At 62.2% G+C, this 57,671-nt stretch carries 49 protein-coding genes and 2 tRNA genes; 34 read left to right on the top strand and 17 right to left on the bottom strand.

Annotated features, from left to right (window positions below; translation table 11 throughout):
* Positions 1-459 precede the first annotated feature (459 nt).
* The 3 genes from secB to C167_RS0105050 are packed head-to-tail and all read right to left on the bottom strand — an operon-like array spanning position 460 to position 1,658.
* Entirely contained in the window at positions 460-942 is a 483-nt protein-coding gene (gene secB, locus C167_RS0105060; protein WP_017517171.1) for a protein-export chaperone SecB, read from the bottom strand.
* Between the two features lie 37 nt (positions 943-979).
* Positions 980-1,234 (bottom strand): glutaredoxin 3, encoded by a 255-nt coding sequence (grxC, locus tag C167_RS0105055; protein WP_017517170.1) that lies wholly within the window; start codon positions 1,232-1,234, stop codon positions 980-982.
* Position 1,235: 1 nt separating this feature from the next.
* Positions 1,236-1,658 carry a rhodanese-like domain-containing protein gene (locus C167_RS0105050; protein WP_017517169.1) on the bottom strand — a complete coding sequence of 141 codons (423 nt, stop codon included), beginning with the start codon at positions 1,656-1,658 and terminating at the stop codon, positions 1,236-1,238.
* Between the two features lie 146 nt (positions 1,659-1,804).
* Here C167_RS0105050 and gpmI point away from each other — a divergent pair, with 146 nt between their 5' ends.
* The 4 genes from gpmI to C167_RS0105030 all read left to right on the top strand — a co-directional run bounded on the left by gpmI (position 1,805) and on the right by C167_RS0105030 (position 6,892).
* Entirely contained in the window at positions 1,805-3,340 is a 1,536-nt protein-coding gene (gpmI, locus tag C167_RS0105045) for a 2,3-bisphosphoglycerate-independent phosphoglycerate mutase (RefSeq protein WP_017517168.1), read from the top strand.
* A 138-nt stretch (positions 3,341-3,478) separates the two neighbouring features.
* Positions 3,479-4,768 (top strand): murein hydrolase activator EnvC family protein, encoded by a 1,290-nt coding sequence (locus C167_RS0105040; RefSeq protein ID WP_017517167.1) that lies wholly within the window; start codon positions 3,479-3,481, stop codon positions 4,766-4,768.
* Between the two features lie 27 nt (positions 4,769-4,795).
* Positions 4,796-6,106 (top strand): S41 family peptidase, encoded by a 1,311-nt coding sequence (locus tag C167_RS0105035; protein ID WP_017517166.1) that lies wholly within the window; start codon positions 4,796-4,798, stop codon positions 6,104-6,106.
* 3 nt (positions 6,107-6,109) lie between these two features.
* Positions 6,110-6,892: a divergent polysaccharide deacetylase family protein gene (locus tag C167_RS0105030; RefSeq protein ID WP_017517165.1), complete on the top strand. Its 783-nt coding sequence runs from the start codon at positions 6,110-6,112 to the stop codon at positions 6,890-6,892.
* An 89-nt stretch (positions 6,893-6,981) separates the two neighbouring features.
* On the opposite strand, the gene C167_RS0105025 is transcribed toward C167_RS0105030, so the two are convergent.
* The 7 genes from C167_RS0105025 to hisB all read right to left on the bottom strand — a co-directional run bounded on the left by C167_RS0105025 (position 6,982) and on the right by hisB (position 12,035).
* Positions 6,982-7,737, bottom strand: coding sequence for a substrate-binding periplasmic protein (locus tag C167_RS0105025; RefSeq protein WP_026078814.1), 756 nt, complete (start codon positions 7,735-7,737; stop codon positions 6,982-6,984).
* A 152-nt stretch (positions 7,738-7,889) separates the two neighbouring features.
* Entirely contained in the window at positions 7,890-8,645 is a 756-nt protein-coding gene (locus tag C167_RS0105020) for a substrate-binding periplasmic protein (RefSeq protein ID WP_026078813.1), read from the bottom strand.
* Between the two features lie 233 nt (positions 8,646-8,878).
* The gene (hisF, locus tag C167_RS0105015) at positions 8,879-9,649 is read right to left on the bottom strand and encodes an imidazole glycerol phosphate synthase subunit HisF (protein ID WP_017517162.1); all 771 of its coding nucleotides are present in this window, start codon (positions 9,647-9,649) and stop codon (positions 8,879-8,881) included.
* A gap of 112 nt (positions 9,650-9,761) precedes the next feature.
* Positions 9,762-10,499, bottom strand: a complete 738-nt coding sequence (hisA, locus tag C167_RS0105010) for a 1-(5-phosphoribosyl)-5-[(5-phosphoribosylamino)methylideneamino]imidazole-4-carboxamide isomerase (protein ID WP_017517161.1) — start codon at positions 10,497-10,499, stop codon at positions 9,762-9,764.
* Between the two features lie 40 nt (positions 10,500-10,539).
* Entirely contained in the window at positions 10,540-10,800 is a 261-nt protein-coding gene (locus tag C167_RS0105005) for a DUF2164 domain-containing protein (protein WP_017517160.1), read from the bottom strand.
* 3 nt (positions 10,801-10,803) lie between these two features.
* Positions 10,804-11,442, bottom strand: a complete 639-nt coding sequence (gene hisH, locus C167_RS0105000) for an imidazole glycerol phosphate synthase subunit HisH (protein ID WP_017517159.1) — start codon at positions 11,440-11,442, stop codon at positions 10,804-10,806.
* Positions 11,442-12,035, bottom strand: coding sequence for an imidazoleglycerol-phosphate dehydratase HisB (gene hisB / locus C167_RS0104995; protein WP_017517158.1), 594 nt, complete (start codon positions 12,033-12,035; stop codon positions 11,442-11,444). The genes hisH and hisB overlap by 1 nt, the downstream gene beginning before the upstream one ends.
* A 140-nt stretch (positions 12,036-12,175) precedes the next feature.
* On the opposite strand from hisB, the gene panM reads away from it, so the two are divergent.
* From panM to C167_RS0104855, 28 genes are all read left to right on the top strand, one after another.
* Positions 12,176-12,574, top strand: a complete 399-nt coding sequence (panM, locus tag C167_RS0104990; protein ID WP_017517157.1) for an aspartate 1-decarboxylase autocleavage activator PanM — start codon at positions 12,176-12,178, stop codon at positions 12,572-12,574.
* Positions 12,575-12,714: 140 nt separating this feature from the next.
* Positions 12,715-14,940 (top strand): AsmA family protein, encoded by a 2,226-nt coding sequence (locus C167_RS0104985; RefSeq protein WP_017517156.1) that lies wholly within the window; start codon positions 12,715-12,717, stop codon positions 14,938-14,940.
* Entirely contained in the window at positions 14,937-16,004 is a 1,068-nt protein-coding gene (gene mutY, locus C167_RS0104980) for an A/G-specific adenine glycosylase (RefSeq protein ID WP_017517155.1), read from the top strand. Before C167_RS0104985 ends, mutY begins: the two co-directional genes overlap by 4 nt.
* Positions 16,001-16,273 (top strand): oxidative damage protection protein, encoded by a 273-nt coding sequence (locus tag C167_RS0104975; protein WP_015479334.1) that lies wholly within the window; start codon positions 16,001-16,003, stop codon positions 16,271-16,273. Before mutY ends, C167_RS0104975 begins: the two co-directional genes overlap by 4 nt.
* A 78-nt stretch (positions 16,274-16,351) precedes the next feature.
* Positions 16,352-16,427: transfer RNA gene (locus C167_RS0104970), tRNA-Phe, on the top strand.
* 240 nt (positions 16,428-16,667) lie between these two features.
* On the top strand, positions 16,668-18,998 hold the full coding sequence (locus C167_RS0104965; RefSeq protein WP_017517154.1) for an LTA synthase family protein: 2,331 nt from the start codon (positions 16,668-16,670) through the stop codon (positions 18,996-18,998).
* 283 nt (positions 18,999-19,281) lie between these two features.
* Positions 19,282-20,055 (top strand): ABC transporter ATP-binding protein, encoded by a 774-nt coding sequence (locus C167_RS0104960; protein ID WP_017517153.1) that lies wholly within the window; start codon positions 19,282-19,284, stop codon positions 20,053-20,055.
* Between the two features lie 14 nt (positions 20,056-20,069).
* Positions 20,070-20,822: an ABC transporter substrate-binding protein gene (locus tag C167_RS0104955; protein WP_017517152.1), complete on the top strand. Its 753-nt coding sequence runs from the start codon at positions 20,070-20,072 to the stop codon at positions 20,820-20,822.
* A gap of 57 nt (positions 20,823-20,879) precedes the next feature.
* Positions 20,880-21,575 carry an ABC transporter permease gene (locus tag C167_RS0104950; protein WP_017517151.1) on the top strand — a complete coding sequence of 232 codons (696 nt, stop codon included), beginning with the start codon at positions 20,880-20,882 and terminating at the stop codon, positions 21,573-21,575.
* Positions 21,572-22,264, top strand: a complete 693-nt coding sequence (locus tag C167_RS0104945) for an ABC transporter permease (protein ID WP_017517150.1) — start codon at positions 21,572-21,574, stop codon at positions 22,262-22,264. The genes C167_RS0104950 and C167_RS0104945 overlap by 4 nt, the downstream gene beginning before the upstream one ends.
* 66 nt (positions 22,265-22,330) lie before the next feature.
* Positions 22,331-23,551, top strand: a complete 1,221-nt coding sequence (locus tag C167_RS0104940; RefSeq protein ID WP_017517149.1) for a methyltransferase — start codon at positions 22,331-22,333, stop codon at positions 23,549-23,551.
* 390 nt (positions 23,552-23,941) lie between these two features.
* Positions 23,942-24,415, top strand: a complete 474-nt coding sequence (locus C167_RS0104935) for a MarR family winged helix-turn-helix transcriptional regulator (protein WP_017517148.1) — start codon at positions 23,942-23,944, stop codon at positions 24,413-24,415.
* Positions 24,412-25,899: an efflux transporter outer membrane subunit gene (locus C167_RS0104930; protein WP_017517147.1), complete on the top strand. Its 1,488-nt coding sequence runs from the start codon at positions 24,412-24,414 to the stop codon at positions 25,897-25,899. The genes C167_RS0104935 and C167_RS0104930 overlap by 4 nt, the downstream gene beginning before the upstream one ends.
* 14 nt (positions 25,900-25,913) lie before the next feature.
* Positions 25,914-27,098: an efflux RND transporter periplasmic adaptor subunit gene (locus C167_RS0104925; RefSeq protein ID WP_017517146.1), complete on the top strand. Its 1,185-nt coding sequence runs from the start codon at positions 25,914-25,916 to the stop codon at positions 27,096-27,098.
* 13 nt (positions 27,099-27,111) lie between these two features.
* Entirely contained in the window at positions 27,112-28,650 is a 1,539-nt protein-coding gene (locus C167_RS0104920; protein ID WP_017517145.1) for a DHA2 family efflux MFS transporter permease subunit, read from the top strand.
* 74 nt (positions 28,651-28,724) lie between these two features.
* Positions 28,725-28,800, top strand: a tRNA-Thr gene (locus tag C167_RS0104915).
* A gap of 318 nt (positions 28,801-29,118) precedes the next feature.
* A complete protein-coding gene (locus tag C167_RS0104910; protein WP_017517144.1) occupies positions 29,119-30,096 on the top strand; it encodes a glycosyltransferase family 2 protein in 978 nt (325 codons plus the stop codon).
* A 4-nt stretch (positions 30,097-30,100) separates the two neighbouring features.
* On the top strand, positions 30,101-31,159 hold the full coding sequence (rfbB, locus tag C167_RS0104905) for a dTDP-glucose 4,6-dehydratase (protein ID WP_017517143.1): 1,059 nt from the start codon (positions 30,101-30,103) through the stop codon (positions 31,157-31,159).
* Positions 31,156-32,061: a dTDP-4-dehydrorhamnose reductase gene (rfbD, locus tag C167_RS0104900; RefSeq protein ID WP_017517142.1), complete on the top strand. Its 906-nt coding sequence runs from the start codon at positions 31,156-31,158 to the stop codon at positions 32,059-32,061. Before rfbB ends, rfbD begins: the two co-directional genes overlap by 4 nt.
* Positions 32,058-32,939 (top strand): glucose-1-phosphate thymidylyltransferase RfbA, encoded by an 882-nt coding sequence (rfbA, locus tag C167_RS0104895; RefSeq protein WP_017517141.1) that lies wholly within the window; start codon positions 32,058-32,060, stop codon positions 32,937-32,939. Before rfbD ends, rfbA begins: the two co-directional genes overlap by 4 nt.
* Positions 32,939-33,487: a dTDP-4-dehydrorhamnose 3,5-epimerase gene (rfbC, locus tag C167_RS0104890; RefSeq protein WP_017517140.1), complete on the top strand. Its 549-nt coding sequence runs from the start codon at positions 32,939-32,941 to the stop codon at positions 33,485-33,487. Before rfbA ends, rfbC begins: the two co-directional genes overlap by 1 nt.
* A gap of 8 nt (positions 33,488-33,495) precedes the next feature.
* The gene (locus C167_RS0104885) at positions 33,496-34,323 is read left to right on the top strand and encodes an ABC transporter permease (protein ID WP_017517139.1); all 828 of its coding nucleotides are present in this window, start codon (positions 33,496-33,498) and stop codon (positions 34,321-34,323) included.
* 1 nt (position 34,324) lies between these two features.
* Positions 34,325-35,713 (top strand): ABC transporter ATP-binding protein, encoded by a 1,389-nt coding sequence (locus C167_RS0104880; RefSeq protein WP_235154290.1) that lies wholly within the window; start codon positions 34,325-34,327, stop codon positions 35,711-35,713.
* Positions 35,714-35,787: 74 nt separating this feature from the next.
* The gene (locus tag C167_RS33220; protein ID WP_081596645.1) at positions 35,788-40,110 is read left to right on the top strand and encodes a rhamnan synthesis F family protein; all 4,323 of its coding nucleotides are present in this window, start codon (positions 35,788-35,790) and stop codon (positions 40,108-40,110) included.
* Positions 40,111-40,178: 68 nt separating this feature from the next.
* Complete coding sequence (locus C167_RS0104870) at positions 40,179-42,596, top strand: rhamnan synthesis F family protein (RefSeq protein WP_017517136.1); 2,418 nt, start codon at positions 40,179-40,181, stop codon at positions 42,594-42,596.
* Positions 42,593-43,525, top strand: coding sequence for an NAD-dependent epimerase/dehydratase family protein (locus C167_RS0104865; RefSeq protein ID WP_017517135.1), 933 nt, complete (start codon positions 42,593-42,595; stop codon positions 43,523-43,525). Before C167_RS0104870 ends, C167_RS0104865 begins: the two co-directional genes overlap by 4 nt.
* Complete coding sequence (locus C167_RS0104860; RefSeq protein WP_017517134.1) at positions 43,522-44,520, top strand: glycosyltransferase family 2 protein; 999 nt, start codon at positions 43,522-43,524, stop codon at positions 44,518-44,520. Before C167_RS0104865 ends, C167_RS0104860 begins: the two co-directional genes overlap by 4 nt.
* Positions 44,517-45,743: a glycosyltransferase family 4 protein gene (locus C167_RS0104855; protein ID WP_017517133.1), complete on the top strand. Its 1,227-nt coding sequence runs from the start codon at positions 44,517-44,519 to the stop codon at positions 45,741-45,743. Before C167_RS0104860 ends, C167_RS0104855 begins: the two co-directional genes overlap by 4 nt.
* Positions 45,744-45,794: 51 nt before the next feature.
* Here the strand turns inward: C167_RS0104855 and C167_RS0104850 are convergent, their stop codons facing one another.
* From C167_RS0104850 to C167_RS0104820, 7 genes are read right to left on the bottom strand one after another with little or no spacing between them, the layout of a single operon-like run.
* On the bottom strand, positions 45,795-48,107 hold the full coding sequence (locus C167_RS0104850) for a hypothetical protein (protein ID WP_017517132.1): 2,313 nt from the start codon (positions 48,105-48,107) through the stop codon (positions 45,795-45,797).
* On the bottom strand, positions 48,107-48,910 hold the full coding sequence (locus C167_RS0104845; protein ID WP_026078809.1) for a glycosyltransferase family 2 protein: 804 nt from the start codon (positions 48,908-48,910) through the stop codon (positions 48,107-48,109). The genes C167_RS0104850 and C167_RS0104845 overlap by 1 nt, the downstream gene beginning before the upstream one ends.
* Before the next feature lie 22 nt (positions 48,911-48,932).
* Entirely contained in the window at positions 48,933-49,289 is a 357-nt protein-coding gene (locus C167_RS0104840) for an SMR family transporter (RefSeq protein WP_017517130.1), read from the bottom strand.
* Complete coding sequence (locus C167_RS0104835) at positions 49,286-50,116, bottom strand: sugar phosphate isomerase/epimerase family protein (RefSeq protein ID WP_017517129.1); 831 nt, start codon at positions 50,114-50,116, stop codon at positions 49,286-49,288. The genes C167_RS0104840 and C167_RS0104835 overlap by 4 nt, the downstream gene beginning before the upstream one ends.
* Entirely contained in the window at positions 50,113-50,904 is a 792-nt protein-coding gene (locus tag C167_RS0104830) for an NAD(P)-dependent oxidoreductase (RefSeq protein ID WP_017517128.1), read from the bottom strand. Before C167_RS0104830 ends, C167_RS0104835 begins: the two co-directional genes overlap by 4 nt.
* Positions 50,905-50,918: 14 nt before the next feature.
* On the bottom strand, positions 50,919-52,067 hold the full coding sequence (locus C167_RS0104825) for an NAD(P)/FAD-dependent oxidoreductase (protein WP_017517127.1): 1,149 nt from the start codon (positions 52,065-52,067) through the stop codon (positions 50,919-50,921).
* A complete protein-coding gene (locus C167_RS0104820) occupies positions 52,067-53,089 on the bottom strand; it encodes a glycosyltransferase (RefSeq protein WP_017517126.1) in 1,023 nt (340 codons plus the stop codon). Before C167_RS0104820 ends, C167_RS0104825 begins: the two co-directional genes overlap by 1 nt.
* Positions 53,090-53,848: 759 nt before the next feature.
* Between C167_RS0104820 and C167_RS0104815 the strand changes: the two genes are divergently transcribed.
* On the top strand, positions 53,849-55,645 hold the full coding sequence (locus C167_RS0104815) for a sensor histidine kinase (protein ID WP_017517125.1): 1,797 nt from the start codon (positions 53,849-53,851) through the stop codon (positions 55,643-55,645).
* A complete protein-coding gene (locus C167_RS0104810) occupies positions 55,642-57,036 on the top strand; it encodes a sigma-54-dependent transcriptional regulator (RefSeq protein ID WP_017517124.1) in 1,395 nt (464 codons plus the stop codon). The genes C167_RS0104815 and C167_RS0104810 overlap by 4 nt, the downstream gene beginning before the upstream one ends.
* Positions 57,037-57,671: the final 635 nt, after the last annotated feature.

The raw sequence follows: 57,671 nt of genomic DNA, 5'->3' as shown, positions 1-57,671 counted from the left end.
GCACGTTGTAAAAGAGGGGTTCCCCAGCCTGCCTGTACCGAGGCCCCTGAAATCGCTGTTGTCAGGGATATTGCAGAGGGCGTGCCAAGATGGCCCTCTGTTTCGGACAGCGCCTCGGCTGACCGGCTGAAAGCCAGTAACGGCGGGACTTTCGGCGTATTTCCAAGAGCGGTTGTGCACACAGCGAAGCGGCCAATACCGAGGCTGCAGACCACCACCCGCCTGCGCCCCTCTAGTGCGCACGCACCAAACTTGAACGCCGCGCGGTTGCGTTTTTCCTGTAGGAGAGCATGAGGCTTACTCACAGCATTCCTGGGCAACTGCGGGAACAGTCTGTGGATAAATGCGCGGAACCGAAGGGGCACATGGCTTGCGCGAGAGCGATCAAAAATTGACCAAACAAAATGCCAGGCAAAGAAAAAGGCGCCCGAAGGCGCCTTTCTCGTTCGGCGTCAGTGATTACTGGGCCGGGATCTCGCCGGAAGCCTGCATGCGGGCGATTTCCTGGGCATACAGCGCATCGAAGTTCACCGGGGACAGCATCAGCGCCGGGAACGAACCACGGACAACCAGGCTGTCCAGGGTTTCACGGGCGTACGGGAAGAGGATGTTCGGGCAGAAGGCACCCAGGGTGTGGCTCATGCTGGACGCGTCCAGGCCCTTGATCAGGAAGATGCCAGCCTGCTGCACTTCAACGATGAAAGCGGTTTCTTCGTTGTTCTTCACGGTCACCGAAACGGTCAGGACCACTTCGTAGAAGTCGCCATCGAGCTGCTTCTGACGGGTGTTGAGGTCCATGGCAATGCTCGGCTGCCACTCCTGACGGAAGATTTCCGGCGCCTTGGGGGCCTCGAAGGAGAGATCGCGCACGTAGATGCGCTGCAGCGAGAACTGCGGGTTGTTGTCTTGTTCGGCTGCGCCGTTGCTGGCTTGTTCAGTCATTTCGGGACCTTCTTGTGCATCGTTTCAGAATGAGGGATCACGCCGAGAGCAGCGCATCCAGCTTGCCCGCGCGTTCCAGCGCGTAGAGATCGTCGCAGCCGCCGACGTGGACGGAGTCGATCCAGATCTGCGGCACCGAGGTGCGGCCCGCCTTGCTGGTCATCTCGGCGCGCACGCCAGGCTTGCCGTCCACGGAGATTTCCTCGTAGGCGACACCCTTCTTGTCCAGCAGGGCTTTGGCGCGGATGCAATAAGGGCACCACGCGCTGGTATAGATCAAGATCGACGACATCTCATTTCACCAGAGGCAGGTTGTCACCACGCCAGCTGCCGATGCCGCCGGAGAGTTTGGCGGCGGTGAAACCGGCTTTCTGCAGCACACTGCACCAGGTTCCCGAATGCTGGCCCATGCCGTCGACCACGATGATGGTCTTGGCCTTGTGTTTGTCCAGCTCAGAAAGACGCGCGTTCAGTTTGTCCGCCGGAATGTTCAGCGCGCCGACGATATGGCCGGTGGAGAACTCCTTGGCCGGGCGGATATCCAGCACCACGGCCTGCTCGGCGTTGACCATCGCGGTCAGCTCGCGGGTGGACAGCGCGCGGCCACCCTTGCGCATTTCGTGCAGGGCCAGCAGCACCAGCAGGATGACCAGGGCACCCACCAGCAGGTAGTGGTGGGTGGCGAATTCGATCAGACGAGGGAGAAACGAAGACATGGCACAGGACATCCAGACGTAAAAATGCCGGCCAGTATACACGCGCGTATCTGACGGCTGAACCCTGCCGCTCATGGCGTCTGTCGGCACCAATCGGTAAAATGTTGGTCCTTTTCTGACCCCTATTCTCGGAAAGAGCCGTACCTATGACTGCAACGCGCAAACCGCTGGTCCTGATCATTCTGGACGGCTTCGGCCATAGCGATAGCCCTGAATTCAACGCCATCTACGCTGCGAAGAAGCCCAATTGGGATCGCCTGCTGGCCAGCCAGCCGCACGGCCTGATCTCCGGCTCGGGCATGGACGTCGGCTTGCCCGACGGCCAGATGGGCAACTCCGAGGTGGGCCACATGAACCTGGGCGCCGGCCGCGTCGTCTACCAGGACTTCACTCGCGTCACCAAGGCCATCCGCGACGGCGAGTTCTTCCAGAACCCGGTGCTGACCGGCGCGGTCGACAAGGCCGCGAGTGCCGGCAAGGCCGTGCACATCCTCGGCCTGCTCTCCGACGGCGGCGTGCACAGCCACCAGGACCACCTGATCGCCATGGCCGAACTGGCCGCACAGCGTGGCGCCGGGAAAATCTACCTGCACGCCTTCCTCGACGGCCGCGACACGCCGCCCAAGAGCGCCGAGCCTTCGCTGAAGCTGCTCGACGACGCCTTCGCACGCATCGGCAAGGGCCGCACAGCCAGCATCATCGGCCGCTACTTCGCCATGGACCGCGACAACCGCTGGGACCGCGTCGAAGCCGCCTACAACCTGATCACCGAAGGCACCGCCGAATTCACCGCCGACACCGCCGTGGGCGCGCTGAACGCCGCCTATGAGCGCGGCGAGAGCGATGAATTCGTCAAGGCCACCCGCATTGGCGAACAGGTGCGCGTGGAAGACGGCGACGCCGTGGTCTTCATGAACTTCCGCGCCGACCGGGCCCGCGAACTGTCGCGCGCCTTCGTCGAGCCGGGCTTCAAGGAGTTCCCGCGCCAGCGCGAACTGCACCTGGCCGAGTACGTGATGCTGACGCAGTACGCCGCGAGCATCCCGGCGCCCAGCGCGTTCAAGCCCGAGTCCCTGGACAACGTGCTGGGCGAGTACCTGGCCAAGAACGGCAAGACCCAGCTGCGCATCGCCGAGACCGAGAAGTACGCCCACGTGACCTTCTTCTTCTCCGGCGGCCGCGAAGAGCCGTTCGAAGGCGAAGAGCGCATCCTCATCCCTTCGCCCAAAGTCGCCACCTATGACCTGCAGCCGGAAATGAGCGCGCCGAAAGTCACCGACAAGATCGTCGACGCCATCGAGAACCAGCGTTTCGACGTGATCATCGTCAACTACGCCAACGGCGACATGGTCGGCCACACCGGTGTGTTCGAAGCTGCGGTGAAGGCCGTCGAGTGCCTGGATACCTGCGTCGGTCGGATCGTCGAGGCGCTGGATAAGGTCGGCGGCGAAGCCCTGATCACCGCCGACCACGGCAACGTCGAGCAGATGGAAGACGCCATGACCGGCCAGGCGCACACTGCGCACACCTGCGAGCCAGTGCCCTTCGTCTATGTCGGCAAGCGCAAGGTCAGCCTCCGCGAGGGCGGCGTGCTCGCCGATGTGGCCCCGACCCTGCTGAATCTGATGGGCATGGAGCAACCCAAGGAGATGACCGGCAAGTCGATCGTTACCCTTCTTTAAGGGGATGGATGGCGGGGGAACGTGAACCTGCTCCCGCCGGTCAGAGCAAACGCCCCATGCCATGCGGTCTGGGGCGTTTTTTTTAGCGCCCGCCACGGGCATACTAGCCCGGTCCAGAATCCAGGTGCCCGCCACCCAATGCCTCGCGCCCTCCTCCCGCTGCTGCTGATCTGCCTCCTGAGCCCGCTCACGGTCGTTGCCGACGAGCGCGCCGACGCCCAACGTCAGCTGGAGCAGACGCAGAAAGACATCAATGAGCTGAAGAAGAACCTGAAGAACATCCAGGACGAGAAGTCCGGGGTGCAGAAGCAGCTCAAGTCCACCGAAACCCAGATGGGCGACCTGGAAAAGCAGATCCGGCAGATCCAGGACGAGATGAAGAAGAACGAGGAAGAGCTGCAGCGCCTCGATTCGGAGAAAAAAAAACTCCAGGGCGCACGCCTTGAGCAGCAGCGCCTGATCGCCATCCAGGCCCGCGCCGCCTACCAGAGCGGCCGCCAGGAATACCTGAAGCTGCTGCTGAACCAGGAACACCCGGAGAAGTTCAGCCGTACCCTCACCTACTACGAGTACATCAACAAGGCGCGCCTGGAGCAGCTCTCGGCCTTCAACGAGACCCTGCGCCAGCTGAGCAACGTCGAGCAGGAAATCACCTCGCAGAAGGACGAGCAGGTCGCCCAGCAGGCCGCCCTCGAAGCCCGCCGCCAGGAACTGGCCGACGCCCGCAAGGCGCGCCAGGAGACCCTGGCCAAGCTCAACAGCGACCTGAAGGACAGCAGCAGCAAGCTCAAGGATCGCGAGCAGAGCCAGGAAGACCTCAACAAGGTCCTCAAGACCATCGAGGAAACCCTCGCCCGCCAGGCCCGCGAAGCCGAGGAAGCGCGCCAGCGCGCCCTGGCCGCCGAGCGCGAGCGGGTCAAGCGCGAGCAGGAACTGGCCGCTCGCGGCGAAAAACCTGCCACGCCGTCCAAGCGAGCGGATTACAGCGGCCCGCTGGTTTCCAGCGGCGCTGGATTCGGCGGCGCGTTTGCCGCCACCAAGGGCAAGCTGCCCTGGCCGGTGGATGGCCGCGTCCTGGCGCGTTACGGCAGCCCGCGCGGCGACGACCCCCGCGCCACCTGGGACGGCGTGCTGATCGGCGCTTCCGCCGGCAGCACCGTGCGTGCCGTGCATGGCGGCCGCGTGGTGTTCGCCGACTGGCTGCGCGGCTCAGGCCTGCTGGTGATTCTCGACCACGGTGGTGGCTACCTCAGCCTTTATGGGCATAATCAAAGTCTTCTGAAGGACGCCGGCGATACCGTCAAAGCGGGCGATCCCATTGCAACCGTGGGAGCCAGCGGGGGGCAGAGTACCCCGGCGGTGTATTTTGCCATTCGCCATCAGGGCCGCCCGGCGGACCCTTCGACCTGGTGTCGCACGCAGGGATAAGCGTCGAACACGCATTAGGAGCCAAACATGTCGCATGCTTTCCGTCTCACTACCCTGGCCCTGGCCTTGCTGCTCGGTGTCGGTGCGGTCCAGGCCGCCGACGCGCCGGCCGCATCCCCCGCGGCCAACGGCAAGGAGGCTCCGCTGCCGCTCGACGAGCTGCGCACCTTTGCCGAGGTCCTGGACCGGGTGAAGGCGGCCTACGTCGAACCGGTGGATGACAAGACGCTGCTGGAAAACGCCATCAAGGGCATGCTCAGCAACCTCGACCCGCACTCCGCCTACCTCGGTCCGGAAGAGTTCGCCGAGCTGCAGGAAAGCACCAGCGGTGAGTTCGGTGGCCTGGGCATCGAAGTCGGCAGCGAGGATGGTTTCGTCAAGGTGATCTCGCCGATCGACGACACCCCGGCGGCCAACGCCGGCATCCAGCCGGGCGACCTGATCGTGAAGATCGACGGCAAGCCGACCAAGGGCCAGTCGATGAACGAGGCCGTGGACAGCATGCGCGGCAAGGCCGGCTCGCCGATCACCCTGACCATCGTGCGCGGCGGCGGCAAGCCATTCGACGTCACCCTCAAGCGCGCCATCATCAAGGTCAAGAGCGTGAAGAGCCAGCTGCTCGAACCGGGCTACGGCTACCTGCGCATCACCCAGTTCCAGGTCAACACCGGTGAGGAGACCGTCAAGGCGCTGTCCAAGCTGCGCAACGACAACAAGGGCAAGCTCAAGGGCGTGATCCTGGACCTGCGCAACAACCCCGGCGGCGTATTGCAGTCCGCGGTGGAAGTGGCCGACGCCTTCCTCACCAAGGGGCTGATCGTCTACACCAAGGGCCGCATCCCCAACTCCGAGCTGCGCTTCTCCGCCGACCCGGCCGACCCGAGCGACGGCGTCCCGCTGGTGGTGCTGATCAACGGCGGCAGCGCCTCGGCGGCGGAAATCGTCGCCGGCGCCCTGCAGGACCAGAAGCGCGCGATCCTCATGGGCACCGACAGCTTCGGCAAGGGCTCGGTGCAGACCGTGCTGCCGCTGAACAACGACCGCGCCCTGAAACTCACCACCGCGCTGTACTACACCCCCAACGGCCGCTCGATCCAGGCCCAGGGCATCACCCCCGACATCGAGGTGGAGCGCGCCAAGGTGACCCGCGAGAAGAGCGAGTTCGAGGGGTTCAAGGAAGCCGATCTGCAGGGCCACCTGGCCAACGGCAACGGCGGCCAGGATCGTCCGACCACTTCCGGCAAGGCTCCGGTGGATCGCCCGCAGGATGGCGACTACCAGCTCAGCCAAGCCCTCAGCCTGCTGAAAGGACTCAGCGTCAGCCGCGGCAACAACTGACCGATGCGCCCGGCCCGGCTGCTGTTCGGCCTGTGCCTGGGTGCGCTGCTGTGCCTGCCGGCGGCCGCCGCGCCCCGGCCGGACGGCGGCAGGCCGCTGATCAGCATCGTCATCGACGACCTCGGGCAGAACCTGGTGCGCGACCGCCAGGTGCTCGACATCTCTCCCGCGATAGCGCTGGCGATCATCCCCGACACGCCCCACGCCGCCGAACTGGCGCGCGAGGCGCATCATCGCGGGCGTACCGTGATGCTACACATGCCGATGGACCCGGCCGGCGGTGACTACGCCTGGCGGCCGGAACTGACCCAGGAGGAACGCGCGCATCGCCTCGACGCCGCGCTGGCGAAGGTGCCCTACGTTCAGGGCCTGAACAACCACGAAGGCAGCCGCATGACCGCGGACCGTCCGGCCATGGCCTGGCTGGCGGCGGAACTGCAGCGGCGCCACCTGTTCCTGCTCGACAGCCGCACCAGCGCCGCCACGGTGGCCGCCGCCGAGGCGCAGAAGATCGGCCTCGCCAGCCTGTCGCGGGACGTGTTCCTCGATGACGACCCGAGCGAAGCGGCGGTGATGGAGCAGATGCAGCGCGGCCTCGCACTGGCGCGCAAGCAGGGCACCGTGGTGATGATCGGCCACCCGAAGCCGGCGACCCTGGCCGTGCTCAAGCGCGTGCTGCCGACCTTGAAGGCACAGGGCTTCGAGCTGGTGAAACCGTCGCTGATGATCGCCCAGCGCGGCAACCGCGCCATGGCGGGGCACGGGCGGGACGGGATATACCGCTGATTCAGCAGCCGGCGGGTGCCGAACCTGGGCCTCGCGCGGATAGCTCCCTCTCCCTGAAGGGAGAGGGGGCCCATCGGGGGAGGCGCTGCTTACAAATAGTTATTCGTCGCCTGCTCGACGAAACCCTCGGCGCGCATCTCGTCCAGCGCCTTCTGCAGCTTCGCCACCACCTCGTCGGGGGTGTCCTTGTTGATTGCCAGGTACAGCTGGGCCTCGTTGAAGCGCAGCACGGTCTGCAGGCCGGACACGCCTTCCTGCTTGGCCAGGTAGCGGCCCACCGGGTCGGTGGTGGCCCACAGGTCGATCTCGCCGGTGGTCAGCTTCTTGACGTTTTCCTGGTCGCGCAGCGCGTTGACCACCGCAATGCCCTGGCTTTCCAGGTTCTGGCTGACGGCGTCGTTCTTGTAGGCGCCGAGCTTGTACTTGGCGGCGTCCTTGAGGTCCTTCACCTTGATCGAGCTGCCTGGCGGTGCGAGCAGCACCCAGTGGGTCTTGGCGATCGGCCCGACCCACTTGAACAGCGGCACGCGTTCAGGGGTGTAGGTGGTGGAGAACAATCCATAGTCGGGCTTGTCCAGCGCCAGCTTGTACAGGCGATCCCAGGGGAAGCGCAGGCTCAGGCTGTACTGGATGCCGGCGCGCTTGAACATCTCGCGGACGATATCCGTGCTGATGCCGTCGATCCCGTCGTCGCGGGCGAAGTTCTTGTCGTCCACCGCCATGTTGAAGGGCGGGAAGTTCTCGGTGAGCAGCACCATCTTGTAATCGGCGGGCAACTCGGCGCGGGCCGTGGCGGCCCCCAGCAACAGACCCAGGACCAGGGTCTTGATCAGGACTTTCAGCATGGTCATACCGCTCGCTTGGTTATCGTTATTGGGCTTGCGGCATCCCTGCAGAGGGGACGGAATACTTCGCTCGTCTGCCTTCCGTGGCAAAACCGGCGCCGAGGGATGTCGGCGCCAAACACAAAGACCGGCGAGTGGCCGGCCTTCGGGTATTACAGGTAACTGTTGAGCACGTCGTCGACGAAACCTTCGGCGCGCATCTTGTCCAGCGCCGCCTGCAGCTTCTGCACCACGGCGTCGGGGGTCTCGCGATTCAGCGCGAGGAACAGCTGGTCGCTGTTGAAGCGCAGCACGGTCTTCAGGCCGGTGACACCCACCTGCTTGGCCAGGTAGCGGCCCGCCGGGTCACCGCTGGCCCACAGGTCGATCGAGCCTTCCTGCAGCTTTCCGGCGTTCTCCTGGTCGCGCAGCGCCAGCACCGGCTCGAAGCCGTGCTCGGTCAGGTAGTTCGCCATGGCGTCGCCCTTGTAGGCACCGACGCGGTACTTCTTGGCTTCGTCCAGGTTGTTCAGGGTGATCTTGCTGTCGGCCTTGGCCAGCAGGACCCAGTCGTCCGGACCGATCGGGCCGACCCACTTGAACTGGCTTTCGCGCTCGGGCAGGCGGGCGGTGACGAATACGCCGTAGCCGGGCTTCTCCAGCGCCAGCTTGTAGATGCGATCCCAGGGGAAGCGCAGGGTCAGGCTGTACTGCACACCGGCACGCTTGAACATTTCCTTGACGATATCCACGGCGATGCCGTCGATGCTGTCTTCCTGGGCGAAGTTCTTGCCGTTGATGGCCATGTTGTAAGGGGGAAAGTTCTCGGTGAGCAGCACCACGCTGTAGTCCGAAGAGTCCGTTTCAGCCCTTGCCGCGCTGGCCAGAAGCAGGCCGCAGCCTAGCCATGCGAGCAGAATGCGCTTCAGCATCGAGATATTTCCTGCGTATGACATTTCTGAGAAGCCGCAGAGCTTACTCGGAGAATTGACGCCAATAAACCCTATGAATGTGGCAATGGGACATGAAACCGCCATTACCTTGACTGAAACCTTTGGCTAGCAAGCTTCGTGCGCAGGAAGGGGATGCGGCCACAGGACGCAGGAGAAGGACGGCCCAGCATCGAGCCATCGGGCCGGGAGAACCCCGGCCCGGAAGGGAATCAGCGCACGACGATGCCGCGGCTGGCCAGGTAGGCCTTGGCTTCCGGCACGCTGTACTCGCCGAAGTGGAAGATGCTCGCCGCGAGGACCGCGTCAGCCTTGCCTTCGATGATGCCGGCAGCCAGGTGCTCCAAGTTGCCGACGCCGCCGGAAGCGATCACCGGTACGCCCACCGCCTCGCTGATGGCGCGGGTGACGCCCAGGTCGTAGCCGCTCTTCACGCCGTCCTGGTCCATGCTGGTCAGGAGGATTTCACCGGCGCCCAGGCCTTCCATCTTCTTCGCCCACTCCACCGCATCGAGCCCGGTGGGCTTGCGGCCGCCGTGGGTGAAGATTTCCCAGCGCGGGGCTTCGCCGGGACCCGACACTTTCTTGGCGTCGATGGCGACCACGATGCACTGCGAGCCGAAACGCGCGGCGGCTTCGCCGACGAATTCCGGGGTGAATACCGCGGCGGTGTTGATCGAGACCTTGTCCGCACCGGCATTGAGCAGGTTGCGAATGTCCTGCACCGTCCTGACGCCGCCGCCCACGGTCAGCGGGATGAACACCTGGCTGGCCATGCGCTCGACGGTATGCAGGGTGGTGTCGCGGCCATCGACGCTGGCGGTGATGTCGAGGAAGGTGATCTCGTCCGCGCCCTGCTCGTCGTAGCGGCGGGCGATTTCCACCGGGTCGCCGGCGTCGCGGATGTTCTCGAACTTGACGCCCTTCACCACGCGGCCATTGTCCACGTCGAGGCAGGGGATGATGCGTTTAGCCAGTGCCATAGCAATGCTCTCGTAGGATGGGTGGAGCGCAGCGATACCCATGCTGCCGAACCACCCCAGGTCCTCATCGCCGGGTTACGCCGCATTGCGGCTTACCCAGCCTGCGTTCAGATCAGCCTTGGAAGCTGTCGCACAGTGCCTGGGCCTCGGCGACGTCCAGGGTGCCTTCGTAGATCGCGCGGCCGGTGATGGCGCCGACGATGCCAGGGGTGCGGGCATCCAGCAGCTTCTGGATATCACCCAGGTTGTGGATGCCACCCGAAGCGATCACCGGGATGCGCGTGGCGTTGGCCAGGGCGGCGGTGGCTTCGACGTTGCAGCCCTGCATCATGCCGTCCTTGGAAATGTCGGTGTAGACGATGGCGGAGACGCCGTCGGCCTCGAAGCGCTTGGCCAGGTCGATTACCTGCACTTCGCTCACTTCGGCCCAGCCGTCGGTGGCGACGAAGCCGTCTTTCGCGTCCAGGCCAACGATGACCTTGCCCGGGAATGCCTTGCAGGCTTCGCCGACAAATTCCGGCTGCTTCACTGCCTTGGTGCCGATGATCACGTAGCTGACGCCGGCGCGCACGTAGTGCTCGATGGTTTCCAGCGAGCGGATACCGCCGCCGATCTGGATCGGCAGGTTCGGGTAGCGCCTGGCGATGGCGGTGACCACTTCACCGTTGACCGGCTTGCCTTCGAAGGCGCCGTTCAGGTCCACCAGGTGCAGACGGCGGCAACCGCCCTCCACCCATTTGGCGGCCATGGACACCGGGTCGTCGGAGAACACCGTGGCGTCCTCCATCAGGCCCTGGCGCAGGCGCACGCAGGCGCCGTCTTTCAGATCGATTGCGGGGATGATCAGCATGGGTTGAACCTGCTCGAATCCAAAGATGAATGGGGTCGGGTCAGCTCTTCTCGAGCGCCCACAAGTCGCTTTCGATGCTCTCGAACCGGTCTTTCAGGTGAGATTGCACGTCGAAGATCGCCTTGTTGTAGAACAGCGGGCCGAACTCGCGCAGGAAGAAGTCCAGCGCCTCGTCGGCCTCGAAGGAACCGATATCCAGCTCGAAGCGATCTTCGAGGAAACGCTGGATCGCCCGCGCCGCACTCTGGCGCTGGGCGCCGTCGAGTTCGAGGATCGCGGGCTTGTCCTTCTGGCGGGCCATGGCTTACCAGCGCCCGTCCCAGGCGGCGAAGTTCTGCAGCAACTGCAGGCCGTGGGTGTGGCTCTTCTCCGGGTGGAACTGCACGGCGAAGCGCGAGCCATCGGCCAGCGCGGCGGCAAAGTCGACGCCGTAATGGCCGCGACCAACCACCTGGCGCGGGTTGCCCGCCTGGATGTAGTAGCTGTGCACGAAATAGAAGCGCGCGCGGTCCGGGATGTCGTGCCACAGCGGGTGATCCACGCTCTGTGCCACTTCGTTCCAGCCCATGTGCGGCACTTTCAGGTGCTCGCCGTCCTCATGCAGGTCCTTGCCGAAGAAGCGCACCTGGCCGGGGAACAGGCCGATGCAATCGACGCCGTCGTTCTCTTCGCTGTGCTCCAGCAGCGCCTGCATGCCGACGCAGATGCCGAGGAACGGGCGGTCCTGGCTGACCTCGCGCACCAGGCTGTCGAAGCCCAGGCGCTTGATCTCGGCCATGCAGTCGCGGATCGCGCCGACGCCGGGGAACACCACCCGGTCCGCCTCGCGGATCACGTTGGCGTCGCTGGTCACCAGCACGCGACCGGCGCCCACGCGCTCCAGCGCCTTGGACACCGAGTGCAGGTTGCCCATGCCGTAGTCGATGACGGCTACCGTCTGCATCACAGGCACCCTTTGGTGGACGGCATCTGGCCGGCCATGCGCTCATCCAGCTCGATGGCCATGCGCAGCGCGCGGCCGAAGGCCTTGAACACGGTCTCGATCTGGTGGTGGGTGTTGTGCCCACGCAGGTTGTCGATGTGCAGGGTGACGTTGGCGTGGTTGACGAAGCCCTGGAAGAACTCCATGAACAGGTCCACATCGAAGCCACCAACGCTGGCGCGGGTGAACGGCACGTGCATCTGCAGGCCGGGGCGGCCGGAGAAGTCGATGACCACGCGCGACAGTGCCTCGTCCAGCGGCACGTAGGCGTGGCCGTAGCGGCGGATGCCTTTCTTGTCGCCGATGGCCTTGGCGAAGGCCTGGCCGAGGGTGATGCCGATGTCTTCGACGGTATGGTGGTCGTCGATATGCAGGTCGCCCTTGCACTGGATGTCCAGGTCGATCAGGCCGTGGCGGGCGATCTGGTCCATCATGTGCTCGAGGAAGGGAACCCCGGTATCGAAGCGGGCCTTGCCCGTTCCATCCAGGTCGATGGAAACCTTGATCTGGGTTTCCAGGGTGTCGCGCGCGACGGATGCCTTGCGTTCGGCCATCACCAGCTCCACAGCTAACACTGCACGTAATTATAAGAAGGGGCGGCATTATAGGCGCGCCGGGCGCCGCGCGGCTATGGGCGGTGGTCGGCACCGGCCGATGGCCCTACACTGCGCAGCTCGCCTTTCGAGGAATGCCCATGCCCGTCGTCGTCCAGCACCTGACCCAGCCCAGCGACCAGGACCGCCAGGACCTGTTGAAGATCTACGCCGACGCGCCGCAATGGTTGCTGGCGCCTTTCGCCGATGCCGAGGCGCTGGTCACCCGCGGGCTTGCCGAGGGCCGGCTGTTTACCGGGCGCTTCAACGACCGTCTGCTGGGCGCCGCCTGGATCGAGCATGACAGCTCCAGCTGGCGGCTTTCGCGACTTTGCGTGCGCCAGCTCACACGCAATCGCGGCGTCGCCCGGCGGCTGCTGGAAGAAGTGCAGCGCCTGGCGATCCTGCAGGGCGCTGCACTGCGCCTGAGCGCACCGGATGACCAGCCCGAAGCCATGCGCTTCGCCGAGCATCTGGGCCTGACGCTGGAAACGGCCTGATCGCGGCCCCCTCGGGAACCGCGCGCCAAGTCCCCGTTCAAACCCCGCAGTGCCGGCCTGCGCCTTTCCGGCTGGGGCGCCGCTGCGTCATTGGTATACTTCTTCGCTACTCCACCCGCCGCCTGAACAAGGACCCGTCCATGAAAGCGTTCGGCAAAATCATCGGCATCGTTGCCCTGGTCCTGCTGCTGCTCATCGTCGCCGCCGGCTTCGTGCTGACCCATTTCTTCGACCCGAACGACTACAAGGACGAGATCCGCCAGATCGCCCGGGACAAGGCCAACCTCGAGCTGAACCTCAAGGGCGACATCGGCTGGAGCCTGTTCCCCTGGCTGGGCCTGGAGCTGCACGACACCAGCGTGGCGAGCCTGCAGGCGCCGGACAAGCCATTCGCCGACGCGCAGTTGCTGGCCATGTCGGTGCGCGTGCTGCCGCTGCTGCGCAAGCAGGTGCAGATGAGCGATATCCGCGTCGAGGGCCTGACCCTGTCGCTGAACAAGGACAAGAACGGCGTCGGTAATTGGGAGAGCATCGGCAAGCCCCTCCAACCGGCCAACGGCACGCCACCCGAACAACCGGCGCCCGCACCGACCGAACAGGCCAAGGCTGACGCGCAGCAACCCCACCAGGCGATGAAGCTGGACATCGACAGCCTGAGCGTGAAGAACGCCCGCATCGACTACGCCGACGCCCAGAGCGGCAGGAACTACAGCGTCGAAGGCATCGAGCTGACCACCGGCGCAATCCGCGAAGGCAGCAACATTCCAGTCAAGTTCAGCGCCTACCTGGGCACCAACCAACCGGTGATCCGCGCCCGCACCGAGCTGACCGGCAACCTGCGCTTCGACCGCGCGCTCAAGCGCTACCAGCTCGAAGACGCCAAGCTCGCCGGCGAAGTGTCAGGCGACCCGCTCCAGGGCAAGACCGCCAACTACAGCGCCCAGGGCCAGCTGGTGCTCGACCAGGCTGCCCAGGTCGCCGAATGGAACGGCCTGAAGGTCACCGTCAACCAGCTTCGCGCCCTTGGCGAGATCAAGGCCCGCGAGCTGGACAAGGAGCCCAAGTTCGACGGCGGCCTGTCGCTGGCACCGTTCAACCTGCGTGAATTCCTCGAAGGCATCGGCCAGACCCTGCCGGAAATGGCCGACACTGCCACCTTGACCAAGCTGGAGCTGGCCACCCGTGTCAGCGGCACCCGCAACAGCCTGACCCTGGGCGACATCAAGCTGAAGCTGGACGACTCCAGCTTCAGCGGCAACCTGGGCATCGCCGACTTCGGCAAGCAGGCGATCCGCGCCCAGCTCTCGGGCGACAAGCTCGACCTCGACCGCTACCTGCCGGCCAAGGTCAAGAAAGCCCAGGAAGCCACCAACAGCGCGCGCAAGGCGGAAGTCGCCAGCACCGAACAGAACGCCATCAAGGGCGACACCCCACTGCCCAGCCAGCCGACCCAGCAGGCCTGGAGCGACGCTCCGCTGCTCCCCATCGCCCGCCTGCGCGCACTGGACCTGGACGCCGGCCTGAACCTCGGCCAGCTGACCCTGGACAAGCTGCCTATCGACAACGCCGTGCTCAAGCTGCGCGGCCAAGGCGGCCTGCTCAATCTCGACGATATGCGCGGCGAGCTCTACGACGGCAAGTTCAACGCTACCGCCACCCTCGATGTGCGCCAGGACGTGCCGACCCTGCAGGCGAAGAAGCACATCGCCGACGTACCGGTGGAACGCCTGCTCGAATCCCAGGGCCAGAAGCCGCCGGTGAAGGGCCTGCTGGACCTGGATGCCGATATCACCACCCAGGGCAACAGCCAAAAGGCCTGGATCGACAACCTCAACGGCACGGCGCGCTTCGTCCTCACCCAGGGCGTGCTGCTCAACGCCAACCTCGAACAGCAGCTGTGCCAGGGCATCGCCACGCTCAACCGCAAGTCGCTGACCGCCGAGCATGGCGGCAAGGACACGCCGTTCCGCGAGTTGCAAGGCAACCTGGTGTTCAGGAACGGCGTGGCCAGCAACCCGGACCTCAAGGCCAGCATCCCCGGCCTCACCGTCAAGGGCGACGGCGACCTCGACCTGCGCGTGCTGGGCATGGACTACCGCGTCGGCGTCACCATCGAGGGCGACAAGAGCGACATGCCCGACCCCGCTTGCGAAGTGAACAAGCGCTACGTCGGCATCGAATGGCCGCTGCGCTGCCGTGGCCCGCTGGAGCTGGGGGCCAAGGCCTGCCGCCTGGACAAGGACGGCATTGGCAAGATCGCCGCACGATTGGCCGGGGACCGGCTGAACCAGAAACTCGAAGAGAAGCTCGGCGACAAGGTCAGTCCCGAACTCAAAGACGCACTCAAAGGGCTGTTCAAGAAGTGACCCCGCAAAGCTTCAATTCGGCCGTGCTCGACTGGTTCGACACGCACGGCCGCCATGACCTGCCCTGGCAGCAGAACATCACGCCCTACCGGGTGTGGGTCTCGGAGATCATGCTGCAGCAGACCCAGGTCAGCACCGTGATGGGCTACTACGACCGCTTCATGTCGGCACTGCCGACCGTCGCCGACCTCGCCAACGCGCCGGAAGACGAGGTGCTGCACCTGTGGACGGGCCTGGGCTATTACACCCGCGCCCGTAACCTGCACAAGACCGCGAAGACGGTAATGGAGCAGTATCACGGAGAGTTCCCCCGCGACGTCGAAAAGCTCACCGAACTACCCGGCATCGGCCGCTCCACCGCTGGCGCCATTGCCAGTATCGCCATGGGCCTGCGCGCGCCGATCCTCGACGGCAACGTCAAGCGCGTTCTGGCGCGCTATCTCGCCTGCAACGGCTATCCGGGCGAACCGAAAGTGGCCAAGCAGCTGTGGGACGCCGCCGAGCGCTTCACGCCGCGGGAGAGAGTCAACCACTATACCCAGGCGATGATGGACCTGGGCGCCACCCTCTGCACCCGCAGCAAGCCGAGCTGCCTGCTGTGCCCGCTGCGCCAGGGATGCCGCGCGCATCTGCTCGGCCGCGAGAGGGATTTCCCGGTGCCCAAGCCGCGCAAAGCGCTACCGCAGAAGCGCACGCTGATGCCGATCCTGGCCAACCGCGAGGGCGACATCCTGCTCTATCGCCGCCCGTCGACGGGCCTCTGGGGCGGGTTGTGGAGCTTCCCCGAGCTGGACGACCTGGCAGCCCTCGACCCGCTGGCCGAGCGCCACGCCCTGCGCCTGGGCCAGCGCCGCGAACTGCCCGGCCTGACCCATACCTTCAGCCACTTCCAGCTGGCCATCGAGCCCTGGCTGGTGCGCGTCGAGGACGCAGCGCCCGCCGTGGCCGAGGCCGACTGGCTCTGGTATAACCTCGCCACCCCGCCGCGGCTCGGCCTTGCCGCCCCGGTGAAGAAGCTGCTCAAACGAGCCGCCGACGTGTTGAATGCAGGAGAAATGTCATGACCCGACTGGTGATGTGCCGCAAATACAAAGAAGAGCTGCCCGGCCTCGATCGCGCACCCTACCCCGGAGCCAAGGGCCAGGACATCTACGAGCACGTCTCGAAGAAAGCCTGGGACGAATGGCAGAAGCACCAGACCATGCTGATCAACGAGCGTCGCCTGAACATGATGAACGCCGAGGATCGCAAGTTCCTCACCGCCGAGATGGACAAGTTCCTCTCCGGGGAAGAATACGCGCAGGCCGAGGGCTACGTTCCGCCCAGCGCGTAAGCTTCGGTATTATTTGAAAAATTTTTTAGCGGCACGCTTGACACCCCTTCCGAAAACCCTTTTAATGCGCGCCACGTTGCCCAGGTAGCTCAGTTGGTAGAGCAGGGGATTGAAAATCCCCGTGTCGGCGGTTCGATTCCGTCCCTGGGCACCAAGCCTTCCGAAAGCCCCTGAAATCTTGCGATTTCAGGGGCTTTTTCGTTTCCGCCCGAGCCAGCCAGCGCAAGTCACTCCCCCGCCCCGGAACGCCCCCGCGATTCGTATCGAATGTTTGCCTGACTTCAGTGTCTACTGGCACATAGCACACCGATCTTTCAGAATCATGACCATCCGGACGATTTCCACACTTCAGTGGGATACCCTCCGGGAATCGATGTTTCGTCGCGGAGTCACTGTGCGCAAACTCATAAGCTGGTGGAATTCCTGGGGCAACCTGGTTTGCCTGTCTGCCCTCTTCCTGCTGGTCCCGGTGATCGGCCGCTACAGTATCGGCTGGGGATCCCCCTTGGGCTACCTGTCGGACCTGGCGCTCGGCACTCTGCTGGTCGTCGCGCTGCACAACCGACGGCTGTTCATCGCCATTCCGGTCATGCTGATCTGGGCACTGTCGGTAATCGGCACCGCCGAGTTGGTCAGCGCCGTGGGCCGCATGCCCGCGCCGGAGGACCTGCACTTCCTCGCCGACCCCACTTTCGTCGCCAACTCCACCGAAGGTGGTGGTCTGAACCATCTGCATCTGGCCGTGCTGATTGGCGTTGGCATTCTGCTCTGCGCGCTGCTCTGGCGCCGCCGCGAGAAACCACTGCCGCGCTACGCCTATGCCGTGCCAGCCGCACTGCTGGCCGCGCACGCTGGCGTACAGTACTTCCAGCCCAGCGATGCGGAGATGTGGAAGCAGTTCAACCTGCCTCATCAACTGGTATCCCGCGCCGTGACTGGCGGCGAGATGGCCTACCAGGACTGGCGCGACCGCGACCTGCCGGAAGTTCGCCCGGATGTCACCGGCCTGACCCAGCACGACCTGAGCGGCACTTCGCTGCTGGCCGGACGTGGCGCGGCGAAGAACGTGCTGATCATCGCCATGGAAGGTATTCCGGGCGCCTACGTCGCCACCAACCGTGCCGCCCTGAGCAGCAGCTACGAAGAATCGATGATGCCGCGCCTGAGCACCTGGGCCGAGCGCGCCATGACCACCCCGGACTACGTGGTGCACAGCCATCAGACCATCCGCGGTCTCTATGCCATGCTCTGCGGTGACTACAGCAAGCTGGACAACGGCACGCCCAAGGGCGTCGAACTGCTGGGCAACCCGACCCGCGCCGCCGAATGCCTGCCGGCGCAGATGCATCAGGCGGGCTTCAGCACCCATTTCCTTCAGGGCGCCGGGCTGCGCTTCATGGCCAAGGACAAGGTCATGCCGGCCATGGGTTTCGACAAGACCCTGGGCCGCGACTGGTTCAAGAAGAAGCCATACCTGGAATTCGCCTGGGGCATGGATGACAAGGCCTTCTTCGAAGGTGCGCTGGACTATGTCGGCCAGTTGCGTCAGAAGAAGCAGCCGTGGATGCTCACCCTGCTCACCGTCGGCACCCACCAGCCGTATTCGGCCACCCCGGAGTACCTGGCCAAGTACCCGACACCACGCCAGGCAGCCATCGCCTACCTGGACGACGCCGTCGATGCCTTCCTCAAGGGCCTGGAGGAGAAGGGCGTACTCAAGGACACCCTGGTCATCGTCACCTCCGACGAATCCCACGGTATCGACAACGTTCGCCTTGCCTCGGCGTGGGGCCTGAACCTGATCCTTGCACCGGAACAGGCCGCGCTGCCGCCGGTCAAGGCGGGCGTTTACGGCCATGTCGACCTGGAGTCCTCGGTGCTCGACTACTTTGCCGTCAAGGCACCGCAGGATATCGCCGGCCGCTCGCTGTTCCGCGAATACGCCACCGGACGCGAGATGGTGTCCTTCACCAACGGCATGCAGCGTTATCACGATGGCAAGGGCAACTTCACCGAGTGCGACTTCCAGCAAGTCTGTCGGCGCTACAAGAGCGACGGCTTCATCGCCGACACCGCCAAGTTCGAAGGGCGCTTCAGTGGCCGCGATGCTCGCCTGATGACCGCCCGCGCGGACATTCTCGACCAGTCGGTAACCCAGGCGCAGTCGGCCCGCGAATACCAGTTCGCGACCAAGGAGCGGATCCGCCTGAAGCCGCAAATCGAGAATGAATACACCGACAACCTGATCGGCGCGCAATACCTGGAGTTCCCGGCCAATACCCACACCACGGTGAGCCTGAAGATCCGCGCGGTGCAGATGGACGCCAATGGAGCGAAAGTGACGCTCAAGACACGCTCGTTCGAAAAGCCGGTGCCCATCGAGATACCCGACTTCCCCCTGGTGAAGCGCAACCAGCCCCTGGAAGTGACCTTCGGCTTCGACAACGAGGAGGCACGCAAGGCGTTTTCCTTCCACCTGCTCGCCGAGGGCAAGGGCGTCATCGAGATCACCGACTTCCACGTGCTGACCCAACCGCGCAAGTCGACGATCAACGCCGCCGAAGCTGGCGGTACCGGCCTGGCGGATGCCAAGCCGCTGCCAATTCCGCGCCTGTCCGGGCATCCGAACCTGATGGCCAGCCAGCCGCCGGAATCCCAGGACGACATCACCCCCGCCGAAGCGATCGAAGATCCGAGCCCGCAGCTGCGGCAGATGATGCAGTGATGCGAACCGGCGGCCCCAGGGCCGCCGGACTTTTACTGGCCGGTCTAAACTGGCACTATCCCGCCCCCTCGCCATCCGCCGACGCCCTCATCCGGCGCAGCTAGTTCAGCCCAGGCGACAACGCCGAGCGGCAATGCGACAACTTGCCACTACAGCGGACGAGCGCGGCAGATGGGCGCTTGGCGCACCCCGGAGTGCGTGTTAGGTTGCCCCTCGCCAGGATGGCCCCGATTCTGCAGTGACCTGCTGCGAAAGCGTCCGAATAACAATAGAGGAGCCCCCTATGGCCACGGCCATACCCGCACTGGAAATCCGTAACCTGCACAAGCGTTACGGTGACCTGGAAGTGCTCAAAGGCATTTCCCTGACCGCCCGCGACGGCGATGTGATTTCCATCCTCGGCTCCTCCGGTTCTGGTAAATCCACGTTCCTGCGTTGCATCAACCTGCTGGAGAACCCGCACCAGGGCCAGATCCTGGTCGCCGGCGAGGAACTCAAGCTGAAGAAGTCCAAGGACGGCTCGCTGGTCGCCTCCGACGGCAAACAGATCAACCGCCTGCGCAGCGAGCTGGGCTTCGTCTTCCAGAACTTCAACCTCTGGCCACACATGACCATCCTCGACAACATCATCGAGGCGCCGCGCCGTGTGCTGGGCAAGACCCGCGCCGAAGCTACCGAGATCGCCGAGGCGCTGCTGGCGAAGGTCGGCATCTCCGACAAGCGTCACTGCTTCCCTGCACAGCTTTCCGGCGGCCAGCAGCAACGCGCCGCCATCGCCCGGACCCTGGCGATGCAGCCCAAGGTCATCCTTTTCGACGAGCCGACTTCGGCACTGGACCCGGAAATGGTCCAGGAAGTGCTTAACGTAATCCGCGCGCTCGCCGATGAGGGTCGCACCATGCTGCTGGTGACCCATGAAATGAACTTTGCCCGCCAGGTATCCAGCGAGGTGGTGTTCCTCCACCAGGGCCTGGTAGAAGAGCAGGGACCGCCGCAGCAGGTATTTGACAACCCGCAATCGGCACGCTGTAAACAATTCATGTCCAGCCACCGCTAACGGAGCATCACTGCATGAACAACTATAAGAAAATCGTTCTGGCTATCGCGGCCACCTTTGCACTGGGGAGCCAGGCCATCGCCGCGGACAAACTGCGCATCGGCACCGAAGGCGCCTACCCGCCCTTCAACGGCATCGACGCCAGCGGCCAGGTCGTCGGCTTCGACATCGAGATCGGCAAGGCGCTGTGCGCCAAGATGAAGACCGAGTGCGACGTCGTCACTTCCGACTGGGACGGTATCATTCCGGCCTTGAACGCGAAGAAGTTCGACTTCATTGTCGCGTCCATGTCCATCACCGACGAACGCAAACAGGCGGTGGACTTCACCAACCCCTACTACACCAACAAGCTGCAGTTCGTGGCGCCCAAGTCCACCGACTTCAAGACCGACACCGGCTACCTGAAAGGCAAGGTGATCGGTGCGCAGCGCGCGACCATCGCCGGCACCTGGCTTGAAGACAATATGTCCGATGTGGTCACCATCAAGCTGTACGACACCCAGGAAAACGCCTACCTCGACCTGTCTTCGGGCCGCCTCGACGGCGTGCTGGCCGACAAGTTCGTGCAGTACGACTGGCTCAAGAGCGACGCCGGCAAGGACTTCGAGTTCAAGGGCGAGCCGGTATTCGACAACGACAAGATCGGTATCGCCGTGCGCAAGGGCGATCCGCTGCGTGACAAGCTGAACGCTGCCCTGAAGGAAATCGTCGACGACGGTACCTACAAGAAGATCAACGACAAGTACTTCCCCTTCAGCATCTACTGATGCATGTGCCGCGCCGCCCTCCACCGGGGCGGCGCGCGCCTTCAGGCGTGACTCCCCATGATTTTCGACCTGCACGGCTTTGGCGATCAGCTGATCGCCGGCACCTGGATGACGCTCAAGCTTTCGCTCGCTGCAGTCTGCGTAGGACTGCTCCTCGGCCTGCTCGGCGCCGTCGCCAAGACCTCCAGGAACGGCTTGCTGCGCATGCTCGGCGGTTTCTACACCACCCTCGTGCGCGGCATACCCGAAACACTCTGGGTACTGATGATCTACTTCGGTACCGTTACCGGCCTCAATGCGCTGGGCGCCCTCTTCGGCCACCCGGACCTGGCCCTATCCCCCTTTGCCGCCGGCACCTGCGCCCTGGGCCTGTGCTTCGGCGCCTATGCCACGGAAGTGTTCCGCGGCGCGCTTCTGGCGATCCCCAAGGGACACCGCGAGGCCGGCCAGGCGCTGGGCCTCTCCGCCACACGGATCTTCTGGCGCATCGTGCTGCCGCAGGTATGGCGCGTGGCTCTGCCGGGCCTGGGCAACCTCTACCTGATCCTGCTCAAGGACACCGCCCTGGTCTCGCTGATCAGCCTCGATGAAATCATGCGCAAGGCCGGCGTCGCCTCCAACGCGACCAAGGAGCCTTTCACCTTCTACATGGTGGCCGCGCTCATCTACCTGGGCCTGACCATCTTCGTCATGGCTGCCCTGCATTTCCTGGAACGCCGCGCCGGCCAGGGCTTCGTGAGGAATGAGCTATGACTGACATGGAACTGATCCTCAAGTGGCTGCCGAAGATGCTCCAGGGCGCGCAGCTGACCCTGGAACTGCTGGCCATCGCCGTGGTAGCCGGGCTCATCCTCGCACTGCCGCTGGGCATCGCCCGCGCCTCACGGCACTGGTACGTCCGCGCCATCCCCTACACCTACGTGTTCTTCTTCCGCGGCACCCCGCTGCTGCTGCAGCTGGCCCTGGTCTACTACGGCCTCGCCCAGTTCGATGCCGTGCGCAAGAGCGTGCTCTGGCCCTACCTGCGCGACCCTTACTGGTGCGCGCTGCTGACCATGACCCTGCATACCGCTGCGTACATCGCGGAAATCCTCCGTGGCGCCATCCATGCCATTCCGGTGGGAGAAGTGGAAGCCGCCCGCGCGCTGGGCATGTCGCGCCGCCAGGCGCTGTTCCACATCATCCTGCCGCGCGCGGCGCGCATCGCCTTGCCGGCCTACAGCAACGAGGTGATCCTCATGCTCAAGGCCAGCGCGGTGGTGTACACCGTGACGCTGTACGACCTGATGGGGATGTCAAAGACCATCGCTGCGCGCACTTACGAATACATGCTGTTCTTCTGCTACGCCGGGGTCTTCTACCTGGTCATCACCCTGGTGCTGACGCGCCTCTTCCGCCTGGTCGAACACTGGCTGCGAGTCGACATGATGCAGGGCCGCTGAGCGGCAAGCCTCTCGCCCGCGGGGCCGCTATAATGCGCGCCCCGTGGTTTGCCTCCGCTTCGCACCGTGCTCCCGAACGCCTTTCCCCTGACCGGCTCCGACCTGCTCCAGCGCTTCCAGGCACTGGACGGCTTCCTGCTGGAACATCAGACGCTGTGGCGGCCGAAGCCCTTCACGTTGCTTGCGCTGCCCTGGGAGCGCGATCACCCCGAACTGGCCGCCTGGCTGCGCAATCGCAGTCTCGATGAGGCCGACATGGCGCACAACACGCCTGAGCAGCTCCTCGCGCCCGCGCCCTTTCCTGCACTGGCTGGCGCCGCCGCGCAACTGTGCGCCATTGGCGAACTGCCGGGCACGCCGCTGGGCAAGCTGCCAAACCAGTTGACCGTCGACGTACCCGGCCGCAAATGGGAGCAGATCGAAGCCTTCGCCAGCCGCCTGAACTTCGCCGAAGCACCGCAACAATGGCTCGACTGGTGCGCCGGCAAAGGCCATCTGGGCCGGGTGCTGGCGCGCGATGGTAAACCGCTGCTGAGCCTGGAACTCGACAAAGCCCTGGTGGAAGACGGCCAGCGCCTGAGCGACCGGCTTCGGCTTCGGGCTCGGCATCGCCAGCAGGATGTGCTGGCGACCGAAGCCGGCGAACATCTGCAAGCGGGCCACACCGCCGTCGCCTTGCACGCCTGTGGCGACCTGCACGTCCGTCTGATGAAGCTGGCCAGCAGCCGCAACTGCCGCCAGCTCGCCGTGGCGCCTTGCTGCTACAACCGCATCGAAAGCGAGTACTACCAACCGCTCTCGCACGCTGCGCAAAGCTCCGCCCTGCTGCTTTCTCGTGACGATCTGCGCCTGCCGCTGGCCGAAACGGTCACCGCCGGCGCCCGCGTACGCCGCCAGCGCGACACATCAATGGCGCGGCGACTGGCCTTCGACCTGCTGCAACGGCAAGTCCGCCGCAGCAACGACTACCTGCCCACGCCCTCTGTGCCACCAACCTGGCTGGACAAGCCCTTCGCGGACTATTGCCGCGACCTCGCCGCGCTCAGAGCACTCGACCTGCCTGCCGACACCGATTGGCAGGAACTGGAGGCGAGGGGCTGGCAACGACTGGTTCAAGTCCGCAACCTCGAACTGGTGCGCGGACTGTTCCGTCGGCCGATGGAGCTCTGGCTGCTACTGGATCGCGCGTTATTCCTCGAAGAACAAGGCTATCGCGCCACTTTGGGCGCTTTCTGCGCCACCCGCCTGACACCACGCAACCTGTTGCTACTCGCCGAGCGCACCTGAGACGGGCGTTCCAGAGCTTCACCCACAACACCTGTGGATAACTCTGTTCGTAACCCAGGAAAAACCGCTCCTCACTGACCACCCAGAGCGCCTCGCTGCGATCTGGTCATTTTCTGTACACATGTATTTAATCTTTTAAAAACATGGAGTTACGCTATTAAGTGATTGCTGTCACATCTCATATGCGATTTGCGCCCTAACGCTTTCGCGATTGTGCATAAAGGGTTCACACGGTCGTAGGAAATCAGCCATTCCTGTTGCCTTTCCCAACCCAATTGCGCTTCGTCGAACGGATTGTTGCGTAATCGCGACAATCGAGCCTTGTCAATCGCTGCCCGGGCAGTATCATTTCGAAACATTTCACTGCCTAAGCAGCTATCTGTTTTTGACATGAATCACTACGACGTCGCGGATTTTCCGTTCAAAGGCTCCATCGGCCAGTTGCTGGGCGCTACCGCCATCCTCAAGGACCGCCTGCTGGACAAGCATCTGGCGCACCTGGACATCACCGCCGCACAATTCAAGGTGCTGTTCTTCATCGGTAACGACCGCGCCAACACCCCGGCCGAGCTGTGCCGCGAGCTGTCCATCGACAGCGGTTCCATGACCCGCATGCTCGATCGCCTCGCGCGCAAGGACCTGCTCCTCCGTGAGCCCTGCCAGAACGACCGCCGCAGCGTGCGCCTGCGCTTGAGTAGCGCAGGCCAGGCAGTGAACGACGAGGCCCCGCGCATCGCCGCCGCGGCCATGAACGAGCTGGTCGGCGGTCTCTCCCGTGACGACCTGCAGACCCTCACCGGCCTGCTCGACAAGATCCTGCGCGCCCACGGCGGCGCCGCCCATTGCGCGGTGCAGGAGAAATGAACATGCCCCACTTCCGCATCGCCCTGCTGCCGGCCACCGTGTTCGCCGCCCTGCTGGGGCTCACCGGCTGCGTCAGCTACTCGGGCCTGGATACCAGTGGCAAAGCCGTCGATCCCGCCAGCCTGAAGGCCGGCGTCAGCCTTGATGGCACTCCACTGTCCCCCGCAGCCTGGCCCAGCGAACACTGGTGGACCAGCCTGGGCGACCCGCAGCTGGACGGCCTGATCGCCGAGGCCCTGCGGGGCACCCCGGACCTGGACATCGCCAGCGCCCGCGCCCGCCAGGCCATCGCCGCCGCCCAGGCCCAGGACGCCGCTCGCCTGCCCAGCGTCAAGGGCACCGCCAGCTACGCCGGCATCCGCGCACCGGAAAGCGTCATTCCTGCGCCCATGGGCGGTCGCTACTCGGCGGTGAAATACCTGTCGGCGAGCTTCAGCTACGACCTCGATCTCTGGGGCGGCCAACGTGACGCCTGGGAAGCCGCACTCGGCCAGGCCAACGCCGCCGAAGTCGACCGCCAGGCCGCTTCGATCACGCTCTCCACCAATGTCGCCCGTGCCTACAGCAACCTGGCCCATGCCTTCGTCGCTCGCGACCTGGCCAAAGACGAACTGGATCGCTCGCAGCACCTCTTCCAGCTCAGCCAGAAGCGCATGGACGCCGGCCTGGACAGCAAGGTCCAGCTGCAACAGACGCAGTCCCAGGTCGCCAGCGCCAAGCAGCAGTTGGCCGCTGCTGACCAGGAGATCGCCAGCGATCGCATCGCCCTCGCCGTCCTCCTCGGCCAGGGCCCGGATCGCGGCCAGGACCTGCAACGTCCGCAGGTCCTCAAGCCCGGCGCGCTGAGCCTGCCGTCCAACCTGCCGGCCGAACTGCTGGGGCGCCGCCCGGACATCGTCGCCGCACGGTGGCGAGTCGAGGCAGCGTCGAAAAGCATCGATTCGGCGAAGACCGAGTTCTATCCCAACGTGAACCTGGGGGCGATGGTCGGTCTTGCCGCCCTGCATACCAGCGACGTGCTGAAGGCACCGAGCCGGTTCTTCCAGATCGCCCCGGCGATTTCCCTGCCGATCTTCGACGGCGGCCGCTTGCGCGCCAACCTCGCAGGAAAGGACGCCGACTACGATCTGGCCGTCGCCCAGTACAACAAGACCCTGGTCAACGCCCTGGGCGAGGTCAGCGACGACCTTGGCAAGCTGCGCTCGCTGGAACAGCAGATCGACGACCAGCGCGAAGCCCGTGACATCGCCAAATCCAACTTCGACCTGGCCATGCGCCGTTACGGCGAAGGTGTCGGCAACTACCTCGACGCCCTCAGCGTGCAGCAACAGCTGCTCCTCGCCGAACGCCAGCTGGCCAGCCTGGACGCCGAGCGCATCGACCTCTCGGTGCAACTGGTCCAGGCCCTGGGCGGTGGCTACCAGCCCGACACCACTTCCACTTCCGCCCCGCTCGCCCAGGCGAACGCGGCCGCCGCGCACTGAACGAGGCACCTGACATGAGCACCGCGACCCAAGAAACCCCGAACAGCAACCCCAAGCGCAAGCGCTGGCTGCTGATCCTGCTCGCCGTCGTGATCCTGGCCGGCCTCGCCAGCGTCGCCTGGGAAGTCATCTATGGCCGTTGGCACGAGGACACCGACGATGCCTACGTGAACGGCAACGTCGTGCAGATCACCCCTCAGATCACCGGCACCGTGGTCAGCATAGGCGCCGATGACGGCGACCTGGTGCACAAGGGCCAGGTGCTGGTGAAGTTCGACCCCAGCGATGCCGACATCGCCCTGCAGCAGGCCGAAGCCAACCTCGCGCGCACCGTGCGTCAGGTGCGTGGGCTGTTCAGCAATGTTGATGGCTACAAGGCCGATGTCGCCACGAAGAAAGTCGCCCTGGCCAAGGCCGAGGCCGACTTCAAGCGCCGCCAGAACCTCGCCAACGACGGTGCCATCTCCCAGGAAGAACTGGCCCACGCCCGCGATGCCCTGGACACAGCGCGCAGCTCGCTGACCAACTCCGAGCAACAGCTGGACACCAACCGCGCACTGGTCGACGACACCGTGATCGCCTCGCACCCGGACGTCAAAGCCGCTGCCGCCAAGCTGCGCCAGGCCTACCTGGACGACGCCCGCGCGGTGATCATCGCGCCCGTCACCGGCTACGTCGCCAAGCGCACCGTGCAGGTCGGCCAGCGCGTTCAACCAGGTGCTGCGCTGATGGCGGTGATCCCGCTGGACCAGGTGTGGATCGACGCCAACTTCAAGGAAACCCAGCTCAAGCACATGCGCATCGGCCAGCCGGTGGAGATCCGCTCCGACCTTTATGGCAGCGAAGTGAAGTACTCCGGCACCGTCGACAGCCTCGGCGTCGGCACCGGCAGCGCCTTCTCCCTGCTACCGGCGCAGAACGCGACCGGCAACTGGATCAAGATCGTCCAGCGCGTGCCGGTGCGCATCCGCGTCAATGCCGAGGAGCTGGCGAAGAATCCGCTGCGCATCGGCCTGTCGATGGACGTCAACGTCAGCCTGCACGACCAGAGCGGCCCCGCCCTCGCCCAGCAGCCCCCGCACGAGGCCGTGTTCTCCACCGACGTGTATCAGGAGCAACTGGCCTCGGCTGACCAACTGATCGAGAAGCTGATCCAGGCCAACCTGGCCGACGCCAACCATCGCACCGCCCAGCGCTGATCAGCCCGCCGCCATGAGCCAGCCCAACAGCAGCAGTTTCAGCCCACCCAGCCTGGTCATGGCCACCATCGGCCTGTCGCTGGCGACCTTCATGCAGGTGCTGGACACGACCATCGCCAACGTCGCCCTGCCGACCATCTCCGGCAACCTCGGGGTAAGCTCCGAGCAGGGCACCTGGGTCATCACCTCCTTCGCGGTGAGCAACGCCATCGCCCTCCCACTGACCGGCTGGCTGAGTCGCAAGGTCGGCGAGGTGCGCCTGTTCATCGCCGCCACCCTGCTCTTCGTGATCGCCTCGTTCCTATGCGGCGTCGCCCAGCAGATGGGCATGCTGGTGGGCTTCCGCGCCATCCAGGGCTTCGTCGCCGGGCCCCTCTACCCGATCACCCAGACGCTGCTGATCTCCATCTATCCCCCGGCGAAACGGGGAATGGCGCTGGCACTGCTGGCGATGGTCACGGTGGTCGCGCCCATCGCCGGGCCGATCCTCGGCGGCTGGATCACCGACAGCTACAGCTGGCCGTGGATCTTCTTCATCAACGTCCCCATCGGCCTGTTCGCCGCCATGGTCGTCTATCAGCAGTTGCGCGCCCGCCCAGTGGTGATCAAGAACGCGCCCATGGACTACATGGGCCTGGCGATGCTGGTGATCGGCGTCGGCGCCCTGCAGATCGTCCTCGACAAGGGCAACGATCTGGACTGGTTCGAGTCCGGTTTCATCATCGGCGGCACCGTGATCGCGGTGATAGCCCTGGCGGTCTTCGTGATCTGGGAGCTGACCGACAAGCACCCGATCGTCAACCTGCGACTGTTCGTGCACCGTAACTTCACCGTGGGAACCCTGGCACTGGTCGGCGGCTACGCCGGCTTCTTCGGCATGAACCTGCTGCTACCGCAGTGGCTGCAGACCCAGATGGGCTACACCGCCACCTGGGCGGGCCTGGCGGCGGCGCCGATCGGGATCCTGCCGGTGTTCCTCTCGCCGCTGGTCGGCCGCTACGCAAACAACTTCGACCTGCGCCTGCTGGCGGGGCTGGCGTTCCTGGCAATGGCGGCGACCTGCTTCATGCGCGCCGACTTCACCACCGAGGTCGACTATATGCACATTGCCCTGGTGCAACTGTTCATGGGGCTGGGTGTGGCGTTCTTCTTCATGCCGATCCTGAGCATCCTGCTCTCCGACCTGCCGCCCGACCAGATCGCCGACGGCTCGGGCCTGGCGACCTTCCTGCGGACCCTTGCCGGCAGCTTCGCCGCGTCGCTCACCACCTGGATCTGGAACCGCCGCGCCACCATGCACCACGCCTACCTGACCGAGAACATCAGCCAGTACGACCCGGCCACCCGCGCCACCGTCGAACAACTCGGCGGCCCCGGCCAGCACAGCGCTGCCTTGCTGGAGCGCATGGTGGAAAGCCAGGCCTACATGATCAGCACCATCGACTACTTCACCCTGCTGGGCTGGCTGTTCCTCGCCATGCTGGTCGTCATCTGCCTGGCCAAGCCGCCCTTCGGCGCCAAGCCCGGCGCAGCCGCCGCCGGAGGGCACTGACCAAAACTGCGGATCATTCTGACAAATCAGTGGTTTACACCCAGGGCGCCATGACTATAATGGCGCCCCTCCTTGCCGGTATAGCTCAGCTGGTAGAGCAACTGACTTGTAATCAGTAGGTCCCGGGTTCGATTCCTGGTGCCGGCACCATGATTGCCAAACACAAAGGCCCACCTCTGGTGGGCCTTTGTGTTTGTGGCTACTCGCGCCGCGCTATCAGACGAATGGCCTGAACCTTAGGGCTTGTCGATGATCCATAAGCCTTTTATATACGTCTGTTGCTGAAGAGCCGGCGCCGCATGATTGCGTGCGCGGGCAAAAGGTTTACTGCGAAGGCTGCATGAATATAATGACCGCTTTTCATCGGGGCACAGCCCTGCCCAAGGTTGACCTCAATCCGGCGAACACAGCGACACGCGTCAGCAATCGATTTTTCAACATGCGGATGGAACCGCCAGGGGCACAGCAGTGATCGCCAAGAGCGCGGTTCAGACACAACAAGGACCAGTCGCCGACAGGGGCCGCAATGCCCGCGTGGCTATCCTGCTGTCCACGTACAACGGCGCCCCCTTCCTGCGCGAGCAACTCGACTCCCTGATCAGCCAGACCCATCAGGACTGGGTGATCTTCGCCTCTGACGACGGCTCCAGCGATGCCACTCTAGCGATCCTTTCCGAATACCAGCTCAAGCTGGGGCAGGATCGCCTGATCATCTTCCCTGGCCCTCGCAAGGGGTTTTCTGCCAATTTCCTCTCCCTTCTGAAGCGCCCTGAGCTGGAAGCGAACTACTACGCTTATTGCGACCAGGACGATGTCTGGGAAGCCGACAAGCTCGAGCGTGGCGTCAGCTGGTGCAAGACTATCGCCCCTACCCAGCCCGCCCTCTTCTGCGGAAGGACCCGCCTGATTGACGAAGCGGGGAATCCCATCGGCTATTCGCCGCTGTTTCCCGAACCACCGTCATTCCGCAATGCGCTGGTGCAGAGTATCGCCGGCGGCAACACCATGCTCTTCAATGAAGCGACCCGCGAACTGTTGATGAAAACCCGGGAAGGCGACCAGATCATTTCGCATGACTGGTGGACCTATCTGGTCGTCACCGGCTGTGGCGGCGTCGTTCATTACGAATCCGTCCCCACCATTGACTACCGTCAGCATGGCAGGAACCTCATTGGCTCCAATTCGGGATTTTCGGATCGGGTGGTGAGACTGAAAAAGCTCCTCGCTGGCACATTCAAAGACTGGAACGATGCCAATCTCCAGGCGATTCGGGCCATACAGGGGCAACTGAGCAACGACAGCCAGCGGACCCTCGCACTTTTCGTGCAAGCCCGACAATCGACGCTTCCCAAGCGACTTCTTCTGATTTCCCGTTCCGGCGTCTACCGGCAAACCCTTCTTGGCAATCTCGGCCTGACCGCTGCCGCCATTCTCCAGAGGCTATGACTCAATGACTATTCTCGTTACCGGCAGCGCCGGCTTCATCGGCGCGAACTTCGTCCTCGACTGGCTTGCCATTCATGATGAAGCGGTGATCAGCCTCGACAAGCTGACCTACGCCGGCAATCGTGAAAATCTTGCGACACTGGAAAATGACCCGCGGCACACCTTCGTCCAGGGTGATATTGGTGACAGCGAGTTGGTGTCCCGTCTTCTCGAGCAGCATCAGCCGCGCGCGATCCTCAACTTCGCTGCGGAGTCTCACGTCGACCGTTCGATCCACGGTCCGGAAGACTTTATCCAGACCAACATTGTTGGCACCTTCCGCCTGCTGGAAAGCGTGCGTTCGTACTGGGGGAACCTGCCGGAGGAACGCAAGAGCGCCTTCCGCTTCCTGCACGTCTCCACCGATGAAGTCTACGGCTCGCTGGAGCCGACCGCTCCGGCCTTCACCGAAGAGCACAAGTACGAGCCCAACAGCCCGTACTCCGCGTCCAAAGCTGCGTCCGACCACCTGGTTCGCGCCTACCACCACACCTACGGCCTGCCGGTACTGACGACCAACTGCTCGAACAACTACGGCCCTTACCACTTCCCGGAAAAACTGATCCCCCTGGTCATCCACAACGCGCTGGGCGGGAACCCGCTACCAATCTATGGCGACGGCCAGCAGATCCGCGACTGGCTCTACGTGAAAGACCACTGCAGCGCCATCCGCCGGGTCCTCGAAGCCGGACAGCTGGGCGAAACCTATAACGTTGGCGGCTGGAACGAAAAAGCCAACATCGACGTCGTCCACACGCTCTGTGACATCCTGGATCAGGAGAAGCCACGCGCCGATGCCAAGAGCTACCGTGAACAGATCACTTTCGTGAAGGACCGCCCGGGTCATGATCGCCGCTACGCCATCGATGCCTCGCGCCTGGAGCGCGAACTTGGCTGGAAACCGGCCGAAACCTTCGAAACCGGCATCCGCAAGACCGTGCGTTGGTACCTGGACAACCAGGAATGGGTCAACAACGTAACCAGCGGCGCCTACCGTGACTGGGTCGGCCAGCAGTACGCATGAAAAAGATCCTCCTACTGGGCGCCAACGGCCAGGTCGGCTGGGAACTGCAGCGTGCCTTGGCCCCACTGGCCGAGCTGGTGGTCTGTGATCGCCAGCGCGGAGACCTGACCGATCTCGACGGGCTGCAGAGCCTGGTTCGGTCGGAACGCCCCGACGTGATCGTAAACGCCGCGGCCTACACCGCCGTCGACAAGGCCGAGAGCGATGCCGCGGGGGCCCGCCTGATCAACACGGAAGCCGTCGAGCGGCTTGCCGATGTTGCTTGCGAGCTCGATGCCTGGCTGGTCCATTACTCCACCGACTACGTGTTCGACGGCCAGGGCGACACTCCCTTTGCTGAGGATGCTCCTACCGCCCCCCTGGGCATCTACGGCCAGACCAAGCGTGACGGTGAAATGGCGATCCGCAACAGTGGCTGTCGTCACCTGATCCTTCGCACCAGTTGGGTCTACGCCACACGCGGCGCCAACTTCGCCAGGACCATGCTGCGACTGGCCGGCCAGCGGGAAGAACTGAGAGTGGTAGCCGACCAGGTCGGTGCCCCGACCAGCGCCGAGCTCATCGCAGACGTCACCGCCCATATCCTGGGACGCCTGAGCACCGACGCCCAGTTGAGAGAGAACGCCGCCGGCACCTACCACCTGGTAGCCGGCGGAGAAGTGAGCTGGCACGGTTTTGCGCAGTTCCTCGTCAGTGAGGCACTGCGACTGGGCGCTCCGCTCAAGGCGACCCCGGATCGCATCCTGCCCATCTCCACGGCGGAGTACCCGCTCCCGGCCAGACGTCCGGCCAACTCGCGGCTGGATACCCGCAAGCTTCAACAGACCTTCGGCCTGGTACTGCCGCCCTGGCAGTTCTACGCCACTCGCACGATCCAAGAGCTAATCGGACAGCACTCATGAAACGTAAAGGAATTATTCTCGCCGGCGGCTCCGGCACTCGCCTGCACCCCGCCACCCTGGCCATTTCCAAGCAGTTGCTGCCGGTCTACGACAAGCCGATGATCTATTACCCGCTGAGCACCCTCATGCTCGCGGGGATTCGCGATATCCTGATCATCTCCACGCCGCAGGACACACCGCGCTTCGAGCAACTGCTCGGCGACGGCAGCCGCTGGGGCGTGAACCTCCAGTACGCTGTGCAGCCCTCTCCGGATGGCCTGGCACAGGCGTTCCTGATTGGCGAGGAGTTCATCGGCAAGGATCCGTGCGCTCTGGTCTTGGGTGACAACATCTACCACGGCCACGACTTCCAGGAGTTGCTGCTCAACGCCATGCAACGAGACTCGGGCGCCAGCGTTTTCGCTTATCACGTGCATGATCCGGAGCGCTACGGCGTGGTCGAGTTCGATGGCAACGGCAAGGCCGTCAGCCTCGAAGAAAAGCCCGCCAAGCCGAAATCCAGCTATGCCGTAACCGGCCTGTATTTCTATGACAACCGCGTGATCGATATCGCCAAGAGCATCAAACCCTCGGCGCGAGGCGAACTCGAAATCACCGACGTCAACAAGGCCTACCTGGACAGCGGTACGCTCTCCGTCGAGATCATGGGCCGTGGCTATGCGTGGCTGGATACCGGCACCCACGACTCGCTGCTGGAGGCCAGCCACTTCATCGCCACCCTGGAAAATCGCCAGGGCCTGAAAGTGGCTTGTCCCGAAGAAATTGCCTTCCGCCAGAAGTGGATCAGCGCCGAACAGCTCGAAGCACTGGCTGCACCGCTGTCCAAGAATGGCTATGGCCAATACCTGAAACGCCTGCTCGTCGAGACTGTTTATTAATGAAAGCCACTCGCCTTGCCATCCCTGACGTCATCCTCTTCGAACCCAAAGTGTTCGGCGATGATCGCGGTTTCTTCTTCGAAAGTTTCAATCAGCAGAAATTCGAGGAAGCGGTCGGCCGCAAGGTCGACTTCGTGCAGGACAATCACTCGCGCTCCGCCAAGGGCGTGCTGCGTGGCCTGCACTACCAACTCGCCCCTCATGCTCAGGGCAAGCTGATCAGGGTTGTGCAAGGCGAAGTCTTCGATGTCGCGGTTGATGTGCGCGAATCTTCTCCAACCTTTGGTAAATGGGTTGGAGTGCATCTTTCGGCAGAGAACAAGAACCAGCTGTGGATTCCCGAGGGCTTCGCCCATGGTTTCCTGACACTGACCGACAACGTGGACTTCCTCTACAAGACCACCAACTACTACGCGCCGGCGGCCGAAGGCTGCATCGCCTGGGACGATCCGGCCCTCGCGATCGAATGGCCGATCGCCATCGCGCCCGTGCTGTCGGAAAAGGACAGGCTCGGTCGCCCGCTGGCCCAGGCCGAGGTATTCGAATGAGCAGTCAAATGAGCCAGCAAGCATCGCTCGGCTCGCTGCTGGTGAGCATCTGGCGGCACCGCCAGCTAATCGGCCAGATGACCAAGCGCGAGGTAGTTGGCCGCTACCGGGGCTCCGCACTCGGCCTGGCTTGGTCATTCCTCAATCCGCTGATGATGCTCAGCGTGTATACCTTCGTCTTCTCGTTCGTGTTCAAGTCACGCTGGGGCAATGCCAGCGCCGCCGCCAACGATAGCCATGCGATGTTCGCGATCATGCTGTTCGTCGGCCTGATCGTCCACGGCCTGTTCGCCGAAGTGATCAACCGCTCTCCAGCCCTGGTCATCGGCAACGTCAACTTCGTCAAGAAGGTCATCTTTCCCATCGAGATCCTGCCGGTCATCTCCATGGGAGCGGCCCTTTTCCACAGTGCAATCAGCACCCTTGTGCTGATGACCGCCTACATCTCCTTCCTGGGCGTACCGCACTGGACTGCGATTCTGTTGCCGCTGGTTCTGCTGCCCCTGATCACCCTGACGCTCGGACTCAGCTGGTTCCTCGCTTCCATCGGCGTATTCCTCAGGGATGTCGGCCAGACAATGGCGATCTTCACCACCGTCCTACTGTTCATGTCGCCAGTGTTCTTCCCCCTCAGTGCACTGCCGGAGAAGTTCCAGCCGTTCATCATGGCCAACCCTCTGACGTTCATCATCGAGCAATCCCGCGCCGTGTTGATCGAAGGGAAGCTCCCCAACTTCGTGGGACTGGCTGTGTACCTGCTGGTCGCCATCGTTATCGCCTGGGCCGGCTACGGCTGGTTCCAGAAAACGCGCAAGGGTTTCGCGGATGTCCTCTGAGTTGGGCCTGATCGACACACACACGGCTGCCGCGACGACTGATGAAGTCGCTATTCGCGTCGAGAATCTGAGCAAGTGCTTTCACGTCTATGACCTGCCACGACATCGCCTGCAGCAGTTCGTGCTTCCGCCGCTGCGACGACTGGTGGGTCTGCCTGCGCCTAACTACTATCGCGAGTACTGGGCGCTGCACGATGTCTCCTTCACCATTGGCAAAGGCGAAACGGTCGGCATCGTCGGCAAGAACGGCTCCGGCAAATCCACACTACTACAGCTGATTTGCGGAACGCTCACCCCAACCTCGGGGCAGGTGGAAACCAGGGGCCGGATCGCCGCGTTACTGGAACTGGGCTCAGGATTCAATCCGGAGTTCACCGGCATCGAGAACGTGTACCTCAATGGCGCGGTGCTGGGGCTCGACCGTCAGGAAATCGATGCACGCCTGGACGATATCCTGGCGTTTGCCGATATCGGCGACTTCATCAGACAGCCGGTCAAGACTTACTCCAGCGGCATGGCAGTCCGTCTTGCCTTCGCGGTCCAGACGGTGGTTGATCCGGATATCTTCATCGTCGACGAGGCCCTCGCGGTGGGCGACGAGAAGTTCCAGCGCAAGTGCTTTGCCCGACTGGAAGAGCTCAAGGCGCGCGGCACTTCGATCCTGTTCGTGTCCCACTCCGCCCCCAGCGTGAAGGAACTCTGCGACAAGGCCCTGCTGCTCAACGAAGGCCAGAAGCTGCTTTATGGCGAGGCAGCCGAAGTCGTCAAGAACTACCAGCGACTGATCTATGCGCCTGCGGAGAAGTACCAACAACTGATCCAGGCCTATAAGGAACTCGACCTGGAAGACGCCTCCGTGCCCCTGCAACTGACCGACGAGTCGGAGTTCCAGGGGCGCAAGGCTTCGGAAGACGAGTTCGATCCGGGGCTGGTACCGGAGAGCACCGTGCGCTATCCGGAGCAGGGGGCACGGATCGAGTCGCTGGAGATATTCAATGCCAAGGGCGAGCAGGTGAACGTGCTCAATCCGGGTGGCGAGTACCAGTTCGTCGTTTCCGGGAGCTTTGAAAAGGCCTGCGACTCCGTGTATTTCGGCATGCATATCCGCACCATCTCCGGACTGGAAGTCACTGGTCAACGCTATCCCCAGGAACCGCAGACCGTCGAGCACATTCCTGCCGGCGGCAAGTTCCGGATGAGCTTCAGCTACCGCATGTCCCTGATCCCCGGCATCTACTTTGCAGGCTGTGGCCTCTGGTCCAACTACGAGCCCAACAACCTGAACCGGATCATGGACGCGGTCATGTTCCGCATCGCCTTGCCCAATGTGAACCACTCCTTTGGGTACTGCGATTTGATGACGGAAACCCCCACGCTCGAGCTCAGCTGAAGCTTCATGCTTGCAGCGCAGAGATAACGAGCAGGCGCCTAGACCGCCAGGGCTATAAGAGAAGAATCGAGATCATGGAATACAATCTTTCAACGAAAAACTGGCAGTTCCTGCTGCACAATTCTTATTTTTCGTCAAAGAACAATCTTCTTTATATTTCCACGCCCAAGGTAGCGTGCACCTCCTTGAAATGGTGGATCGCCAGGCTGGAAGGGCACACAGCCGCGATTCGCCAGCTGGGGGGCAGCAACGAGTCCTCGCCGGAACTGATCATCCATGACACCTTCCACAAGGTAGCCCCGGAGGTCACCCGCTTCGATCAGCCGCGCCTGTCTGGTCTTTTCGACGCTCCGGACATCCTGCGCTTCGGAGTGGTCCGCAACCCCTACAAGCGAATATTTTCCGCTTGGCAGTCCAAGCTGCTTCTGCAGGAGCCGTTTCAGTCGACGCCCTACCTGAAACATGACTTCTTCCACATGCGCGTCTCCGCCCCCGAAAGCATTGCCTATGCTTTCGAAGCATTTCTGGAGCATCTGGCCAGCGAAGAGGCCCCCGCATTCTGGGACCTGCACTGGACTCCGCAGGTGGATCTACTGTGCCCTGACGTTGTCCCCTACACCTTGATCGCCCAGCTGGAGGACACCTCCAAGCTGGAGACACTGCTGCAACAATCGCTCGGAACGAACTTCGTCAACCCGTTCACCAGCAGCAACGCCAACGAGAGCCTGATCCCATTCTCGTCGCAATACTTCACCCCGCGCTCGGTTCAACTGATCGGCGAGTTGTACCACGACGACTTCGAACGTTTCGGCTACGAGAAAGTCCTGCCACCGTCCAAGGCCCAGCAAAGCGACGAGGCATTCCGTGTCGCGATCAAGGGCATCGAGATGCTCAAGTCCCGACATACCCGCATCGCTGATTTCCTGCAACGCATCAAATCGACGGAAACCCAGCTCCAGCAACAGCAACAGCTGGCGGGCGAACGCGCCCAACTGATCGAGAAGCTACTGGAAACCAACACGGTCCTGATGCAGAAAGCGGTCGATGGCGTACAAGAGCGTCGCGACGAGGCCGCATCGGCCGAGGGTGATCGCGCGATTGCCGACGCGCTGAGGCAGCGTGATCGTCTGCAGGAAGACCTGAACGAGCGCAATGCACAGATTGGCGAACTGACCCAATCGCTGGCCGAGCATGTACAGGCCAGTGAGTCACGCTACGAGGCCCTCAATAACCGCGAACAGGAAATTGCCTCGCTCAAGGCTGAACTCAGTCAATGCGTCGAGCAGATCAGTGAACTCCAGCGCAATATCGACGAGCAGTCTCAGCAGGGCGAGCATTTCGGCAAGCAACTGTCCGAGCGCAACAAGGAGCTCTCTCGCCTGCGTCAGTATCGCGCGCAGGCCGAAATCACCATCGCGGAACTGACCACCAGCGAGACATCGCTGAAGACCCAGATTCACACGCAGTCCGCGCAGTTGCAGGAAGTCCAGCGCAAGATCTGCGCCTACGAGAAACTTTCCCGGGACTCCGCCCTGGCCCTGGAAAGCATCAGCCAGAACAAGCGACAGTTACGCCAGGATCTGGTCCATAACATCGAACTTGTGGAGAACTACTCGGACTTGCTGAGCAAGTACCAGATCATCACCCGGACCTACGCCAAGGCCCTTGCCCTGACCTTCGCGTCCAAGGCCTGGCGCCTGCAATCCTGGTTCGGCAGTGCAGCGAGTACCCCGCGCCAGCAATTGTCCCGACTGCTCAGCGAAGAGTTCGGGTTCAATCCGCAGGCCTATCTTGAGAACTACCCGGACATTGCCCAATCGAGCCTCTCTGCGGAGGAGCACTTCCTGGCTTTCGGGCTGTTGGAAAAGCGCCTTTACTCGCTGATCTCCGATGTCCCGTTGCCGGCTCCGCTGCAGATGAGCGCCAAGGCAGCGCCCAAAACCGCCGCACTTCTCGAAGGTCTTCTGCACTCCGTTCGCAGCCTTCAGGTGGGAGACGGCAGTACGACCGCGAAGCCTTCGGAGCAGACGGCCGAAGGCGAAGCATTCGATCCAGAGCTGTACCTCACGCTCTATCCGGACCTGAAAGCAGCAGGGGTCGATCCGCACGCACACTATCAGCACCACGGGCGCGCTGAAGGCCGCATAGGGCACCTTCCGCCCCTGCAGATCCGCGGCGATGCCGCGGCCTTCGACCCGCAACGTAAAACCGTCATGGTCGTCAGTCACGAGGCCTCGCGTACTGGCGCACCGATTCTCAGCCTCAACCTGGCGCAGGCGCTAAGCCGCGAGCACAACGTCGTGGCGATGCTGCTCGGTGGCGGTGGCCTGGAAGACGCATTCGTCGATGCGAACATCGTGGTGGTCGGCCCACTCAACATTCGCGGCACGCCGAATCTGGCCTCGATCATGGTCGCGAAAGTGCTCGACCGTTTCAACATCGACCTGGCGCTGGTCAACAGCATCGAATCCCGGGTCGTGCTGCCAGCGCTGGCCGAGCGCTTCATTCCTTCGATCAGCCTCATCCACGAATTCGCTGCCTATACGCGCCCGCGCCAAGCGTTCCGCGACGCGCTGCTCTGGTCCGGCGAAACCGTCTTCTCCGCCGACCTGACACTGCAAAGCGCCCAGTCGGAATATCCGGAGCTTGCCAACCGCCCCGCACGCGTGCTGCCGCAAGGCCGCTGCATCGTTCCCGCGCAAAGTATCCAACCCGAGGCGATGGAGAAGGAACGCAACCGGATCCGCAACGCGCTGCGCCCGGCACAGCAGCCACTCGACACCCTTGTGGTCCTGGGCGCAGGCTTTGTCCAGCTGCGCAAAGGGGTCGACCTGTTCATCGAGTGCGCCGCTCGCGTAGCGCAATTGCCAGGCGGTGAGAAATGCCAGTTCGTCTGGATTGGCCATGGCTATGATCCTGATCTGGACACTGGCTACTCGGTGTACCTGGCCGACCAGATTCGTCGCGCAGGCCTGGAGAAAGTCGTCAGATTCGTCCCGGAAACCTCGGCGATCGACACCGTCTATGAAGAGGCCGATGTCCTATTGCTAACTTCGCGCCTGGACCCCCTGCCCAATGTCGCCATCGACGCCATGGATCACGGAATGCCCGTGCTGTGCTTCGACAAGACGACTGGCATCGCCGACTTCCTGAACGCCAGCGGCCTGGGTGACGAGTGTGTAGCCCCCTATCTGGATACTGCCGCCATGGCCGAGCGGATCCTCGCGCTCGCCAGTTCAGAGGCACTGCGCGACGAGCTGGGCGAACGCTGCCGGGCGAAATCTCGGCAGTACTTCGAAATGACCCGTTACGTGTCGCACCTGGAGACACTCGCTGGCGATGTGCAGATCCAGTGCCGCCAGGAAAAGGCCGACCTAATCACCATCGAGCATTCCGAGCTGCCGCGCCTGGACTTCATCCTGCCACCAGACCTCGCCGAAATGGACCGCTCGAGGGCCCTGCGACTCTACACCCGCTCCTGGGCCAGCGGGATTGGCTGCCGCAAGCCCTTCCCGGGTTTCCACCCCGGCATCTATCTCCAGGAGCACAAGCTGCTCGGCTCCGGAATCGACCCGCTCGCGGACTTCATCCGGGCCAACCGCCCGGAAGGCCCTTGGCTGCTTCCCGTCCTGACACCGCAGACGCCAGCCGAGGCGCTGCCTTCGACGCTGCGCGTCGCCCTGCATGTCCATGCCTACTATCCGGACATGCTGCCGGAAATACTCGAGCGCCTGACCTTCAACGACGTATTGCCGGATCTGTACATCAGCGTTCCCAGCGAAGAAGCCCAGCGCCAGGTATCGAAACTGTTGAAGGATTTCGAGGGCCATTTCATCAAGGTCGAGGTCGTCCCCAACAAGGGGCGCGACATCGGACCGATGCTCTGCGCCTTCGGCCGCGAGTTGGCCGATGGCTACGACCTGATCGGGCACCTCCATACGAAGAAAACCGTGGACATCGCCGACTCGATGATGGGGCAGAACTGGTTCCGCTTCCTGATAGACAATCTGCTGGGCACCCAGCAATACCGGATGGCGGACATCATTCTCGGCCGCATGAGCCAGGATCCGTCGCTTGGACTGGTCTTCCCGGACGACCCTTACGTCACCGGATGGTCCGACAATCGCCCGTTCGCCGAAGCGCTTGCGCCACTGCTGGGCCTGTCGGCCGACGAACTGCCGGAGCACTTCCATTTCCCGGTAGGCAACATGTTCTGGGCAAGGAGCTCGGTGCTCGCCCCGCTGGTCAGCCGCTTCGGCGACCTGAGCGAGTACCCCGACGAGCCGCTGCCGTATGATGGCAGCATGCTGCACGCCCTGGAGCGCCTCCTGCCTATCCATTGCGTCAGCAACGGGCACGGGCTGGCAGTGACCAACGTTCCCGATATAACCCGTTGACAGAAACACGGAGGGCGCGAGGCGCAAGCCCGCCCCACTACAGGAAGTCAGAGTTGAGCCGAAGAGTTTTGAATGCCCTGATCAGGCGGCTGCGAAGCCACTATTATCAGTGGCGGCTGCAGACCACGGATTGCGCGCATCTTTACGAGCGCGCTTTCTACCTCCAGCAGTACCCCGATATCGCTGGCGCGAGCATCAGCCCGGAAGAGCACTTCTACCGCTTCGGGCGCTTCGAAGGCCGCATAGGCAAGCTCCCGCAGTTGCAGTTGGTCGGTCGCCTGGAAACCGAATTCAGTTCATCTCGCGAGACCGTTCTGGTGGTCAGCCACGAGGCATCGCGCACTGGGGCGCCGATCCTGAGCCTAAACCTGGTCCGTGAACTGCACCAGCGCTACAACGTCATCGCGCTGCTACTGGGGGGGGGGCCGCTGGTCCAGGCATTCCGCGATGCCGGCGCCGTTGTCATGGGTCCCTACGAGATGCGGCACAATCCCGTGCTGGCTGACTTGGTCATGACTCAGTTGGTCGAGCGCTGCCGAATCAAGTTTGCCCTGGTGAACAGCATTGAGTCGCGCGTCGTGCTGCCCGCACTGGCCAAGCACCACATTCCGCGCATCAGTCTGCTTCACGAGTTTGCCGCCTATACCCGGCCCCGCCATGCATTTCGCGATGCCCTGTTCTGGTCAAGCGACTCCGTCTTCTCGGCACGTCTGACCCTGATGAACACTCTGGAGGAATACCCGGACCTGGCCGACGATGTCGCGCACATCATGCCGCAAGGGCGCTGCACGCTGCCTGACGAGGGCAATCGCAAGGATGCCGAGCAGAACAGAAAACTGCTTCGGGCGCTTCGCCCCTCCACCACCGCGCAGGACACCTTCCTGGTGGTCGGCCTGGGCTTCGTTCAGGTCCGCAAGGGCGTAGACCTGTTCATCGAGTGCGCGAGCCGCATCCTGCGCTCCACCCCCTCCCGCCAGTTCCGCTTTGTGTGGATCGGCAAGGGCTACGACCCGGAACATGACGTGGGATATTCGGTCTACCTGGCCGATCAGGTTAAGCGCTCAGGCCTTGAGCGACATCTGTCATTCATTGGGGAAACCGCCGATATCGACATCGTCTATCAGCAAGCGGATGCCCTGCTGCTGACCTCGCGCCTGGACCCCCTGCCGAACGTCGCCATTGACGCTCTGTGCGAAGGCCTTCCGGTGCTGTGCTACGAAAATACCACTGGCATTGCCGATATCCTCATTGAGGAGGGCCTGGGGAGCGACTGCGTGGCGGCCTACTTGGATAGCGCGGAACTGGCCGGCAAAGTCCTGCGCCTGGCCGAGGATCCGTCGCGATATCGGCGCGTGGTCGAGCAGTCCAGGACCCTGGCGGAGCGACGCTTCAACATGGCGGACTATGTCGCGCGCCTGGAAGCGCTCGCCGCCGGCATTTCCGAGAAAGCGCGCCAGGAGGCCGAAGACAACGCACTGATTCTGGAGTCGGGGCTGCTGCGGCAAGATTTCTGTTCCCTTCCCCGCTTCCGCCATCAACCCGTATCCGAAGCCACCCTTGGCTATGTACGAGCCTGGACATGCGGCATGGGCCAGCGCAAGCCATTCCCTGGCTTCCACCCGGGTATCTATCAGGAGCTGAACGGCCTGACGGTTGGCGGACCCGATCCACTGGCTGACTACGTCCGCAATGGAAAGCCTGAAGGGCCCTGGATGAGTCCGGTCATCTCCAGTGTCGGACCTGCACCCGTGCTGAAGCCTGGAAGCCGCGTTGCGCTGCACCTGCATGTCTATTATCCGAAGCTGCTCGGCGAAATGCTTGAACGGCTGAAGCACAACAGCCTGCGCCCGGATCTGTTCGTCAGCGTCCCCAATGATCATGCCAGAGAGGCGGTAAGCCAGGCACTCGACAGCTATCCGGGGGTGGTCAAGGCCCTGGTGACGGTCCCCAACCGAGGCCGCGACATCGGCCCCTTCCTGACCCAGTTCGGCCCGGAGCTGGTTCGCGACTATGACTTCGTCGGGCATCTTCATACGAAGATGAGCGCAGACGTGAAAGATCGCTCCATGGGCGAAACTTGGTACCATTTCCTGCTCGAAAATCTGCTGGGCGGCCAGGCCGGCGCCATGGCCGACCGCATCGTCGCCACGCTGCAGAATGAGCCATTGATCGGCATGGTGTTCCCTGATGACCCTAATGCCATAGGCTGGAGCGCCAACCGTCCATTTGCTGAGGCACTCGCTGGACGTCTGGGAGTCGGCGAGCTGCCCAATCACCTGCAATTCCCTGTGGGCACCATGTTCTGGGCCCGCAGCGATGCACTTCGAGCGATGGTCGAACTCGACTTCCAATGGCAGGACTACCCCGAAGAGCCCCTGCCGTACGATGGCTCCATGCTGCATGCACTGGAACGCCTGTTCCCTCTTTCCATCACCGATCAGGCCATGCGCTGCGCGGTGACGAACATTCCCGGTATGACTCGATGAAAATTGCAATTTTCGGTGGCGGTGGATTCATAGGCTCGGCCATTGCCGATCGTCTGCTCAAAGACGGCCATCAACTCAAGATATTCGAGCGCCCCCGCGTGCCGCCCTATCGCGAATTCACCGCGCATGAGCAGGTCGAGTGGGTCACCGGCGATCTGATGAGCACCCATGACGTGGCGGAAGTGCTGGACGGTGTCGATACCGTACTGCATCTGGTTTCCACCACTCTGCCCAAAAGCTCCAATGACGACCCGATCTACGATGTTCAGACCAACCTGATCGCCACCCTGCAGATGCTCAACCTGATGGTGGGCAAGGGCATTCGCAAGATCGTCTTCATCTCCTCCGGTGGCACGGTCTACGGGCCACCGACCTACTTGCCCATCGACGAGCTACACCCCACCGAGCCACAGGTTTCGTACGGCATCACCAAGCTGATGATCGAGAAGTACCTGCTGATGTATCAGCATCTGCATGGCATCAAGGCCAATATCCTGCGCGTGACCAACCCCTATGGTGAACGCCAGCGTGTAGAGACCGCCCAGGGCGCGGTCGGCGTGTTCCTGAGCAAGGCATTGAAGGACCAGCCCATCGATATATGGGGTGACGGCAGCGTGACTCGCGACTACATCCACGTCTCGGATGTCGCCGAAGCATTCGCCAAGGCCGTGACATACGATGGCGCCGAGTCGGTCTTCAACATCAGTTCCGGAAACGGAACCTCGCTCAACGAGCTGGTTGCCAGCCTGGAAAAGGTCATCGGCAAGGACATCCAGCGCAATTACCTGCCTGGCCGTCCGTTCGACGTTCCAACCAGCGTTCTATGCAACGAGCGCGCAGCTCGAGAGTTGCAGTGGAGTCCGATGGTCGATTTGGAAACGGGCCTGAGGCGCACGCTGGCCTGGCTGGAGCAGGCAAACAAGCAATGACCGAGGCATTGAGCGGCCCGACGATTTCAGTCGTCATCCCGACGAAGAACGCAGGCCCGCTCTTTCAACGCGTGCTGGCCAGCGTCGTCGATCAGCAGGTGTCCGGTGAACTGGAAGTCATGGTGGTTGATTCCGGCTCGACTGACGAGACGCTGGAAATTGCGCGCCGCTACCCCCAAGTGCGGCTGATCGAGATTCCCCCCACCGAGTTTGGTCACGGCAAGACCCGCAACTTCGCCGTGTCCCAGGCACGCGGGGAGTTCGTCGCGATGATTACCCAGGACGCACTCCCCGCATCTCCAGACTGGCTGGAGAAGATGTGCGAACCGCTGCTTGCAATGCCGGCGGTTGCAGGGGTATTTGGCAGACACCTGGCCTATCCGGAAGCAACAGCCTTTACCCGTAACGAACTCATAGCCCATTTCGATGGGTTCCGTTCGCACCCGGTTGTAGGGTTATCCGAGCCTGAGCGCTACCTCGTCGACGAGGGTTATCGCCAGTTTCTTTATTTTTTCTCGGACAACAATGCAATGCTGCGGCGCAGCGTCTGGGAAAAACTGCCTTATCCCGAAGTCGATTTTGCCGAGGACCAGGCCTGGGCCCGCTTGATCATCGAGGCGGGTCACCAGAAAGCCTATGCCCACGATGCCTGCGTCTACCACTCCCACGACTATGGACTGATCGAACGCCTGCAACGCAGCTTCGACGAGAGTTACTCTCTTCGCAAGCTATTCGACTACAAGGGCGCCACCGGTATTCGCCATGCATTGCGCAGCTTCCTGGCACTCACCCTGCGCGACTTGCGGTACTCCTGGAAGTCCAAGCTCTACAGGTCCAAACCTGGCCAGGTTGCACGCATGCCTTTGGATAACATGATGCGAGTCACCGGCGCTTTTCTCGGAGAACATGCGCAACGCATTCCAATGGCGCTGCGCTTGCGCCTGTCACGCGATCGGCGATTGATGCAAATTGATGACTGGAGTAGACGTCCGTGACCGCAGGGCACCTCTTCAAAAGATCGGTCAAGGCATTGCACTTCGCCAAGCAGAACGGCTGGGCCAACCTGTACCGTCTGCTCCAGCAGAGGATCGCCTCAAGAAGTGGGCTATTCGGCAAGGCGCGGATCATCGAGCCTTATGAGTTCGTCCTGTGCAAATCCTTTGGCCAATCCGGGCTGGCTGATTCGGCTGCGGGGAACACTATCAACTGGTTCATTCCCAAGATTGGCAAAGGGTCCGGCGGCCATCTCAATATATTCCGGTTCGTCAAAGGGCTCGAAGAGCGGGGATTCGAGTGCCGACTCATCATTGTCGGAGACCTGCTGCCACAGTCGTCCACTACCGTTAAGAAGAACATTCGAGACTGGTTTTTCCCCCTCAAGGCTGAGGTTTTCATAGGAACAGGCGATTCGATACCTCCTGCCAGCATCAGCATCGCCACGTCCTGGCAAACGGCTTATGCCGTCAAGGCGTTTCAGAGCACACGTACACGCTGTTACTTCGTGCAGGACTTCGAACCCTGGTTCTATCCAGCAGGAACAGACTCGTTGCTGGCCGAAAACACCTACCATTTCGGTTTTTATGGAATTACCGCCGGTGGTTGGCTGGCCGCCAAGCTGAAAAGTGAGTACCAGATGCAAACCTCTGCACTGGGCTTTTCTTACGACCGCGAACTGTATAGCCCGGCAGCGAGCAGAGCGGAACGAACCAAGCGGGTCTTCTTCTACGCTAGGCCGCCCACGGCTCGGCGAGCATTCGAACTGGGCCTGCTGGTGCTGCGGGAAGTGTGCCGAAGAGTGCCGGATGCCGAAGTGGTAATGGCAGGCTGGGACGTGAGCAATTATGAAATTCCATTCCCCTGCCGGCATGCGGGACTCATGGAGCTCAACGAACTGAATAATCTCTATCATCAGTGCGATGTAGCCCTGGTACTGTCCTGCTCGAACCTGTCGCTCCTGCCTGTGGAGCTCATGGCCGCTGGGGTTCCCGTGGTCAGCAATAGTGCACCCTATACGCAATGGTTGCTGAACGCGGACAACTCTCTGCTGGCGCCTCCGGATGTGGAGTCACTGGCATCGGCCGTCATCGAAGTGCTGGAAAACCCCACACGAGCAGCCCAGCTGAGCAGGGCCGGGGTCGAATTCGCTCAGAGCACTTGCTGGGAGAAAGAGGCGGACAAGTTGGCCGGCTATCTTTCCAAGCTGGCACCCAGCGCCTGATCGAGGCGGCCTCGCGTATCGGAGCTGATTCGCGAGGCCGCGCCCATCACTTCATTTCACCTCGAGCGGCACCGAGAACTGATCGCAGGTGTACAGGACCGTACCCTTCAAGCCCGCCAGCCCCAGACGATAATTGCCATGGCGCTCGGACAGATCGATCAGCGCGCTGAATCCACCCTTGAGCATGGAAGGATGCTTGAACGCATTCACCAGATCCGGGCGCCCCTCGGTAGAGGTCGCAATGAAAGTACGCTCACCTTTCGAATCCGTGATACTCAGGTAAGTCTCGTCCATCAATATGCCCTTCTGGCTGGATGCAGCCAACCAGCCCTGCACCTTCGCCAGGCCAGACAGCTCAACACTGGCAGGCAGGGGGACTATGTTATTGATGACATCGAGGCTTCCATCGCAGGTCGTGCGGACTTCACTCTTGGCCTTTGCAACGCTGTCTTCCACCCTGGAAAAATCGACGGCCTTGCTCCGCACCGAATCGACATCCACGCTGACCCAGCGCGCCTCGAACTCAGGCTTGAGATAGCGGGACGAATCCGGTGTCAGCATCACTGCCTCGACGCGCATCCCTTGCAGACTGAAGTCGCTCAAGTATGGCGACACCCAGATGCCGCTTTGCGCATTGATGATATTCACGCGATATTCGCGGATCTCTCCTGACGCAAGCTTGTAGCTGACCTTCAGGACATTCCCACGGAACAGCAGATTCTTGACTCGCCCATACCAGGTGAGTTTGAGATCGGGTACAAACTTGACTATCCCACTTCCACCGGATGGCACCGAGTACCATTTACCGAAAGTCATCGAGGTTTCACCCAGGCTGCGCTCGACATAGGGTTCAGCCTGGGCATTTTCCTCAAGCAGCATGAACGGTACGCCACTGGCGTCATGGAAGACACCAACAGAGTGATAATTCAACAGAATAGCCGTTGAGGTGAGAGGATCCTCGCTCAATGAGTACTTCTGATCGAATCCGTCAAATACATTGCACCCGTCGAAACGGCAGGCGATTCCTGACGACCACAGTACGTATCGTGGTCGGTCGGCAGACTCGAAGAACGCCTTGTTCATGCGATCCAAGGCGGGCGTCAGGGTCATGTAGTTCTGGAATAAAGGCCGGTGCTTGTAATTCAGGCCGTTGGCAAATGCATATTCGTTGTTGTAGGGGTAAAAATCTATCGTCGACTGCCCCACGATGGAACGAACATCATCCCCAAGGGAGAAGGCCGAGTTGTAAACCCCTCGCATGCGTTGCTGATAGTCGACATTGAAATCAACCGCCGGGACATGAGACATCCGAACCGGCGCACCAGGATAGCTTGGCGTAATGGCGATGTAGTACAGCCCGGCAATGGATAGTGCGTAGAGTATCCGCCCCAAAAATCCTCGCTCGAAAAGCATGACCAGAGCCAGCACCGCGACGGAAACCACGAAGTAGGGGATATAGTGATCCGTTCTACTGAATCCAAGTTTGAAGAACAATAGCAACAGCACATTGACCGTCAGCAACATCGAGCGCCGGCGGAGCAAAAGATAGGCATTCAGTAGAACAGCCACTGCTGCCGCAACCACAAATGTCCTACCGGAGTTCTGCACGTCGAGCGTCATGTCGACGGAGTTTCCGAAACTCAGGTTTTTGTTGATCAGCAAGTAATTAACAATACTTGCATGATCCTGGAAGATCACCAGGCCAAGCAGGACATAGACAGCAATCGATACCGCGACGAATACAACGACCTCGCGCGCGTGGCGCATGCTGAACATGCGATACAGGAGATAGGATCCAATCGCAGCCGAAGCGGCAAGGCCGTAGAAGAACCGGATGTAGACAAAGAACCCTACCAATGCCCCCAACACCGCGAGGAGCTTTGGCGATATGGATTCCCGGTCATTTCGCGAGTCGAGGCAGGCAACTGCAAGGAATGGCCAAAGGAACAAGGCCGCGGAGAAATTGAGCGAACCAAAGATCAGGAAAAAAGCGATCGCCGGCAATACGTAGGCACCGCTTCTGTACAACAGCGTTGCCAGCATCGACCAGAAGGCAGCACATACGGCACTGAGAAATGCAATGGCCAGCCAGTAGGTATAAACGCTGTAGGGGGTAGCCACTCCCCCTACCAACCAGTAAAGCGGGCCATAGCTGAACAGGAAATCCTGTGACCCGTAGAGCGTCTGGTTGGTCAGATTCATCCACTGTTCGACGTTGCCATTCGACCCTGAGTTCGTACCGAGTTTCAGAGTCGAGAAAACAACGACAAATACGAGCAGAAATATCCCGAACGCCGGTCGCCCCAGGTCGGCCAGAGGTGTAGCGCCGAGGCCTGACTTATCGCGCTGAATCATGTGTTCCATCACTTTCCTGGGTTATAACTTCCGAAGCAGCTCTTGAATAGAATCGTCAGTACCGACAGATTTCCTTTAAAGCTGCTTATCTTGGTCGGCACTTCTCCTTCTGGATATCTACGCACCGTCGGCAACTCAATGCATCGATAACCCAGGCGCGGTACGCGATAGGAGAGATACGCCAGCAGCTCATAAGTCATGAACTCATCGCGGAATGGCGATACGTTGGCATCCAGGAGCATCTTGCGACTGTATCCGCGGAAACCCTGAGTGGTGTCAGTCCACTTGAATCCGGAGAACAGGCTGAGCATGGGCGCGTGAATGAAGCGAATTGCCAAGTCACGCGACTTCGGCGTGTTGACAGCGACACCGCCGCTGACGAAACGTGATGCCTGGACAAAGTCATATCCTTGCTCCAGCGCCGCGATGAAACGCGGAATGGCATCCGGATCGTCCTTATCGTTGCCGTCGATACTGACGATATTCTCGTAGCCCTGATCAAGGACGAATGCATAGCCACAGCGCAGTTGCGCACTGAGCTTGCCTGGGCCGGTCTTGACAATCAATCCACGCACTTCGAGACGTTTCAGGTTCTCCAGCTCAAGAGAGCCATCACTGCTGCCACCATCGACGATGATGATGTCGGCGATATCGTTGATGCGCAGTGCATGCATCCGCTCTAGAAGATTGAGGATGCGCTCGCCTTCATTGATAACGGGGATCACCACGCAGGACGAGTGCTTACGCCCTTGCCACAGCGGCTTATCGAATGTCGGAACTTGCCAGGAGGTACGGGGAGAAGCAGTCATCATGTTAGAAGTCATTCCATTTCCATCACGCAACACGCGCGGTAATAAATCCTACACCGGCAACAACGAGGAGGATTCCCACCACAGTTGTCCAGTGGAAGGCTTCACGGAAAATCAATAGAGAGAACAGAGCGACAGTTGCCACTGCGCCTGCTGTCAGGACCGGATGGGCAACATTCAGCGGAAGGCGTGCCAGCGCTGCGGCATAGAGCAGGAATGCAGCCCCATACAATCCCAGGCCCAACCAGAACGGCCAGTTGCTCAGTGCAGCGATGGGATCGGCCAGCGACGGGAATTTACGCGGCGGCATCATCGCCAACTTCACCAGGACGCTAGCCGAGGCATTGGAAAGAATGCCCAGAAACAGGATCAGCCACTTCATGCTGCAGACTCGCTATCACGGTAACTCCGACATGCCACCAGCAGCGCTCGCTCGATCGAGGCGAGGTGGTCTTCCTGCTGCGTGGCAACCATTTCGATTGAAACAATATGTCCACGGAGACTGTCGCTGAGCGCTCGGCCGAATTCGGCGTGATCGGTCGCCCCATCTCCCACCGGCACAAGTGCTGGCTCACTGGCATGGATATGTCCGATGAGTTGGGCACAGTCACTAACGACCTGGCGGGGATCCTCGGCATTGATCGTGATCGCACCGGTATCCAATTGCATCCGGATGCAGGGGTGGGCAACCCGCTCCACCACTGCGCGGGTTTCCGCACTGGTGGTCATGAAATTGGCCCCGTAACAAGTCGGATTCGGCTCCAGGCAGACAATCACCGAGTGACGTTGCGCTATCGCTCCAAGGCGTCTGAAGAAGTCCACCGCAATGTCCATCGCCACAGCGTCATCCAACCCTGTGCGATCACGGTTTTTCGGAGAGCCGAACACCAGGCGCGTCGAGCCCAAGCCCGCGGCAATGCGGCAGACTTCATTGAGGTGCGCCAACAAAGCCTCCTGACTCTGCACGCTGCCGAAAACATTCAGCCCCGAAGTGCCGAACAGCAGCGCCTGCATCCCGGTGATTTCGATGCCCCGCGAAGCCCACCACCGCTTCACGGCCAGGATGTCCTCGGGTGACGCCTTGGCCGGCTCGGGGAAGTATTTCCCAGGCGCAATATCGATGGCATCGACAGCGTATCGCTTGAGTAGCGCAGCGACTCGCTCATCCTCTGGCACATCCCAGGCGATATTCGAAATGGCTAGTCTCACAAGGCTGCTCCCGTGTGCTTCTTGGCCACTGGTTCAGATTGCGCATAGCACCTGACGGCCAGGACGGTTTCCCGAGCACTGTATTGATGACGACCGGTGCCGCCGAAGAGGTCCGCATACTTGGTTTGCATGTCATAGACCGCCGCGGGACGCGGCTGGATGTTCTCGAAGGGTCGGCCGAAGCCCTTTGCCGAGACATCGGAGACGCTGATCGGCTCGGCGGTCAGATGGACCCGCTTGATGCCAGCGGCCAGCGCGATCCCGATATCTGCCCAGAGGTTGACCATGGGATAGAACTGGAAGATGCCCCTGCTATCAATGGCCTCGAGATTGTTGCCATTGAGAAAATCATAAATAACGTTCTTCCGCAGCCCGGGGCCGATCAGCCCTGGCAGGCGGACGATGAGATAGTTGTCGAAGTGTTCTTCAACGAACTTTTCCAGCAGGCGTCGATGCAGACCATAGGCATGCAGACCGTCCTCGATCACCTCCGAGTCTTCGTCTACCCCCAGCGGGTTGCCGAAGACGTCCACCGTGCTGATCAGCACGAATGTCCTGCAGCTAACCGACTCGAGATGGCCTATCAGCTCCTCGATCTTCTGCCGGTCAGCTTCCGGCTCTCGGTTGGCGATCCACTTCTGTGCAGGCGCGCCAGCACAGACAACGGTGTCGAAGCTCCGGCCACGAATCTCTTCGATATTGGTGGAGCGATACAGCGAACCAAACTCTGCTTGCCGGAGTAGCGTGCTGCCGACAAAACCCGAATAACCGATGAGTGCGTTAGACATTTGCCATCCCAGCCTCAAATTGCTCGTTCGTCCTGAAAAGAAAAAGACTCGCTATCAAGCTTCTCCAGGACGTCATAAATGTTGTCGATTTTCCCGCCAAGAATCGAATAGCAGCCGGGAAGTTCGGTATATCGTTCGAAGAAGATGGGACGACCATCATCTCCTTCGTTCTTGACCAGGATGGTCTTGATCTCGAATAGCGAGTCTTCGTAAGTGGCGTTGAGAACGGAAGGAATGTAACGACCGACGTCTCTTACCATGCGATCGACACGACTTTGCCGATGGTACTCGCTCAAGCGGGCATAAGGATCGATATCGGGTTGGTCGTTCCAGTGCATGTGTGGCGTGTAGCGTACGTGGGAGAGCGTGTGCAATCCACGCGCGGGAAACGGCATCATGGAAAAGAACGGACCGTCCATGACGGTGACGCCAATGTCCTTGAGGTCATCGGGCATGGCCATCAGGGCCATTTCCGTGACTTCCTGCTTCAGGCCTGCTTGAACGCCGGGGAAATGCCCCTTCAGATGATTGAGGCCGCTGTAGGTACAGTTGAACAGATAGCGACAGGGCGTCGACGCACGATGCCCTGAAGCATCCTCCGTCAGCACTTGCAGACCAAGCTCTTGCGATCGGGTCACCTCCAATGCACGGGTGCCGAAGCATACTTGCACTCCCGCCGAGCGAAGCTCTTCTCGGGCCCAGTCGGCCAGCTTGGTGGAGTCGAAAGCGCACTCTTTGACCAGGAAGACATCTTCGATCAGGCGCGCATCGAAAAGCTTGCGAAGGCCTGCGTCCACCGGCCGGATGTCTGCACCAATATCCCTGCAGAACCTTTCGAACTGGCGCGCGGTGACCTTCGAGTTGCGCCGGGCGATAGCGTAGAGCTTGGTGAAATCCTGTCGGACGGCACTCGACCAGTCGCGAATGAAGTTGGGGAAGTTGACCCGGCTACGGTAAGCGGTCGTGAAGCTTCTCGGATAGTGATAGCCGTTATGCACACGCGCCTGATTGTTATAGGAGGCCCGTTGCATCAGGGCCGCCTCGCGCTCGACCAGCAGAACCCTCTTCATGCCACGGCGCTTGGCCAGATAGATCGCAATGGCGGCCCCGTAAAAGCCGCCCCCGATGATGACCGCATCCTGAGCGGTCCCCAGCCCTCGCATCACGAAAGGCTCTCGCGTGCCACCGCGTTTGCCGACGAAGTCTTCTCCGCCTCCTCGACGTTCAAGCGCTCCAGCCGGGTCATTCGAGCGCTGGTGAACTCTTGAGCCACATGGTAGGTCGGCCCCTCGTTGGACAGGCTCGCCATGTGCAGGATGTATTCACCCAGCACCAGCAAGACCAGGGAGATCAGGAAGAACATTCCCGATTGCTGCAGCGAGAAGCTGACCCAGCCGGGCGCCACATCGGATTTGAAAATCCCGATGGCCACCACATAAATGCTGTAGACGAGGTTCGCGACAGCCCCGAACATCGACAGATAGGTGACCAACCGCATGGGTGCGCGGGTGGTGGAGACGAGCAGCCGCATGCCCCTGTCGATACTGTCGCCCAGGCGCTTCTGGCGCGCGGCCTTGGGCACCGAGTTGTAGGTCAGGTACGCGCGCGAGAATCCTCCAGTCGCGGGAAGGTGCCTATAGCTCACCGACGGCTGCGGATGCTGCAGGATGAAGTTGATCACGCGCTTGCTCAGCATCCGGTATTGCGGCGCATCTTTTGCCAGATGCACGCCACTGAACGCGTTGTACAGGCCATTGAAGGCGGCATAGGCCGCGCGATAGGCCAGACTTTGGGCAGGCTTGCGCTCATTGTTGGCAAATACGACGTCGGCCCCACCGACCGCACGATCGAGCATCTCGGGAATGAAGGCGATGTCGTCGACCAGCGGGTCGATGACTGCAACGAAATCCCCCAACGCATTCTCCAGACCAACCCAGGATGCGGTGTCGGCATCGACCTCCTTGGTCAGCGCATACACTTGGAGGTTCGCCATGCCGTCCTCGCCCGCCAACCGCTTCAGCGTGTCAATACTGTCATCCTCGGATGAGTTGTCGACAACGATCAACTCATAGCAACTGACAATTGGCGCAATGACAGCTTCCGCGTCAGCCAGAATCTTCTTGAGATCGCCGGACTGATTCCTGACCACATAGACGACGGAGAGGAAACAGGGGAAAAACGCCATATCAAACTCCCTTGACATAAAATCTTAAACTTTAAAAAAGCGCCGTTTGAAATCCAGTTTCAGAGGGCTGGGGGTTGGAAAGCGTACTCAATGAAGTTGCGACATGCCCACAACAGACTCTCTTGCATGCCTTGCCAACTTCCGCTTCGGCGCCCCAGGAGATGTCAAGTACCTTGTGAACTACCGTCCGCCCCGGATCAGGCCGGCATTATATAGGGTGTTCAGCGGGATAAGCCGCAGTTTGCGACATGGAAAGCCCCTTGGCGCCGGGCCCGGCATCAGCGCAGACCGATCGTCGGAGAAGCTCCGGTGCCCCCACGAGACCGGAAACCTGTGTATTACAGGGAAAACCGGCTAAATCGACGCATGTGCCCGCAAGCTGCCTCTTCAGCGCCGGACATACTACCTCAACCGGATTGCATGGATTCCAGACCGTAAAGATGCAGCCTGGGTGAATGCCTCACGCAAGCCTGAACGCAACACAGAGCAGGCCGCAGTGGTTTGCCAATGGCGTGGTCGATCAGATGCCACACAATGCCGGGGCGGTCATCCGCCCCCAGCACCGACTCTGATGACTCACTCCCTTGTTGCCGATACCCTTGCCTGCAATTAGGACGGCCGCCAATGCCCTTGCAGGTCCTGGGGCTTAACCCACCCCGGTACTCGCGTAAGAACCTCCGCCAGGCTGGCACTCAACGGATTGGCCAGCGTTTTAGAGGCGCAGTACTTTATAAACACCGTTCGGAGCGGCTCACCATAATGTTCCACTTGCTTCGTTGGCGCTCGCCCCTCCTGCCGCTGCTGCTGGCCGCGCTGTCGCTCTGGCCCCTCCACCACTTCGCCCAGCGCTACTACAGCCAGCAACTGGCCGAGCAGAACCAGCAGACCCTTGACCTCTACGTCGCCAATCTGCTCGGCACCCTGCGCCGTTACGAGGATCTGCCGCCGATCCTCGGTGAGCTGCCGACCCTGCGTGCCGCGTTGCAATCCCCGCAGAGTCCGACGGCACAGAACGCCGCCAACCTCGAACTGCAACGCATCCGCGGCCGCACCGGCGCAGACGTCATCTACCTGATCCAGGCAGATGGCATGACCCACGCCGCTTCCAACTGGGATCAGCCGGACAGCTTCGTCGGCCGCAACTTCTCCTTCCGCCCCTATTACAAGGAAGCGACCCAAGGCCGGCAGGGGCGCTTCTTCGGACTCGGCACCACGTCCAAACGGCGCGGCTACTACTTCGCCAGCGACGTACGCGACAGCGGAAAACTGCTTGGTGTACTCGTGGTGAAGGTCGACCTCGAGCACATGGAGCAGCTCTGGGGCAATACGCCGGAGCAGTTGCTGGTGATGGACTCCAACGGTGTCGTCATTCTTTCCTCCAGCAACGCATGGCGCTTTCATACTGCGAAAGAGCTTTCGCCCGCCAAACAACGCGAGATCGCCGAGAACATTCCCTATCCGGTACTGCATCCGGCACCGCTGAAGATCGACCAGCGCCGCTGGATCAGCCAGAGCCGCCACCTGCCGGAAACTGGCTGGACGGTGAGCATCTACACGCCCCGCACCCAGGTCGACGGACCGGTACGCAGCGTCGTGCTTATCGGCGCAGCCACCCTCGTCGCGCTGCTCCTGCTGCTGTCGCTGTTGACCATCAGCCGCCGTCACTACCTGGAACGTATCGCCCTGGAAGCCCAGGCCAAGCACGAACTGGAGCTGCGGGTGCAGGAGCGCACCCAGGAGCTGGAAAGCGCGAACATCCGCTTGCAGGAAGAGGTCAGCAACCGCGAGCAGGCCCAGCGCGAGCTGATGCACGCCCAGGACGAGGTCGTGCAAGCCGGCAAGCTCACCGCCCTGGGCACCATGTCCGCCAGCATCAGCCACGAACTCAACCAGCCGTTGGCGGCGATCCGCAGTTACGCTGATAACGCGCGCGTCCTGCTCGACCACGAGCGCTATGACGACGCCCGCGGCAACCTGGTGCAGATCGGCGAGCTGACCGGACGCATGGCCTCGATCATCGGCCACCTCAAGGCCTATGCCCGCGGCGCCAGGCGTGCGCCGGAAAACGTCGCACTGCAGCCCGCGATCAACGATGCCCTGGCGCTGGTGGCTCCGCGCCGCCAGGCCATGAACGTGGAGCTGCTGCGTGACCTGCCCGATGCCGCGATCTGGGTGCAGGCGGGTGAGACGCGGCTGCGGCAGATCCTCTCCAACCTGATTTCCAACGCCCTCGATGCCCTGGCCGAGAAGGGCCTGCCGCGGCGCATCTGGCTGACCGCCGAGCAGACGCCCGAGCGCATCATCCTGTCGTTGCGCGACAACGGCCCCGGCTTCTCCGAAGAGGCCCTGGCCCACGCGCGCGAGCCGTTCTTCACCACCAAGACCAGCGCTAAAGGCCTGGGCCTGGGCCTGGCCATCTGCGACACCTTGTTGCGCACGCTGGGCGGACATCTTGAATTGGGCAATCACCCTGAGGGTGGCGCTCTCGTACAATTGCACCTGTTGCCGGGCATCCCCGGTGTGACCCTGACGCCGCAAGAGGAAACCCGCGCATGAGTTCGGCCGAGCCGTTCGACTCCACCACCCAGGTGTTGCTGATCGATGACGACCCGCACCTGCGCCAGGCGCTCTGCCAGACCCTCGACCTCGCCGGATTCAAGGTGGTCGCCCTGGGCGATGCGCGGCAGGTCGATCCTCAGCAGGCGCGCGACTGGCCGGGAGTGATCGTCAGTGACATCCGCATGCCGGGCATCGATGGGCTGCAGCTGCTGGAGCAACTGCACGCGCAGGATTCCGAATTACCGGTGATCCTGGTGACCGGTCATGGCGATGTGCCGCTGGCCGTGAAGGCCATGCGCTCGGGCGCCTACGACTTTCTCGAGAAGCCCTTCCCCAGCGATGCGCTGCTGGACAGCGTACGCCGCGCGCTCGATGTGCGCCGGCTGGTGCTGGAGAACCGCAGCCTGCGCCTGGCCCTGACCGAGCAGAAGGAAGTCCGTGGCCGCCTGGTCGGCCAGTCCGCGCCGATGCAGCGTCTGCAGCAGCAGGTCGCCTCACTCGCAGCGATTCAGGCAGACGTACTGGTTCTGGGTGAAACCGGCTCGGGCAAGGAAGTGGTTGCCCGCGCCCTGCACGACCTGTCGAGCCGCCGCAACGGCCCCTTCGTCGCCATCAACGCCGGCGCGCTGGCCGAGTCTGTGGTGGAGAGCGAACTCTTCGGCCACGAGCAGGGCGCCTTCACCGGAGCGCAGAAGCGCCGCATCGGCAAGTTCGAGTTCGCCAACGGCGGCACGCTGTTCCTCGACGAGATCGAGAGCATGAGCCTGGACGTACAGGTGAAACTGCTGCGCCTGTTGCAGGAGCGCACCGTCGAGCGTCTGGGCTCCAACCAGCTCATCCCGCTGGATATCCGTATTATCGCGGCGACCAAGGAAGACCTGCGCCTGGCCTCCGATGAAGGCCGCTTCCGCGCCGACCTCTACTACCGCTTGAATGTAGCCAGCCTCCGTATTCCTCCATTGCGCGAGCGGGGTGATGACATACTGCTTTTGTTTCAACATTTCGCCGAACGCGGCGCACAGCGCCATGGCCTGAGCGCACGTCCGCTGGACTCGACGCAGCGCGCGCAACTGCTGGCCCACGGCTGGCCGGGCAATGTCCGCGAGCTGCAGAACGCCGCGGAACGCTACGCGCTCGGCCTGGACCTGGGACTGGATGAAAGCCACGGGCAGGCCACGGCTACCACTGCCGGCGCTGGATTGAATGAGCAGGTGGAATCCTTCGAGCGCTCGCTGATCGCCGCCGAAATGAGCCGGCCGCATAGCTCGCTACGCAGCCTGGCCGAAGCATTGGGCGTGCCGCGCAAGACCCTGCACGACAAGCTGCGCAAGCACGGCCTGCTGTTCTCCGGCAGTGGCGGAAATTCCGCCGACGACAGCGACGCCTGAGCAGAAATCCGCCGATGCCCTTGCCTGCGACCAAGGGAGAACAGCGCCGCAGAGCACTGTGACGTAGTCTGCAGTCCTGGCACACACCTTGCTCTGCCACCCGGGTGCGATTGCCTTGCGCATCACACCTCGCGACGTGCCCGTCACGTCGCGCCCGGCGGGCCACGAACCCGGCGGTGTCCTTCCGGCTTCTTGCCATCTCGCGCCTTCGACTCGCAAGGCGCATCGCCGGGTGCAGCGATCCTGCCCCGGCCAATTTCCTCCCCGCTGAGCCTTCAGCTCCTTTCAGATAATCCCTACACGGTCGAATACCGTGTCGCACAGGCGATGTGCTCATTCAGCACCAATCCGCTAATGCACCTGCTCGCCGCGCCGCGCGAGGGGCTGCAACGAAGCGGTCATCCGCGCGCGCTCAAATCTTCACGAAATCCCCTCTAAATCGGGCGCTAATGCAAAACCTCTCCTATGGTTTATGCGGGGTGGGCAGAGCAGGAAGTACTGCCCGATACATTGGATAGCAAGCTATTGACCTGAATCAGGGGCGTCCTCCGGGGACAAGCGCCTAATAGCTTCACTCTCCAACTTCCTATAGGGAGATTCCTAAATGTCGCAAGAAAGCAGCCAAAAACTACGAC

The sequence above is a fragment of the Pseudomonas nitroreducens TX1 genome (assembly GCF_000313755.1).
GTDB classification, from domain to species: domain Bacteria; phylum Pseudomonadota; class Gammaproteobacteria; order Pseudomonadales; family Pseudomonadaceae; genus Pseudomonas; species Pseudomonas nitroreducens_A.
Note: the sequence above shows the minus strand (reverse complement) of the source record. Positions and strands in the feature narration are given on the sequence as shown.

Excerpts from the sequence above, each read along its gene's own strand:
- C167_RS0104885 (WP_017517139.1), top strand. The coding sequence starts at position 33,496 with ATGAGCCAGCAAGCATCGCTCGGCTCGCTGCTGGTGAGCATCTGGCGG.
- C167_RS0104920 (WP_017517145.1), top strand. The coding sequence starts at position 27,112 with ATGAGCCAGCCCAACAGCAGCAGTTTCAGCCCACCCAGCCTGGTCATG.
- hisH (WP_017517159.1), bottom strand. The coding sequence starts at position 11,442 with ATGCAGACGGTAGCCGTCATCGACTACGGCATGGGCAACCTGCACTCG.
- C167_RS0104985 (WP_017517156.1), top strand. The coding sequence starts at position 12,715 with ATGAAAGCGTTCGGCAAAATCATCGGCATCGTTGCCCTGGTCCTGCTG.
- C167_RS0105005 (WP_017517160.1), bottom strand. The coding sequence starts at position 10,800 with ATGGCCCGCCAGAAGGACAAGCCCGCGATCCTCGAACTCGACGGCGCC.
- C167_RS0104845 (WP_026078809.1), bottom strand. The coding sequence starts at position 48,910 with ATGATGACTGCTTCTCCCCGTACCTCCTGGCAAGTTCCGACATTCGAT.
- hisF (WP_017517162.1), bottom strand. The coding sequence starts at position 9,649 with ATGGCACTGGCTAAACGCATCATCCCCTGCCTCGACGTGGACAATGGC.
- panM (WP_017517157.1), top strand. The coding sequence starts at position 12,176 with ATGCCCGTCGTCGTCCAGCACCTGACCCAGCCCAGCGACCAGGACCGC.
- C167_RS0104960 (WP_017517153.1), top strand. The coding sequence starts at position 19,282 with ATGGCCACGGCCATACCCGCACTGGAAATCCGTAACCTGCACAAGCGT.
- C167_RS0105025 (WP_026078814.1), bottom strand. The coding sequence starts at position 7,737 with ATGCTGAAAGTCCTGATCAAGACCCTGGTCCTGGGTCTGTTGCTGGGG.
- C167_RS0104810 (WP_017517124.1), top strand. The coding sequence starts at position 55,642 with ATGAGTTCGGCCGAGCCGTTCGACTCCACCACCCAGGTGTTGCTGATC.
- C167_RS0105050 (WP_017517169.1), bottom strand. The coding sequence starts at position 1,658 with ATGTCTTCGTTTCTCCCTCGTCTGATCGAATTCGCCACCCACCACTAC.
- secB (WP_017517171.1), bottom strand. The coding sequence starts at position 942 with ATGACTGAACAAGCCAGCAACGGCGCAGCCGAACAAGACAACAACCCG.
- hisB (WP_017517158.1), bottom strand. The coding sequence starts at position 12,035 with ATGGCCGAACGCAAGGCATCCGTCGCGCGCGACACCCTGGAAACCCAG.
- rfbB (WP_017517143.1), top strand. The coding sequence starts at position 30,101 with ATGACTATTCTCGTTACCGGCAGCGCCGGCTTCATCGGCGCGAACTTC.
- C167_RS0104825 (WP_017517127.1), bottom strand. The coding sequence starts at position 52,067 with ATGCGAGGGCTGGGGACCGCTCAGGATGCGGTCATCATCGGGGGCGGC.
- C167_RS0104975 (WP_015479334.1), top strand. The coding sequence starts at position 16,001 with ATGACCCGACTGGTGATGTGCCGCAAATACAAAGAAGAGCTGCCCGGC.
- C167_RS0105035 (WP_017517166.1), top strand. The coding sequence starts at position 4,796 with ATGTCGCATGCTTTCCGTCTCACTACCCTGGCCCTGGCCTTGCTGCTC.
- C167_RS0105040 (WP_017517167.1), top strand. The coding sequence starts at position 3,479 with ATGCCTCGCGCCCTCCTCCCGCTGCTGCTGATCTGCCTCCTGAGCCCG.
- C167_RS0104860 (WP_017517134.1), top strand. The coding sequence starts at position 43,522 with ATGACCGAGGCATTGAGCGGCCCGACGATTTCAGTCGTCATCCCGACG.
- C167_RS0104830 (WP_017517128.1), bottom strand. The coding sequence starts at position 50,904 with ATGTCTAACGCACTCATCGGTTATTCGGGTTTTGTCGGCAGCACGCTA.
- rfbA (WP_017517141.1), top strand. The coding sequence starts at position 32,058 with ATGAAACGTAAAGGAATTATTCTCGCCGGCGGCTCCGGCACTCGCCTG.
- C167_RS0104815 (WP_017517125.1), top strand. The coding sequence starts at position 53,849 with ATGTTCCACTTGCTTCGTTGGCGCTCGCCCCTCCTGCCGCTGCTGCTG.
- C167_RS0104925 (WP_017517146.1), top strand. The coding sequence starts at position 25,914 with ATGAGCACCGCGACCCAAGAAACCCCGAACAGCAACCCCAAGCGCAAG.
- C167_RS0104945 (WP_017517150.1), top strand. The coding sequence starts at position 21,572 with ATGACTGACATGGAACTGATCCTCAAGTGGCTGCCGAAGATGCTCCAG.
- C167_RS0104950 (WP_017517151.1), top strand. The coding sequence starts at position 20,880 with ATGATTTTCGACCTGCACGGCTTTGGCGATCAGCTGATCGCCGGCACC.
- gpmI (WP_017517168.1), top strand. The coding sequence starts at position 1,805 with ATGACTGCAACGCGCAAACCGCTGGTCCTGATCATTCTGGACGGCTTC.
- C167_RS33220 (WP_081596645.1), top strand. The coding sequence starts at position 35,788 with ATGGAATACAATCTTTCAACGAAAAACTGGCAGTTCCTGCTGCACAAT.
- rfbC (WP_017517140.1), top strand. The coding sequence starts at position 32,939 with ATGAAAGCCACTCGCCTTGCCATCCCTGACGTCATCCTCTTCGAACCC.
- C167_RS0104930 (WP_017517147.1), top strand. The coding sequence starts at position 24,412 with ATGAACATGCCCCACTTCCGCATCGCCCTGCTGCCGGCCACCGTGTTC.
- grxC (WP_017517170.1), bottom strand. The coding sequence starts at position 1,234 with ATGTCGTCGATCTTGATCTATACCAGCGCGTGGTGCCCTTATTGCATC.
- C167_RS0104955 (WP_017517152.1), top strand. The coding sequence starts at position 20,070 with ATGAACAACTATAAGAAAATCGTTCTGGCTATCGCGGCCACCTTTGCA.
- rfbD (WP_017517142.1), top strand. The coding sequence starts at position 31,156 with ATGAAAAAGATCCTCCTACTGGGCGCCAACGGCCAGGTCGGCTGGGAA.
- C167_RS0104850 (WP_017517132.1), bottom strand. The coding sequence starts at position 48,107 with ATGGAACACATGATTCAGCGCGATAAGTCAGGCCTCGGCGCTACACCT.
- C167_RS0104935 (WP_017517148.1), top strand. The coding sequence starts at position 23,942 with ATGAATCACTACGACGTCGCGGATTTTCCGTTCAAAGGCTCCATCGGC.
- C167_RS0104840 (WP_017517130.1), bottom strand. The coding sequence starts at position 49,289 with ATGAAGTGGCTGATCCTGTTTCTGGGCATTCTTTCCAATGCCTCGGCT.
- hisA (WP_017517161.1), bottom strand. The coding sequence starts at position 10,499 with ATGCTGATCATCCCCGCAATCGATCTGAAAGACGGCGCCTGCGTGCGC.
- C167_RS0105030 (WP_017517165.1), top strand. The coding sequence starts at position 6,110 with ATGCGCCCGGCCCGGCTGCTGTTCGGCCTGTGCCTGGGTGCGCTGCTG.
- C167_RS0104820 (WP_017517126.1), bottom strand. The coding sequence starts at position 53,089 with ATGGCGTTTTTCCCCTGTTTCCTCTCCGTCGTCTATGTGGTCAGGAAT.
- C167_RS0104865 (WP_017517135.1), top strand. The coding sequence starts at position 42,593 with ATGAAAATTGCAATTTTCGGTGGCGGTGGATTCATAGGCTCGGCCATT.